The organism is Pseudomonas sp. G5001 (assembly GCF_013385475.1).
Lineage (GTDB): Bacteria > Pseudomonadota > Gammaproteobacteria > Pseudomonadales > Pseudomonadaceae > Aquipseudomonas.
Genome location: NZ_JACAPZ010000033.1, coordinates 1 through 54,102 on the forward strand (window position 1 = coordinate 1; position 54,102 = coordinate 54,102).

The 54,102-nt window shown below is 60.4% G+C and carries 61 protein-coding genes; 35 read left to right on the forward strand and 26 right to left on the reverse strand.

Annotation, left to right across the window (positions count from 1 at the left end; translation table 11 throughout):
- The 3 genes from HX805_RS24450 to HX805_RS24460 all read left to right on the forward strand — a co-directional run.
- Nucleotides 1-614 (forward strand): ribonucleotide-diphosphate reductase subunit beta (locus HX805_RS24450; protein ID WP_177035193.1); only part of this gene is annotated, 614 nt, incomplete at its 5' end.
- Nucleotides 615-759: 145 nt separating this feature from the next.
- Nucleotides 760-1,473 carry an HNH endonuclease signature motif containing protein gene (locus HX805_RS24455; RefSeq protein WP_003211515.1) on the forward strand — a complete coding sequence of 238 codons (714 nt, stop codon included), beginning with the start codon at nucleotides 760-762 and terminating at the stop codon, nucleotides 1,471-1,473.
- Nucleotides 1,474-1,544: 71 nt separating this feature from the next.
- Nucleotides 1,545-2,186: an HAD-IB family hydrolase gene (locus HX805_RS24460; protein WP_177117358.1), complete on the forward strand. Its 642-nt coding sequence runs from the start codon at nucleotides 1,545-1,547 to the stop codon at nucleotides 2,184-2,186.
- Between the two features lie 41 nt (nucleotides 2,187-2,227).
- Here HX805_RS24460 and HX805_RS24465 read toward each other — a convergent pair whose 3' ends face one another.
- The 3 genes from HX805_RS24465 to HX805_RS24475 all read right to left on the reverse strand — a co-directional run bounded on the left by HX805_RS24465 (nucleotide 2,228) and on the right by HX805_RS24475 (nucleotide 4,107).
- A complete protein-coding gene (locus HX805_RS24465; RefSeq protein ID WP_008432929.1) occupies nucleotides 2,228-2,632 on the reverse strand; it encodes a type II toxin-antitoxin system VapC family toxin in 405 nt (134 codons plus the stop codon).
- A complete protein-coding gene (vapB, locus tag HX805_RS24470; RefSeq protein ID WP_008432930.1) occupies nucleotides 2,625-2,864 on the reverse strand; it encodes a type II toxin-antitoxin system VapB family antitoxin in 240 nt (79 codons plus the stop codon). Before vapB ends, HX805_RS24465 begins: the two co-directional genes overlap by 8 nt.
- A 283-nt stretch (nucleotides 2,865-3,147) precedes the next feature.
- Entirely contained in the window at nucleotides 3,148-4,107 is a 960-nt protein-coding gene (locus HX805_RS24475; protein ID WP_177117359.1) for a LysR family transcriptional regulator, read from the reverse strand.
- 262 nt (nucleotides 4,108-4,369) lie between these two features.
- On the opposite strand from HX805_RS24475, the gene argH reads away from it, so the two are divergent.
- The 6 genes from argH to HX805_RS24505 all read left to right on the forward strand — a co-directional run bounded on the left by argH (nucleotide 4,370) and on the right by HX805_RS24505 (nucleotide 10,913).
- On the forward strand, nucleotides 4,370-5,797 hold the full coding sequence (argH, locus tag HX805_RS24480) for an argininosuccinate lyase (RefSeq protein WP_177117360.1): 1,428 nt from the start codon (nucleotides 4,370-4,372) through the stop codon (nucleotides 5,795-5,797).
- A gap of 270 nt (nucleotides 5,798-6,067) precedes the next feature.
- Nucleotides 6,068-6,946: an amino acid ABC transporter permease gene (locus HX805_RS24485; RefSeq protein WP_003211504.1), complete on the forward strand. Its 879-nt coding sequence runs from the start codon at nucleotides 6,068-6,070 to the stop codon at nucleotides 6,944-6,946.
- A 23-nt stretch (nucleotides 6,947-6,969) separates the two neighbouring features.
- On the forward strand, nucleotides 6,970-7,734 hold the full coding sequence (locus HX805_RS24490; RefSeq protein WP_003211502.1) for an amino acid ABC transporter ATP-binding protein: 765 nt from the start codon (nucleotides 6,970-6,972) through the stop codon (nucleotides 7,732-7,734).
- A gap of 25 nt (nucleotides 7,735-7,759) precedes the next feature.
- Nucleotides 7,760-8,581 carry an ABC transporter substrate-binding protein gene (locus HX805_RS24495; protein WP_177027673.1) on the forward strand — a complete coding sequence of 274 codons (822 nt, stop codon included), beginning with the start codon at nucleotides 7,760-7,762 and terminating at the stop codon, nucleotides 8,579-8,581.
- A 147-nt stretch (nucleotides 8,582-8,728) separates the two neighbouring features.
- A complete protein-coding gene (locus HX805_RS24500; RefSeq protein WP_003211499.1) occupies nucleotides 8,729-9,898 on the forward strand; it encodes an MFS transporter in 1,170 nt (389 codons plus the stop codon).
- 64 nt (nucleotides 9,899-9,962) lie between these two features.
- Complete coding sequence (locus HX805_RS24505) at nucleotides 9,963-10,913, forward strand: hypothetical protein (RefSeq protein ID WP_177117361.1); 951 nt, start codon at nucleotides 9,963-9,965, stop codon at nucleotides 10,911-10,913.
- 12 nt (nucleotides 10,914-10,925) lie between these two features.
- On the opposite strand, the gene HX805_RS24510 is transcribed toward HX805_RS24505, so the two are convergent.
- The 3 genes from HX805_RS24510 to HX805_RS24520 form a co-directional block, all read right to left on the reverse strand.
- Nucleotides 10,926-11,582 (reverse strand): hypothetical protein, encoded by a 657-nt coding sequence (locus HX805_RS24510; protein WP_023659241.1) that lies wholly within the window; start codon nucleotides 11,580-11,582, stop codon nucleotides 10,926-10,928.
- 43 nt (nucleotides 11,583-11,625) lie between these two features.
- The gene (locus tag HX805_RS24515) at nucleotides 11,626-11,988 is read right to left on the reverse strand and encodes a hypothetical protein (protein WP_177117362.1); all 363 of its coding nucleotides are present in this window, start codon (nucleotides 11,986-11,988) and stop codon (nucleotides 11,626-11,628) included.
- Nucleotides 11,989-12,066: 78 nt separating this feature from the next.
- Nucleotides 12,067-12,873, reverse strand: coding sequence for a sulfite exporter TauE/SafE family protein (locus tag HX805_RS24520; RefSeq protein WP_177117363.1), 807 nt, complete (start codon nucleotides 12,871-12,873; stop codon nucleotides 12,067-12,069).
- Between the two features lie 115 nt (nucleotides 12,874-12,988).
- Here HX805_RS24520 and HX805_RS24525 point away from each other — a divergent pair, with 115 nt between their 5' ends.
- The 4 genes from HX805_RS24525 (at nucleotide 12,989) to HX805_RS24540 (ending at nucleotide 14,907) form a co-directional block, all read left to right on the forward strand.
- Complete coding sequence (locus tag HX805_RS24525; RefSeq protein ID WP_134327181.1) at nucleotides 12,989-13,759, forward strand: helix-turn-helix transcriptional regulator; 771 nt, start codon at nucleotides 12,989-12,991, stop codon at nucleotides 13,757-13,759.
- A gap of 104 nt (nucleotides 13,760-13,863) precedes the next feature.
- The gene (locus tag HX805_RS24530; RefSeq protein WP_023659239.1) at nucleotides 13,864-14,184 is read left to right on the forward strand and encodes a helix-turn-helix transcriptional regulator; all 321 of its coding nucleotides are present in this window, start codon (nucleotides 13,864-13,866) and stop codon (nucleotides 14,182-14,184) included.
- Between the two features lie 47 nt (nucleotides 14,185-14,231).
- The gene (locus tag HX805_RS24535; RefSeq protein ID WP_003211487.1) at nucleotides 14,232-14,594 is read left to right on the forward strand and encodes a type II toxin-antitoxin system RelE/ParE family toxin; all 363 of its coding nucleotides are present in this window, start codon (nucleotides 14,232-14,234) and stop codon (nucleotides 14,592-14,594) included.
- The gene (locus HX805_RS24540; RefSeq protein WP_003211485.1) at nucleotides 14,569-14,907 is read left to right on the forward strand and encodes a helix-turn-helix domain-containing protein; all 339 of its coding nucleotides are present in this window, start codon (nucleotides 14,569-14,571) and stop codon (nucleotides 14,905-14,907) included. The genes HX805_RS24535 and HX805_RS24540 overlap by 26 nt, the downstream gene beginning before the upstream one ends.
- A gap of 28 nt (nucleotides 14,908-14,935) precedes the next feature.
- On the opposite strand, the gene HX805_RS24545 is transcribed toward HX805_RS24540, so the two are convergent.
- Nucleotides 14,936-15,874, reverse strand: a complete 939-nt coding sequence (locus tag HX805_RS24545) for a GlxA family transcriptional regulator (protein WP_177081067.1) — start codon at nucleotides 15,872-15,874, stop codon at nucleotides 14,936-14,938.
- A 116-nt stretch (nucleotides 15,875-15,990) separates the two neighbouring features.
- Here HX805_RS24545 and HX805_RS24550 point away from each other — a divergent pair, with 116 nt between their 5' ends.
- Nucleotides 15,991-16,785 carry an SDR family oxidoreductase gene (locus tag HX805_RS24550; protein WP_087693110.1) on the forward strand — a complete coding sequence of 265 codons (795 nt, stop codon included), beginning with the start codon at nucleotides 15,991-15,993 and terminating at the stop codon, nucleotides 16,783-16,785.
- A 6-nt stretch (nucleotides 16,786-16,791) separates the two neighbouring features.
- On the opposite strand, the gene HX805_RS24555 is transcribed toward HX805_RS24550, so the two are convergent.
- From HX805_RS24555 to HX805_RS24565, 3 genes are all read right to left on the reverse strand, one after another.
- Complete coding sequence (locus HX805_RS24555) at nucleotides 16,792-18,174, reverse strand: amidase family protein (protein WP_256344605.1); 1,383 nt, start codon at nucleotides 18,172-18,174, stop codon at nucleotides 16,792-16,794.
- 235 nt (nucleotides 18,175-18,409) lie between these two features.
- Nucleotides 18,410-19,174: a hypothetical protein gene (locus HX805_RS24560; protein ID WP_177081068.1), complete on the reverse strand. Its 765-nt coding sequence runs from the start codon at nucleotides 19,172-19,174 to the stop codon at nucleotides 18,410-18,412.
- A gap of 123 nt (nucleotides 19,175-19,297) precedes the next feature.
- Nucleotides 19,298-20,356: an MBL fold metallo-hydrolase gene (locus HX805_RS24565; RefSeq protein ID WP_003211475.1), complete on the reverse strand. Its 1,059-nt coding sequence runs from the start codon at nucleotides 20,354-20,356 to the stop codon at nucleotides 19,298-19,300.
- Between the two features lie 124 nt (nucleotides 20,357-20,480).
- Between HX805_RS24565 and HX805_RS24570 the strand changes: the two genes are divergently transcribed.
- The 4 genes from HX805_RS24570 (at nucleotide 20,481) to HX805_RS24585 (ending at nucleotide 24,503) form a co-directional block, all read left to right on the forward strand.
- Nucleotides 20,481-21,101, forward strand: coding sequence for a TetR/AcrR family transcriptional regulator (locus tag HX805_RS24570; RefSeq protein ID WP_003211473.1), 621 nt, complete (start codon nucleotides 20,481-20,483; stop codon nucleotides 21,099-21,101).
- Nucleotides 21,102-21,289: 188 nt separating this feature from the next.
- Nucleotides 21,290-22,348: a diguanylate cyclase gene (locus HX805_RS24575; RefSeq protein WP_003211472.1), complete on the forward strand. Its 1,059-nt coding sequence runs from the start codon at nucleotides 21,290-21,292 to the stop codon at nucleotides 22,346-22,348.
- 239 nt (nucleotides 22,349-22,587) lie between these two features.
- The gene (locus HX805_RS24580; RefSeq protein ID WP_177008446.1) at nucleotides 22,588-23,907 is read left to right on the forward strand and encodes a PAS domain-containing methyl-accepting chemotaxis protein; all 1,320 of its coding nucleotides are present in this window, start codon (nucleotides 22,588-22,590) and stop codon (nucleotides 23,905-23,907) included.
- A gap of 80 nt (nucleotides 23,908-23,987) precedes the next feature.
- A complete protein-coding gene (locus tag HX805_RS24585; protein ID WP_003211469.1) occupies nucleotides 23,988-24,503 on the forward strand; it encodes a DUF1003 domain-containing protein in 516 nt (171 codons plus the stop codon).
- Nucleotides 24,504-24,608: 105 nt separating this feature from the next.
- On the opposite strand, the gene HX805_RS24590 is transcribed toward HX805_RS24585, so the two are convergent.
- Nucleotides 24,609-25,493, reverse strand: coding sequence for a LysR family transcriptional regulator (locus tag HX805_RS24590; protein ID WP_256344598.1), 885 nt, complete (start codon nucleotides 25,491-25,493; stop codon nucleotides 24,609-24,611).
- Nucleotides 25,494-25,572: 79 nt separating this feature from the next.
- Between HX805_RS24590 and HX805_RS24595 the strand changes: the two genes are divergently transcribed.
- Nucleotides 25,573-26,268 (forward strand): CTP synthase, encoded by a 696-nt coding sequence (locus HX805_RS24595; RefSeq protein ID WP_177081069.1) that lies wholly within the window; start codon nucleotides 25,573-25,575, stop codon nucleotides 26,266-26,268.
- Entirely contained in the window at nucleotides 26,265-26,588 is a 324-nt protein-coding gene (locus tag HX805_RS24600) for an antibiotic biosynthesis monooxygenase (RefSeq protein ID WP_102605202.1), read from the forward strand. Before HX805_RS24595 ends, HX805_RS24600 begins: the two co-directional genes overlap by 4 nt.
- Nucleotides 26,589-26,760: 172 nt before the next feature.
- Here the strand turns inward: HX805_RS24600 and HX805_RS24605 are convergent, their stop codons facing one another.
- Nucleotides 26,761-27,084, reverse strand: a complete 324-nt coding sequence (locus HX805_RS24605; RefSeq protein WP_177027667.1) for a DUF2025 family protein — start codon at nucleotides 27,082-27,084, stop codon at nucleotides 26,761-26,763.
- A gap of 232 nt (nucleotides 27,085-27,316) precedes the next feature.
- On the opposite strand from HX805_RS24605, the gene HX805_RS24610 reads away from it, so the two are divergent.
- Nucleotides 27,317-28,444 (forward strand): glycerophosphodiester phosphodiesterase, encoded by a 1,128-nt coding sequence (locus tag HX805_RS24610; protein WP_008432958.1) that lies wholly within the window; start codon nucleotides 27,317-27,319, stop codon nucleotides 28,442-28,444.
- Nucleotides 28,445-29,122, forward strand: a complete 678-nt coding sequence (locus HX805_RS24615) for an AraC family transcriptional regulator (RefSeq protein WP_177117364.1) — start codon at nucleotides 28,445-28,447, stop codon at nucleotides 29,120-29,122.
- On the opposite strand, the gene HX805_RS24620 is transcribed toward HX805_RS24615, so the two are convergent.
- Nucleotides 29,063-29,992, reverse strand: a complete 930-nt coding sequence (locus HX805_RS24620; RefSeq protein WP_177117365.1) for a sterol desaturase family protein — start codon at nucleotides 29,990-29,992, stop codon at nucleotides 29,063-29,065. The genes HX805_RS24615 and HX805_RS24620 overlap by 60 nt on opposite strands.
- A gap of 140 nt (nucleotides 29,993-30,132) precedes the next feature.
- On the opposite strand from HX805_RS24620, the gene HX805_RS24625 reads away from it, so the two are divergent.
- The 4 genes from HX805_RS24625 (at nucleotide 30,133) to HX805_RS24640 (ending at nucleotide 34,756) form a co-directional block, all read left to right on the forward strand.
- A complete protein-coding gene (locus HX805_RS24625) occupies nucleotides 30,133-30,438 on the forward strand; it encodes a PepSY domain-containing protein (RefSeq protein WP_177054581.1) in 306 nt (101 codons plus the stop codon).
- Between the two features lie 185 nt (nucleotides 30,439-30,623).
- Nucleotides 30,624-31,799, forward strand: a complete 1,176-nt coding sequence (locus tag HX805_RS24630) for a GAF domain-containing sensor histidine kinase (RefSeq protein ID WP_102369740.1) — start codon at nucleotides 30,624-30,626, stop codon at nucleotides 31,797-31,799.
- Between the two features lie 100 nt (nucleotides 31,800-31,899).
- On the forward strand, nucleotides 31,900-32,922 hold the full coding sequence (locus tag HX805_RS24635; RefSeq protein ID WP_003211449.1) for a transporter: 1,023 nt from the start codon (nucleotides 31,900-31,902) through the stop codon (nucleotides 32,920-32,922).
- A gap of 217 nt (nucleotides 32,923-33,139) precedes the next feature.
- A complete protein-coding gene (locus HX805_RS24640; protein ID WP_008432964.1) occupies nucleotides 33,140-34,756 on the forward strand; it encodes an inorganic phosphate transporter in 1,617 nt (538 codons plus the stop codon).
- 123 nt (nucleotides 34,757-34,879) lie between these two features.
- Here the strand turns inward: HX805_RS24640 and HX805_RS24645 are convergent, their stop codons facing one another.
- From HX805_RS24645 to HX805_RS24655, 3 genes are all read right to left on the reverse strand, one after another.
- A complete protein-coding gene (locus HX805_RS24645) occupies nucleotides 34,880-35,854 on the reverse strand; it encodes a biotin-dependent carboxyltransferase family protein (protein ID WP_177022225.1) in 975 nt (324 codons plus the stop codon).
- A complete protein-coding gene (locus HX805_RS24650; RefSeq protein WP_008432967.1) occupies nucleotides 35,851-36,729 on the reverse strand; it encodes an allophanate hydrolase subunit 1 in 879 nt (292 codons plus the stop codon). The genes HX805_RS24645 and HX805_RS24650 overlap by 4 nt, the downstream gene beginning before the upstream one ends.
- A gap of 76 nt (nucleotides 36,730-36,805) precedes the next feature.
- On the reverse strand, nucleotides 36,806-37,564 hold the full coding sequence (locus HX805_RS24655; RefSeq protein WP_003211441.1) for a 5-oxoprolinase subunit PxpA: 759 nt from the start codon (nucleotides 37,562-37,564) through the stop codon (nucleotides 36,806-36,808).
- Between the two features lie 232 nt (nucleotides 37,565-37,796).
- On the opposite strand from HX805_RS24655, the gene HX805_RS24660 reads away from it, so the two are divergent.
- Nucleotides 37,797-38,714: a LysR family transcriptional regulator gene (locus HX805_RS24660; RefSeq protein WP_177019369.1), complete on the forward strand. Its 918-nt coding sequence runs from the start codon at nucleotides 37,797-37,799 to the stop codon at nucleotides 38,712-38,714.
- Here the strand turns inward: HX805_RS24660 and HX805_RS24665 are convergent.
- A complete protein-coding gene (locus tag HX805_RS24665; RefSeq protein ID WP_177117366.1) occupies nucleotides 38,635-39,606 on the reverse strand; it encodes a LysR family transcriptional regulator in 972 nt (323 codons plus the stop codon). The two genes, HX805_RS24660 and HX805_RS24665, sit on opposite strands and share 80 nt — an antisense overlap.
- A 111-nt stretch (nucleotides 39,607-39,717) precedes the next feature.
- Here HX805_RS24665 and HX805_RS24670 point away from each other — a divergent pair, with 111 nt between their 5' ends.
- A complete protein-coding gene (locus HX805_RS24670) occupies nucleotides 39,718-40,476 on the forward strand; it encodes an SDR family NAD(P)-dependent oxidoreductase (RefSeq protein ID WP_177081073.1) in 759 nt (252 codons plus the stop codon).
- A 57-nt stretch (nucleotides 40,477-40,533) separates the two neighbouring features.
- Entirely contained in the window at nucleotides 40,534-41,442 is a 909-nt protein-coding gene (locus tag HX805_RS24675; protein ID WP_003211434.1) for a LysR family transcriptional regulator, read from the forward strand.
- 57 nt (nucleotides 41,443-41,499) lie between these two features.
- On the opposite strand, the gene HX805_RS24680 is transcribed toward HX805_RS24675, so the two are convergent.
- The gene (locus HX805_RS24680; protein WP_177081074.1) at nucleotides 41,500-41,937 is read right to left on the reverse strand and encodes a multidrug/biocide efflux PACE transporter; all 438 of its coding nucleotides are present in this window, start codon (nucleotides 41,935-41,937) and stop codon (nucleotides 41,500-41,502) included.
- Nucleotides 41,938-42,026: 89 nt separating this feature from the next.
- On the opposite strand from HX805_RS24680, the gene HX805_RS24685 reads away from it, so the two are divergent.
- Entirely contained in the window at nucleotides 42,027-42,881 is an 855-nt protein-coding gene (locus HX805_RS24685; RefSeq protein WP_087693158.1) for a LysR family transcriptional regulator, read from the forward strand.
- A 137-nt stretch (nucleotides 42,882-43,018) separates the two neighbouring features.
- On the opposite strand, the gene HX805_RS24690 is transcribed toward HX805_RS24685, so the two are convergent.
- Nucleotides 43,019-43,861, reverse strand: a complete 843-nt coding sequence (locus HX805_RS24690) for a LysR family transcriptional regulator (protein ID WP_003211429.1) — start codon at nucleotides 43,859-43,861, stop codon at nucleotides 43,019-43,021.
- Nucleotides 43,862-43,972: 111 nt separating this feature from the next.
- Between HX805_RS24690 and HX805_RS24695 the strand changes: the two genes are divergently transcribed.
- Nucleotides 43,973-44,698 carry an SDR family oxidoreductase gene (locus tag HX805_RS24695; protein WP_177035210.1) on the forward strand — a complete coding sequence of 242 codons (726 nt, stop codon included), beginning with the start codon at nucleotides 43,973-43,975 and terminating at the stop codon, nucleotides 44,696-44,698.
- A 138-nt stretch (nucleotides 44,699-44,836) separates the two neighbouring features.
- On the opposite strand, the gene HX805_RS24700 is transcribed toward HX805_RS24695, so the two are convergent.
- Genes HX805_RS24700 through HX805_RS24715 form a run of 4 tightly spaced genes read right to left on the reverse strand, consistent with a single transcriptional unit; the run spans nucleotide 44,837 to nucleotide 47,369 of the window.
- A complete protein-coding gene (locus HX805_RS24700) occupies nucleotides 44,837-46,048 on the reverse strand; it encodes an RNA polymerase sigma factor (protein WP_177081098.1) in 1,212 nt (403 codons plus the stop codon).
- 2 nt (nucleotides 46,049-46,050) lie between these two features.
- Entirely contained in the window at nucleotides 46,051-46,533 is a 483-nt protein-coding gene (locus HX805_RS24705; protein WP_003213108.1) for an SRPBCC family protein, read from the reverse strand.
- Between the two features lie 29 nt (nucleotides 46,534-46,562).
- The gene (locus tag HX805_RS24710; protein WP_003213107.1) at nucleotides 46,563-46,907 is read right to left on the reverse strand and encodes a YciI family protein; all 345 of its coding nucleotides are present in this window, start codon (nucleotides 46,905-46,907) and stop codon (nucleotides 46,563-46,565) included.
- Nucleotides 46,908-46,949: 42 nt separating this feature from the next.
- Nucleotides 46,950-47,369, reverse strand: coding sequence for a nuclear transport factor 2 family protein (locus HX805_RS24715; protein WP_003213104.1), 420 nt, complete (start codon nucleotides 47,367-47,369; stop codon nucleotides 46,950-46,952).
- 146 nt (nucleotides 47,370-47,515) lie between these two features.
- Here HX805_RS24715 and HX805_RS24720 point away from each other — a divergent pair, with 146 nt between their 5' ends.
- Together HX805_RS24720 and HX805_RS24725 are read left to right on the forward strand one after the other, a co-directional pair.
- Nucleotides 47,516-48,001, forward strand: a complete 486-nt coding sequence (locus HX805_RS24720) for an N-acetyltransferase (RefSeq protein WP_134327202.1) — start codon at nucleotides 47,516-47,518, stop codon at nucleotides 47,999-48,001.
- Nucleotides 48,002-48,021: 20 nt separating this feature from the next.
- A complete protein-coding gene (locus HX805_RS24725; protein WP_063027754.1) occupies nucleotides 48,022-48,627 on the forward strand; it encodes a pyridoxamine 5'-phosphate oxidase family protein in 606 nt (201 codons plus the stop codon).
- A gap of 46 nt (nucleotides 48,628-48,673) precedes the next feature.
- On the opposite strand, the gene HX805_RS24730 is transcribed toward HX805_RS24725, so the two are convergent.
- Nucleotides 48,674-49,159, reverse strand: a complete 486-nt coding sequence (locus tag HX805_RS24730; protein ID WP_003213098.1) for a GyrI-like domain-containing protein — start codon at nucleotides 49,157-49,159, stop codon at nucleotides 48,674-48,676.
- 196 nt (nucleotides 49,160-49,355) lie between these two features.
- Here HX805_RS24730 and alaC point away from each other — a divergent pair, with 196 nt between their 5' ends.
- Nucleotides 49,356-50,573, forward strand: coding sequence for an alanine transaminase (alaC, locus tag HX805_RS24735; RefSeq protein ID WP_003213096.1), 1,218 nt, complete (start codon nucleotides 49,356-49,358; stop codon nucleotides 50,571-50,573).
- Between the two features lie 134 nt (nucleotides 50,574-50,707).
- Here the strand turns inward: alaC and HX805_RS24740 are convergent, their stop codons facing one another.
- Nucleotides 50,708-52,063: a GntP family permease gene (locus HX805_RS24740; RefSeq protein WP_008431626.1), complete on the reverse strand. Its 1,356-nt coding sequence runs from the start codon at nucleotides 52,061-52,063 to the stop codon at nucleotides 50,708-50,710.
- Between the two features lie 84 nt (nucleotides 52,064-52,147).
- Nucleotides 52,148-52,681, reverse strand: a complete 534-nt coding sequence (locus tag HX805_RS24745; protein ID WP_087693163.1) for a gluconokinase — start codon at nucleotides 52,679-52,681, stop codon at nucleotides 52,148-52,150.
- Nucleotides 52,682-52,893: 212 nt separating this feature from the next.
- Here HX805_RS24745 and HX805_RS24750 point away from each other — a divergent pair, with 212 nt between their 5' ends.
- Nucleotides 52,894-53,925, forward strand: a complete 1,032-nt coding sequence (locus HX805_RS24750) for a LacI family DNA-binding transcriptional regulator (RefSeq protein WP_167665540.1) — start codon at nucleotides 52,894-52,896, stop codon at nucleotides 53,923-53,925.
- Nucleotides 53,926-54,102: the final 177 nt, after the last annotated feature.

The window sequence follows — 54,102 nt, forward strand, 5'->3', positions numbered from 1 at the left end:
ACCACGAGATTCCATCGGTCGCGAAGAAAGCGGCTTGGGGCTTGAAGTACACCCGTTCGATCTCCGATCCGAAGTTCGAAACCGGTACCGTTGAGACTGACAAAGAGCTGCTGCGCAACCTGGTGGCGTACTACTGCGTCCTGGAAGGCATCTTCTTCTACTGCGGCTTTACCCAGATCCTGTCCATGGGCCGTCGCAACAAAATGACCGGCGTGGCCGAGCAGTTCCAGTACATCCTGCGGGATGAGTCGATGCACCTGAACTTCGGTATCGATGTGATCAACCAGATCAAAATCGAAAACCCGCACCTGTGGGATGCCGAGATGAAGGAAGAAGCGACCCAGATGATCCTGCAAGGGACTCAGCTGGAGATCGAATACGCGCGTGACACCATGCCGCGTGGGGTGCTGGGGATGAATGCGGCGATGATGGAGGACTACCTCAAGTTCATCGCGAATCGTCGTCTGTCGCAGATTGGGTTGAAGGAAGAGTATCCAGGGACGACTAACCCGTTCCCTTGGATGAGCGAGATCATGGACTTGAAGAAAGAGAAGAACTTCTTCGAGACCCGTGTGATCGAGTACCAGACTGGCGGCGCGCTGAGCTGGGATTGATTCCTTAGCCAACTGAAAAGCCCTGACTTGTTCAGGGCTTTTTTGTATTTGCAGAGTGCCAAATCCTACAGTCTCGTAGGAAATTTCGTAGACGTGCTAGTGGCCACTCAGTATCGTCCGAGGACTTTCTACCCTCGGCGACTGTATGGATATTACAAAAGACAGCATCGACTGGAGCGACGAGGAATTAGCCGCGGCAGTCGAGACCTACTTGAAGATGTTGGCGTTGGAGAAGAGCGGCCAACCCTTTAATAAAGCCCATGAAAACCGATTGCTACGTCAGGGACCAATCGCAGGTCGTACAGAAGGCTCCATCGAGTTTCGCATGCAGAATATCTCTGCGGTTCTGGTCCAAATGGGCCTGTATCGGATCAAGGGGTACAAACCTGCAAATAACGTGGGCTCGGGAGTAGAACAACAGATTCGCAAAGCCCTCACTGCCCTTCGTATATTTGAATCAGATGAAACAGCGCAAACTGCAGATGAACAAATCCTCGTCCGCCGAGCCTCCAAGCTACTGCAGCAGCCCATCGAGAAGGTGCCGGACGGAATTGCGAAGCCACAGAAAGTGTCCATTGTCGGTACGGCTTTTGTTCGCGATCCCAAAGTACGCGCTTGGGTATTGAATGAGGCCAATGGCATTTGCGAAGGCTGCGGTTCAAACGCTCCCTTCGAAGTGGATGGCTTGCCATTTCTTGAAGTACATCACGTCAAGCACCTCGCCCAGAAGGGTTCGGATCGCATCACCAATGCTGTAGCCTTGTGCCCGAATTGCCATCAGCGTTGTCACCGATCAAGTGACCGCGGTGACTTCACCAAAGGGCTTTACTCGAAAATCGAAAGATTGAAAGAAGAGTAAACTTCTGTGGTCACAACTGATGTATTACCAAAATTACGAGATAGGACCGAGACCCGCCCGTGAACCCAGACATGCTCGAATCCGGCCCCTTGGATGCCAAAGTACTCTCCGTCTTTGACTTCGACGGCACCCTGACCCACCACGACAGCTTCGTGCCGTTCCTGAAGTTCGCCTTTGGTAAAGGCGAATTCGTGCGCAGGATGGTGAAGCTGGCCGTACCTGGCGCGCAGTTTGTGTTGCGCGTGATTAGCCGTGATGAGCTCAAGGCGCAGTTGATCCGCACCTTTATGACCGGCGTGGACAAGGCGTGGGTTCAGCAGAAAGCGGAAGCGTATTGCCAGGCGTATTGGAACAAGCTGATGCGCCCAACCGGGCTGCAATCGGTGGCCGATGAGGTGAAGTCCGGGGCCGTGGTGACGCTGTGTTCGGCATCGCCAGCGTTGGTATTGCAGCCGTTTGCGGATCGGCTTGGGATCAAGTTGATAGGCACTGAGCTTGAGGTGGTTGACGGAGTATTGACGGGCAAGCTCACCGGGAATAATTGCCGGTGTGAGAATAAGGTGCTTCGGCTTGAGGCGGTTTATGGGGATCTGGGGGAGTATCGGCTCAGGGCCTGGGGTGATACGCGCGGGGATCGGGAGTTGTTGGCGGCGGCGCAGGATGCGCATTTTCGGCATTTTCATGCGAAGAAGAAACGAATCAAGCAACGCTGAATCGCCTGGACGACCTATCTGTGTGCGCTGGATTGACTGCCTTAGGCGGCGATCCAGTTTTCCACGATCAAGCCATTCACTCGCTTGAACTCACCTTCGTTGTTAGTCACCAAGACCAATCCTGAGCTTCTGGCGTGGCCCGCGATGTGCAGGTCATTTACGCCGATTGGAGTGCCCTTCTTTTCGAGATCGGAGCGGATCGAGCCGTAGTGAAAAGCGGCCTTGTCATCGTAGTGAATGACGTCAAGCCGGGAGATGAAGTCCTCCACCGCCCGAGTATTTCTCTCAACAAACTGGCTTTTTTCGGCCCCGTGCATCAATTCCGCAAGGGTGATCGAAGAGATCACCATACGACCTACATTCGCATTGAATTTTTCCAGTATTTCCATAGGCCGACGCTTGATGATGTAGATCACGATGTTCGTATCAAGCATGTACTTAATCATCAAAGGACTCTCGCTCTTGCTGGGTTTGGTCGGCGCGCTCCTCCATAAAATCATCAGATACCGATTCGCTTGCAAGGAAAAAGCTGTCCCAAGTGTTTTCAACCGGCGAAATAATCAGTTCGCGCCCCACGGCACGCACCTCTACAGTTTTCACCCCAGCGGGAAAACGCATGTCAGCAGGGATGCGGATATTTTGTGTACGGTTATTAGTGAAGATCGTTCCAGTAGACATAAGGAACACCTCTCTAGGCATGGGAAGACAGGTAAGAATGATAGTTTGCAGGTGCTCTATTGCATAGCTCTATAGCAGCTACCCGACGAGCGTAGCCGAACAGTAGCTGTTGGTAGCGGCGCAGGAAGCGCATTTTCATGCGAAGAAGAAGTTGGGCAAGTTGCGGCGGTGATGCGGGTGGATAGGGTCTGCGGGTAGACCGAGTTGATCCCATCGCAGCCTCGCTGGGGCTCGACAGCTCCCACAGGGGATCTCTGTAGGTTCTTAGGGTGGTGGGAATTCGTTAGATTGGCGCTTTGAGATCCACGCCGAGTGCCGTTGCGAAGGCTTTGACCAGCGGGCTTCGTGGGGCGTTGTGGCGCAGGATGAGGTTGAATGGTGTGCTCAGGTGGATCTGCTCCGGGCATAACACGCGTAGGCGCCCTTCCCTCACCAGCGGCGCGGCGTAGTGTTCGGGGAGGAAGCCCAGGAAGCGGCCGGTGAGGATGAGGATGGCGACGGCTTCTACCTGTGAGGCCGAGGCGGACTGGCTGTCGTAGCTGACGAAGTTGGCCTTGTCGCTGTGGATCGCGTAACGATGGTTGACCACTTCATGCTGGCGCAACACATCTGCGTTGATGCCACTCGCTTCAAACAGCGGATGCCCGACGGCGCAGTACGCGTGGGACTTTTCTTCGTATAGCGGGAAATAATCGAATTCTTCCCGCCGCTGGTACACCGGGACGATGCCGACAATCAGCCGCCCTTCCACCACGCCCCGTTCAACTTCGTCCAGTTGCGAGGCATGTAGACGTAATCTTATTTTTGGCGACTCTGTATGTAATCTTCCCAGCGCGTTAATCAATGGTGAATTAACGTCGGAGACGGTGTTATCAATAACGCCCACACTAAGGTCGCCGATCAGTTCATTCTGTGCCGAACTAAGCTTGTCTCTGAAACTGTCTACCGAGGCAAATAATTCAATGGACGCTTGATAGACTAATTTGCCTTCTTCGGTCAGGCCAAACCCTTCCCGCCCTCGCGTACACAGGCGCATGCCGATGCGAATTTCCAGGTCGGAAATCTGCTTGCTGATCGCCGCCAAGCCCACATTCAGCTCGTTCTGCGCCGCGCTGAAGCCGCCCGCTTCGACCACAGCCTTGAACACCCGCAGCAATTTGAAATCCAGGCCGCTGAGTTGCAGGGGCGGTCTTGTGCCGGGTTTTGGCGGTATGTTTCCAGAATTGGAAAGTGGGGTTTCCATAATACGTGTTGACCTCAAGTGCCATATTCAACAGGCTTTGACCTACTCCATGAACATCGCCGGGCGGCAATAATGAACATACTTAACCGCCCTTGGCAACCTTGAATATAGCGGGTTGAACAGCTTTTACCGGCTGATTTAACGCCCCTAAAAACCTGACACTACGATCAGGACTTTTCGTTTTGCTACTGCCCTCCGAATCCATAAGGCCAAGCCACGTCCATCGGGCTTGTCACTTCTAAAAACAAGCGTGAGGAACACCATGTCTCAGCCCACCGATCGCCTCTGGGGTGCTCGTTTCAAGTCCGGCCCGTCTGCTGCTTTGGCGGCGCTGTCCCGTTGCCCCGAGCACTATTTTCGCCTGACGCCCTACGACCTGGCCGGCTCCCGGGCCCATGCCCGTGAGTTGCAGCGCGCCGGGTTGCTGGATGAGTCGGAAACCTTGCGCACCCTGGAAGCGCTGGACCGCATCGGTGAGGACTTTGCCGCTGGCCGCCTGCACCCGACGCTGGATGACGAGGATGTGCACACCTTCATCGAGCGGGTGTTGACCGAGCGTTTGGGCGCCCTGGGCGGCAAGTTGCGCGCCGGACGTTCGCGCAATGACCAGACGGCCAACGATTTGCGCCTGTTCCTGCGAGACCACGCGCGCACCATCACCACCGAGGTGTTGGGCTTGCAGCAGGCGCTGGTGGACCAGGCCGAGCAGCATATCGAGAGCATCTGCCCGGGCTTCACCCATTTGCAGCAGGCGCAGCCGATTGTGTTCGCCCATCACTTGTTGGCTCATGCGCAATCGATGCTGCGGGATGTGCAGCGCCTGGTGGACTGGGATGCGCGTACGGCGTTGTCGCCGTTGGGTGCTGCGGCGATGGCCGGCTCGGCGATTGCGCGCCAGCCGGAGCATTCGGCCAAGGAGATGGGTTACACCGGGCCGTGCGAAAACTCGATTGATGCTGTAGCCAGTCGTGACCACGTGGCGGAGTTTCTGTTTGTGGCGGGCATGCTCGGGGTGAATATTTCACGGCTGTCGGAGGAGTTTTGCCTGTGGTCGTCGCGGCAGTTTCGCTGGGTGCAGTTGGACGATGCCTACGCCACCGGTAGCTCGATCATGCCGCAGAAGAAGAACCCGGACATTGCCGAATTGGCGCGGGGTAAAGCGGGGCGGCTGATTGGCAACCTGACCGGGCTGATGTCCACGCTCAAGTCGTTGCCGCTGTCGTACAACCGCGATTTGAGTGAAGACAAGCACAGTGTGTTGGACAGCGTGGATACGTTGCTGCTGGTGCTGCCGGCGATGGCCGGGATGGTCGCGACGATGAAGGTGCAGGTGGAAGAGCTGCGGCGTCAGGCGCCGATGGGTTTCACATTGGCAACTGAGGTGGCGGATTGGCTGGCCACTCGTGGTGTGCCGTTCAAGGAGGCCCATGAGATTACCGGTGCCTTGGTGCAGGCCTGTGAGAAGCATGAAATTGAATTGTGGGAAGCCTCGCCGGCGTTGTTGGCAGAGGTGGATACGCGGCTGACGCCGCAAGTGCGTGAGTGCCTGACCCTGGAAGCGGCGATTGCGGCGCGCAGTGGTTGGGGTGGGACGGCACCGGAGCGGGTAAGGGAGCAGATTGGGCGGTTGAAGACTGCGTTGGCTGTGCAGCAAGAGTGGGCACAGAGTTACACCGGTTTTCGGATTTGAGACAGCTTCACTTGTAGGAGCGAGCTTGCTCGCGAAAAACTCAAGAACGCCGCTGGGTGTCAGGTTTCCAGCGTTATCGTTCACGACCATCGCGAGCAAGCTCGCTCCTACAGGGTTAAAGATCGTTCCCACGCTCTGCGTGGGAATGCCGCCTTGGACGCTCCGCGTCCTGCCGCCAATGCAGGTGGTGACGCGGAGCGTCACGGGATGCATTCCCACGCAGAGCGTGGGAACGATCATCAGTGTATTCAGTTGTTTTGGAGAGTCACCATGAAACAAACCCCGGCAGAGCGCTTGCAAGCCGAGCGCCAGCAGACCGAGAACCAGTTCGATATCACCCAGTACGAGCATGTGCCGCGTCGCTATTACGGGCGGATGTTTTTTGCCACGTTGATCGTGATCGCACTGGCTGCCTTGCTGCGTGCATTCGCCAACGGCCAGATCGAATGGTCCTACATCGGTCAGTTCCTCACGTCCGAGGCGATCATCTGGGGCCTGGTGAACACCATCATCATGTCGATCCTGGCCATGGCGCTGGGGGTGGTGATCGGGGTGATCACGGCGATCATGCGCATGTCGGCCAACCCGATCCTGCGTTACGTGGCCATCACCTACACCTGGCTGTTCCGGGGTACGCCGCTGATTCTGCAACTGCTGTTGTGGTTCAACCTGGCGCTGATTTTCCCGGTGATCGCGATTCCCGGCCTGTTCAGCATCGACACCGTGGACCTGATGACGCCGTTCGTGGCCGCCCTCCTCGGCCTGAGCATCAACCAGGGTGCCTACACCGCTGAAGTGGTGCGCGCCGGCCTGTTGTCGGTGGACACCGGCCAGTACGAAGCCGCCAAGTCGATCGGCATGCCGAGCCTTCAGGCGCTGCGTAGGGTGATTCTGCCCCAGGCGATGCGGGTGATCATTCCGCCTGTAGGCAACGAGTTCATCAGCATGGTGAAAATGACCAGCCTGGCGAGTGTGATCCAGTACTCGGAGCTGCTGCACAACGCGCAAAACATCTACTACGCCAACGCCCGGGTCATGGAGCTGCTGATTGTTGCCGGCATCTGGTACCTGGCGGTGGTGACTGTTCTTTCATTCGGTCAGAGCCGCCTCGAGCGTCGTTTTGCCCGCGGCGCCGGCAAGCGTTCGTAAGCCCTGACTGAGGAGATTTGCCCATGAGAAGCATCGTCAAGGCCGTGAACCTGAACAAGTATTACGACCAGTATCACGCGTTGCAGGACATCAACCTGGAAGTCGAACAAGGCGAAGTGCTGTGCATCATCGGCCCGTCCGGTTCCGGCAAAAGTACCCTGCTGCGCTGCGTCAATCAGCTGGAAAAAATCGACAAGGGCGGCCTGTGGGTCGATGGCGAACTGGTGGGCTACCGGGTCGTCGGCAACAAGCTGCACGAATTGAATGAATCACAGATCGCCCGTCAGCGGTTGGCCACCGGCATGGTGTTTCAGCGCTTCAATCTGTTCCCGCACATGACTGTGTTGCAGAACATCATCGAGGGCCCGTGCCAGGTGCTCAAGCGCTCGCCCAAGGAAGCCACCGAGGATGCGTTGGAGTTGTTGGCCCGCGTCGGCCTGGCGGACAAGCGCAATGCGTACCCGGTGGAGTTGTCCGGCGGCCAGCAACAACGTGTTGCAATTGCCCGTGCGCTGGCGATGCGCCCCAAGCTGATGTTGTTTGACGAACCCACGTCAGCCCTCGACCCGGAGCTGGTAGGAGAAGTGCTGTCGGTGATGCGCGATTTGGCCACCACCGGCATGACCATGATTGTGGTCACCCATGAGTTGGGCTTCGCCCGCGAAGTGTCCAACCGCATGGTGTTTATGGATGCCGGCCAGATTGTGGAAGCCGGCAGCCCGGAAGAAATTCTAATAAGCCCACAAAACCCGCGTACCCAAAGCTTTATTTCTGCCGTTCGCACTTAACTAAAAAACTAACGAGAACGCCCCCATGAAAAATCTGTTTCTTCCAAGTTTGCTCGTAGGCCTGATGGCCTCCACTTCGGTTTTGGCGGCATTGCCGGCAGCGATCAAGGACAAGGGTGAGATCAGCGCGGCCATCGTGCCGAACTACCCGCCGATGGATTTCAAGGACACCGCCACCAACAAGCTCACCGGCCTGGACTTTGACCTGGGCAACGCCCTGGCCGAGCGTTTGGGGGTGAAGATCAAGTGGCAGGAAACCGGCTTCGAACAAATGCTCAGCGGCCTGACCACCAAGCGCGTGGACATTGTGCTGTCGGGCATGACCGACACTGCCGAGCGTCAGAAGGCGGTGACCTTTATCGACTACTTCACCAGCGGCCCGCAGCTGTACACCCTGGCCAAGCGTGAAGACCTCAAGGAATTGACTGACCTGTGCGGTAAAAAAGTCGGCACCAGCCGACGTACGACCTGGCCGTCGGAAATTGCCGCATGGAGCAAGGAAAACTGCGAGAAGGCCGGTAAGCCAGCCATCGTAGTGATTGGCACTGAGGGTTCGGCGGATGCGCGGGCACAGTTGCAGCAGAACCGTCTGGATGCGGCGATGCAAGGCAGTGAAACCATTCCTTACCTGATGTCGCTGGACAAAGGTAAATACAAGCCGGTGGGCCTGGCGATTTCCAAGCAGTTCACGGGGCTTGGGATTGAGAAGAGCAATACCGAGTTGGTCACGGCCATCAGTGAGGCGTTGCAGGGCATGATTGATGACGGGACGTACGGCAAGATTCTGAAGAAGTGGGATCTGGAGCAGGGTGCGGTGGAAAAAATCAGCATCAATGCCGGCCAGTAACTCGATCTAAATGTGGGAGCGGGCTTGCTCGCGAATGCGGTGGATCAGCCGGTACAGTTGGCACTGACACACCGCATTCGCGAGCAAGCCCGCTCCCACACTGGATCTTCATCGCCTTGAAAAAAGAATAAGGACATCCGCCCCACCGTGGCCACGTACTCCCTGGTAATCCGCCGCCTGATGATCTGCTCGGTGACCATCGTCGTCAGCCGCGCCATGACCAGCCCGTTGCTCGCCCTGTTGCTGAGCACCCGCCTGGGCCTCAACCAGCAAGACATCGGCTTGCTGATGGGCATCGCCGTCTTCATCGCCACCCTGCTGGGCCTCTACGGTGGCTACATCATCGACCGCCTGGAAAAGCGCAAGCTGCTGATCCTGGCGATGCTTTCCAGCTCCATCGGTTTTTTGTTGCTGACCTTTGCCAGCAACCTGTACCTGACCACCCTGACCCTGGTGATCACCGAAGCCGCTTCGGCGCTGTTCCTGATCGGCTCCAAGGCAATCATCAGCGAGAACCTGCCGGTGGGCCAGCGGGCCAAGGTGTTTTCCCTGCGCTACACCCTGACCAATGTCGGCTACGCCACCGGCCCGATGCTCGGCGTGGTGATTGCCGGGCAGATGCCCCTGGCACCGTTCCTGATCGCCAGCGCGATTGCCTTTGGCAGCCTGTTCCTGATGATCGGCATCCCACCGACCCAGCGCGACGACAGCAACAAACCCTTAAGTTTTCTCAGCACCCTGAGGACCCTGCGCAGCGATCGCACCTTGATCCTGTTTACCAGCGGCAGCCTGTTGAGCACCATTGTCCACGGGCGCTACACCCTCTATCTGTCGCAGTTTCTGCTGGTGGCCTACAAGCCGGAGAACGCGCTGAAAATCCTCTCTGCGGTGCTGGCGTGCAACGCCATCACGGTGATCCTGATGCAGTACCAGATCGGCCGCTTCCTCAAGCGTGAACAACTGCGCTACTGGATCGTGCTTGGCACCTCGCTGTTTATTGCCGGGTTGATCGGCTTCAGCATGGCAGACGGCCTGGTGTCGTGGTGTGTCGCGATGTTTGTGTTCACCCTCGGGGAGATGATCATCTACCCGTCCGAGTTCCTGTTTATCGACACCATCGCCCCGGACGCCCTGCGCGGCAGTTATTACGGCGCACAAAACCTGGCGGCATTTGGCGGCGCCTTGAGCCCGGTAATCTGCGGCTACCTGCTGATCAATGCATCCCCCGCCTCGATGTTCTATGTACTGAGCGGGTTGACGGCAGTGGGTGGCACCTTGTGTTTCCTGAGTGGCCGGCGTGTGGTGGTCCGTGCGTAATTTCTACTGATATTTGCTCGATATCCCGCTATTAATAGCGAAATCTCTCACGGACCCGAGCCCCATGAAATTCGACACGGCCTACAGCCTGAGTCTCGACGACAAGCTGTCGATCTATGACGTGCGCGACCTGAATTTCGACGAAACCGCCGCCTTCGATTCCGACAAGGACAGTTTCCTGTGCCCCAACGACGAATGCCGGGCGGCGTTTGCGGCGGGCAATGTGTTGGGCACGTTCAATGCAAAAAACGCCAATTACCTGCGTACGCCCCACTTCAAGAACATCCCCAGCACCCGGCATATTGAAGGTTGCCGGTACGCCAGTCGCCATGCCGGAAAAGGCGAAGCTGAAGACGGGCCGGAAGAAAATTTCCCGTCGGAATTTGTCCTGACGCGGCGCCAGTACGAACGCAAAACGCCGGTCATCGGTGCTGAGGCTGGCACCCCACAAGAACCACCGAAAACGCCGGCAACCCGCAACGCCTTGTCTCACAGCTCAAGCGACACCACCCCGGACAAGACCAGCGTCTTTGCCCACCCCGTGGAATGCTACGTGTCGAATATCGGCGATAAGGAAAAGCTGAAAAGCATGCCCTTGAAGATCGGCGATCACACCGCGACCTACTGGACGTTTTTCAAGAAGATCGAATACCTGCAAGACAACAAAGGCCTGATCTACTGGGGCAAGATCAAGGAGATCAAGGACTACACCAGCAGCTTTCGCATCGACTTCGAAAAGAAAGCCTGGCTCGACAAGAAGCCCTATTCCATCAACGTTTACCTGAGCAAAAAACTGATCGAGAACTACCGCAAGCGCAAGGCGTTCCTGGAGCAGATCAAGGCCGCGGTGGACAGTGATCGAGTGCTGTATTGCTTCTTCTACGGGGTGACGCCGGAGCTGAAACAGGTGCCAAGCAAGAAAAACCCCGAGCAGACGTTCGGGGTGTTCAGTGCCAATATCGAGAACCTCGATCACCTGATTATTCGCGAGGCGCCGGGGTTGGGAGAACGGTAATGCGATTCCAGGTCAGGCCCTTCGGCTGAATAAACGGTACTTTTCACGTGCAAGTGCGGCGCCCGCAGGGTCCAAGCCACCTACCGTGACCAACCAGTGAATCAGCATTTCCTCATCCGGTAAATGAAGCCCCTTCACATCTTTCAAGCTTCGAGGCGTATGGTTGATTCGAGCGTCGTAATGCAGAGCGCTCCAAGGCATTGCAACAAGATCCACGCCTTCTGCGTCCATCTCAAAACTCCGCAATATTTCGTTGATTTGAGTCTGCGCACTCCGATCACCCCGCTGCTGTAGAGAGTACGACTCGACCAAACTGACGAATTGCTGTTCAGGCACAGACGGATCAACCAAATCCAAAACATCAGACTTTAAGGCGAGATCCAAAACACCACTCATCCACCGATTAATAAAGGTGCGCACGAAGCCATCGGCGTCGGCTTTTTTCATATCAAAAAACAGCATGCAATAGCGGGTTTTCAGATGTATCGCCAACAGCACATGTTTACGTTGCACCGTCGCGGCATGGACCAGCCACTGATGAGGGTCGGCGTACAGGTCATCGCCCTGGCGCTCTTGTGTCGGCGGTTTTTGAACCGGGGTAATTTTTTTGCCTTTGTGAACCCGGCTAAAAAAATTACCAGCCGCCTGCGTACAATTAAAACTAAGCATCAAGATATTTCCTGAACATTCTGACTGAAGTCTAAGACAAGACTCAGTCGCCTTGTACGTGTGCAGCAACCCACTCGATTTCGTAACGCTGCCTGACCGCGTAGCCGATAGCGCTCAATGTCTCTTCGCTTAATACCGACAACTCTGAATCACTCAACAAATCATGCCTGATCATTTGCGCAAGGCTCTCGCGGGCTTTCGAACGACTGTAGAGATCAAACATTCGGACGACATCGTTATCGCGATCCTTGATGAGGCTATACAGCGTCCTGTACCGAGCCTCGGCAGAAAGCGTTTCGCGCTCGCTGATGGTCTTTGCATCAGCCAGTACGCCTAGGTAAAAGCGTTCAAGCGCCAATGCCCTGAGGACTTTGAACTTCTGCCAATCGCTTTCGGAGATGGACATGATATTCCCCCGGTCACTTTCTTTTGAATAGAGAAGTAACCCTAGCCTGCGGCTAAAAGAACGCAAAATCCACTTGCGTCAGACCAGCATGCTCACCATCACCACGCCCAACAACCCGATATACACCCGCGCATGCAGTGCATCCGGGATGCGGCCGATCCACGGTGTGGCCAGGCGAATGCCCAGCAGCGAACCCAGGGTGAGGATGGCAAACGCCAGCAAATCGACATAGCCGACAAACCACGTGCCCAATTGCACCTTGGCGAATCCAGCCATGAGCATGTAGGTAAACGTACCGGCCAGCGCCACCGGCACGCTCAGCGGATTAGCCATGGACGTGGACTGGGACATGCTCAAGCCACAACGGCGCAACAGCGGCACGGTCATCACGCTGCCGCCCACCCCCAGGAAGGTCGCGATCAGGCCAATGGCGATGCCGCCGCCCGTCACTTCCGCGCCGCTCAGGCGTCGTGGCTGGAGCCTGTCGTCCTGGCTGAGAAAGCCCCTGCGTAATAGGCAATCGACAATGGTGATGGCCAGGTAGGCGATAAAGGCGTACCGCATGAAATCGCCGCTGGCGAACATTGCAGCCCCTGCCCCCAGCACGGCGCCGCCCCCGATGTACCCGCCCAACGGCCACAGGTAATGGCGAATCAGATTACCTTTGCGCTGGTGTTTTCCGGTGGCAAGCAGCGCGTTGACGATCATCACGCAGGTCGAGGTGGCGACCGCGATATGCATCGCTGATCCACTCACGCCCGCGTCGTGGCTGAGCTTGAGCATGCCGTACAGCAACGGCACCACCACGAACCCGCCACCGAAGCCGAACAGCACAGCGGTTACGCCGGTCATGCAGCCGAACAGTGCCAGTAATAGATAGAACATCGAGAATCGCCTTCAGTGTCAGGGAGAGCTGTCGACGATAGAGACTCAAGGCTTGGCCCGCTTGCGCATGTCGGCCAATAATATGCGAGATATTGCCACTTCCGGAATCAGCTCCATGCGCAACGTTTCCATCGCTCAGCTCGACCTGACCCCGCGAACGGTCGTGGCAATCGGCACCGACTATCCCCACGGCTATCTGCTCAAGCGCCACAGCCATCGCCGCGGCCAGTTGCTGTATGGCGCCACCGGGGTGATGCAAGTCAGCACCCAGCAAGGCAACTGGGTTGTGCCGCCCCAGCGCGCGGTGTGGATTCCGGCCCAAGTGCCCCATGAAGTGCTGATGCTCGGCGTGTCGACGCGCAGCCTGTATATCGAACCGCACGCCGTCACCGACTTGGGCACCGACTGCCACGTCATCAACGTTTCACCCCTGATGCGACAGTTGCTGATGGAGGCGGTGGAGCTGCCGCTGGAATACGACGAGGCCGGGCGCGACGGTGCGCTGGTCAGCCTGCTGTTGTATGAACTGGCACGCGCCACGCACTTGCCCCTGCATATCCCGCTGCCGGAGGACCCTCGCCTGCTTGCTCTGTGCCTGACGTTTCTGCAGCGGCCGGACGTGCACCAGTCACCGGTTCAATGGGCGCAACAATCGCACCTGAGCCTGCGCACCTTCAGCCGGCATTTTCGCCAACAAACCGGCCTGAGCTTCGTGCAGTGGCGCCAGCGAGCCTGTGTTGTGCAGGCCTTGGCGCGGTTGGCCAGCGGTGAAAGCGTCACCCGGATCGCCCTGGACCTGGGCTATGAAAACCCGGCGGCATTTTCCAGCATGTTCCGCCGGGTGCTTGGGCAGTCACCGAGCACCTACCTGGAAGGGGCGAAATAGAGCGGCGGCAGCGCTATCGGAAAATCCAGTTGATGAGCGGTCAAAACAACTGTACAAAAACACAGTATAGTTTGCCCTCCCCCCGTCGAACCTGGAGAAAGTCCATGTCCTCTCTGGCAATGAGCAGCACCGTAGAACAGCAGATCGTCCTTCATCAATTCACCCCACGGCACAGCGTCCAGGCCCGCCTGATGCTGGGCTGGAGCCGGGAAGACCTGGCCCGGGAAGCGGATGTGGAAGTGGACGCCCTTCAACGTTTTGAAAGCCATGGCGACGTGGACGATGCTGTCCGCCTGAGTGTGGCGTTTCGCCTGGAGGCTGAAGGGTTGGTGTTTTTCCCGGGCTTTGCGCCGGGGTGGGGGATGAATGTGCGGGGCTCTTTGCCACTGTCGTCAGAGCATTCAGTGCTTGAAACGGTTGAGTAAGATTTCTCTTCGCGCTGACGCTTATCCCTATTTAGGTATATCCTCTCATGAGTTCATGGAAGCCACTCCTCTGGGTGGGCGGTAGCAAGAAAGATCTGCAGCAAATGCCTGGGCCTGTTCAAGATGTGTTTGGCTTTGCGCTCCACCTCGCCCAAGGAGGAGGCAAGCACTCACAGACCAAGGCATTGAAAGGGTTTGGCGGTAACGCGGTACTTGAGGTGGTGGAGGATTTCGACAGCAACACTTATCGTGGTGTGTATACCGTCCGTTTCGACTCAGCTGTTTATGTCCTTCATTGCTTCCAGAAAAAGTCGACGAAAGGCATCGCTACAGCACAGCACGACATACAACTGATCAAACAGCGACTCAAGGCGGCGCAGGATCATGCACAAGCATCACAACGCGATTGAGATCGAAGAAAGCACCGGCAATGTCTATGAAGACATCGGGCAGCCCGACGCCAGTGAAATGCAGGTCAAGGCACAGCTGGCGACGAAGATTGGTGAGATTCTCAAGGCACGTAGCCTCACTCAGGCACAAGCCTCCGTCATTCTCGGTTTATCCCAACCCAAGGTGTCTGAAATGCTGCGTGGCAGGTTTCGGGGTATCAGTGAAGCCAAAATGCTTGAGTGTTTGTCGCGCCTGGGGCGCGATGTGCAAATCGTTATTACGGCTGCGCCAGCTTCACGTACTCAAGGACGTATTGAAGTGCTATTCGCCTGAGTTGCCCTAGGTTCTGGCTCCCGCAAGTTCACGCCTGCAACTGCAACGCCCGACGGATCATTTGTGGCGGTTGGCCAAACGCTCGCAGGAAGGCTCGACGCATGCGCTCCGGGTCACCGAAGCCCGTCTCCCGGGCGACAACGTCGATGGAGTGGCTGCCGGATTCGAGCATCAACCTCGCCGCTTCAATGCGCAGGTGTTCTACCGCCTTGGCCGGGGATTGCCCGGTTTCGGCGCGGAACAGTCGGCTGAACTGACGCGGGCTGAGGTGTGCCGCTTGCGCCAGTTGTTCTACCGAGAGGTCCTCGTGCAAGTGCCCTTTGGCCCACGCCAGGGCGGTTTGTACGCGGTCGGACTTTGGGTCCAGTTCCAGCAACGCCGAGAACTGCGACTGGCCACCGGCACGGCGATGGTAAACCACCAGTTTTTTCGCCACGTCGCGGGCCACTTCCACGCCCAAATCGTGCTCGACCAGGGCCAGGGCCAGGTCGATGCAGGCGGTCATCCCGGCAGAGGTCCAGAGCGAGCCATCGACGGTGAAGATCCGGTCTTCCTCCAGCTTCACGTTGGGGTAGCGCTGGCGAAACGTCATGGCGTGGTACCAGTGGGTGGTTGCCTTGCGCCCTTCCAACAGGCCGGCCGCCGCCAGGTGGAACGACCCGGTGCAGGCCGACGTAATCCGGCGCGACGCCGTCAATGACGCTTGCAGGTACTCCACCATGCCGGGAGTGGGCTCAAGTAGTTCGTTGTCCCCCAGCACCAGGATCGTGTCGTAGACCTGCTGCCCGAACGCCAGGCTATCAATGGCAAAGCCCATGGAGCTTTTTATCGGCCCGCCATGCTCCGACAACAAGTCCACGCGGTAGAACGGTCGCCCCACCACGAAGTTGGCAAACTCGAACACGCTGCTGGTGGACAGGCTGAGCACCTGGAAACCGGGAAAAAGCAGGATACCGACGGACACCATGGCCAAACCTCATGTCTCTAAAGGAGGGATATACGACATTGCAGCCACCACATTACACCCATAATCTTGGTTCCAACAAGGCCGACCCCCTCCCCGGCCCATTTGGAGCAACTGCCATGTCGCAACACAAAGGTTATGCCCTGATTACCGGTGCCTCGTCAGGAATTGGTGCGGTGTATGCCGACCGCCTGGCCCGTGCCGGCTACGATCTGATTCTGGTGGCCCGCAACCAGCAACGTCTGGAGCAGTTGGCAACACGCTTGAAAGCCAATACCCAGCGTGACGTGCAGGTGATAGCGGCCGATCTCAATCTGCCAGCCGACTTGGCGCGAATCGCCCGGATCGCGCACGAAGACAGCCGTATCAGCCTGCTGGTGAATAACGCCGGTGTGGGCGCCACGGCTTCGCTGCTGGAGTCGGATGCCGACAAAATGGACGCGATGATTCTGCTGAACGTACTGGCGCTGACCCGCCTGGCCAAAGCCGCGGCAACCAACTTTGTCGCCCAAGGGCGTGGCACGATCATCAACATCGGCTCGATTGTCGCTCTCGCTCCCAAAGTGCTGAACGGCGTGTATGGCGGTACCAAAGCGTTCGTGCAGGCGTTCAGCGAATCGCTGCAGCATGAGCTGAGTGACAAGGGCGTAGTGGTCCAGGTGGTGCTGCCAGGCGCTACCGCCACGGAGTTCTGGGACATCGCCGGCCTGCCTGTGAACAACCTGCCGGAAGCCATGGTGATGACCACCGAAAACCTGGTGGACGCCGCCCTGGCAGGCCTCGCCCAAGGCGAAGCCGTGACGATTCCGTCCCTGCCGGACAGCGCAGATTGGGACACCTACGAACGCGCGCGGCTGGCCCTGGGTCCGAACCTGTCGCACCGTGAACCCGCCGCTCGTTATGGGTTGAAGTAATCCGGACTAGCGCAGGCCGGGTTTAAACGCAGGCTTCCTGATTGCCTGGGAGGCCTGTTCATACCCGTAGGCGACCGACAGCAACGTGGCTTCGCTCAAATTTTTCCCATAGAAGTGAACGGCTGTCGGCATCCCTTCGTCGTCCATGCCCGATGGTATGGAGATACCGGGATAACCGGCCACTGCCGAGTAGTAGTAACTGTACGAGTGAAAATTGGACACTATTGCATCAAGCTTATGCTCGGCCAGTGGCTTATCGATGGTGCTTTTGAAAATCGGGCCGATGGCAGCCCATAACTCATTGCGCGCCTCATCACTGATATCCATCCCGTTGATCATGGTGAGCATCTGTTGATCCGGCACACCCGGACCGCTGTTGCGCTCGTTGAATTCAATCAGCTCAGCCAGCGACTTCACCGGCAAGCCTGCCCGTCCGGCCAGGTAGGCTTCAAGCTGGTGTTTAACGTCCGATAACAACGCGTCGTTATATTGTTCATGGGTTTCGTACGGGACGCCCTCACCCAGTTGACCCACGGGTACCAATGTCGCGCCCTTGCCTCGCAGCAACGTAATGGCATCCTCGAAGTGCTGCCTGTCGGCTTTTTTCGCCGGGTCGTTGGCATCTTCTGCTGATAACTCAGGCAACGGCGTATAGCCGATGCGCTTGCCCACCAAGGCGTCAGGCTTGATTCCCTGGGTGTAGCGGTTGGTATCCGTCATCGCATCCAGTGCTTGCGCCGCATCACGCACGTTACGGGTGAAGGTGCCCACCGTGTCCTGGCGGGAACTGGTCATCACCCCTTCGGTACTCACTAATCCTTCGGTCGGTTTGAAACCAATAACACCGTTGTAAGCCGCCGGCGTAATGATTGAACCATTGGTTTCGACCCCCAATGCCAAGGGCACAATCCCTTGAGCAACGGCTACCGCAGAGCCCGTACTCGATCCCGCCGCCTGGCCATCCAGCCGATGCGGGTTGAGGGTCAGGCCGCCCCTGGAGCTCCAGCCATCAACCGGCGCCTCAGAGCGAAAATTGGACAATTCGCTCATGTTGGTTTTTCCAATAATCACCACGCCAGCCTTCAGCAGGTTGTCCACCACCTTGGCGTTCCTTGAAGCGGGCCTGCCCACCAACGCCATGGAGCCACCGCTGGTCTGCATCTTGTCGCCGGTTTCGAACACATCCTTGAGCGCTATCGGAACGCCATGCAAAGGCCCGCGCACTTTGCCTTCGGCCCGTTCCAGATCCAGCGCACGGGCTTTCACACGAGCGTCAGGATTGATTTCAATGAACGCATTGCCGCCCTGCAAGCCCTTGTCCATGTTGGCGATCAGCTTCAGCGAATCCCTCACCACCGAATCGGAACTGGCCCCATTGGGCCGGGTCATAGCCGCTGCCAAATCGTCGGCACTCCTGTAGGCCTGTGGCGGGTTCACCACTGCATCGAAAAGCCCCGCTGCCCATCCCGCGCCCACACCTGGTCCGATCATAAATACTCCCCGCCTGCCTGAATGTTGGGAATACCGTTCGATATCCCTGCCTCAGTCTAAGAAGCGAAATACTCGATGACTCGGGGGCAACTCTTACCGCGGCGTACGATCACTCTCCCCATGGCGTAGGCCCTTAAAGCCGCGCTAGAACCTGCTGGCAACCTCGCACCAACGCCGCCAGACGATCTCTGGACCAGTGCGCACCATAGAACCAGACGACCCTCGACACCCCGTCGACGTCGGTGCCCGCGGGCACGCTGAAGCGTGGGTTATCGGCAGTCGCTGCTTTGTGGAAAGCAACACCTTGCGCATCCGCCACCACCCCATCCAGGCGGTTTTCCGTGACCCGGTCGTTAATCTCATTGCCGGGGTCCAGGGTGAAGTGACGTGTGTCATCGGTCACCCGCGCCGTCACAGGCACCAATTGCGCACCGGCTGCACGCAGTACGTCCAGTACCCGGGCAAAGTGCGGGCTGTGTTTGGCGGGTTTGCGCACATCACCGGTAACGTACTCGCTGGCAAAACCAATACGGCTGCCAGCCAGGGGCGGTGTGTTGATCAGATGACCCGGATCAGCGACGGGTGGAATCTCCACCATCACCCGCCCCTCGGGGTCGACACCGCTGAGGGCAATCAGTGATAACGCGGGATCGCGCACGCTGTGCATCATGGGGCCAGGGAGGTCGAGCCTGGGGCCGTAACCGCCCGTGGAGCCAAACTCCAGGCCGCCCTGGTGAGTGGCCGAATTGACGATCGTACCGGCCGCATGACTGCCAAACACAACACCCTGGCTGGCAGTGGGGGCGCAAGGCTGGGGAGTACAACTGTCCCCCGATCCTGAAGGCTTGAACAGGCAGCGCACGCCCGGCCCCGTGACCTTCCTACTCTTATCGTCCATACACTCCCACGCCCCGGAATAAAGTTTCGAGGCGTGATTGCATCCCTTCAGCGAGGTGGATGTCTGTCGGAAATGGCTGGTTATGGCTCGTTCAAAATCCCTGAGCGCGCGATCAGACGGTGATTATCCGCTGACGTGCGCTTCACTGCCCTGATGCTCGACTTCCAGCCACCAGGCCTGCCCGCGCTCCGGCTGGTTGAGCATGAACGCCTGCCCCATCGCCGGTGTGGTGATCGACACGTTACGCTCCCATGCCAGCGCCATGATGCGGTCGAAGGGTTCGTGCCATGCATGAAACGCCAGGTCGAACGTGCCGTTATGGATCGGCAGCAGCCAGCGGCCCTTCAAGTCGATGTGCGCCTGCAGGGTTTCTTCCGGTTGCATGTGCACGTGGGGCCAGTCGACGTTGTAGGCCCCCGTCTCCATCAGGGTCAGGTCAAACGGGCCGTACTGCTCGCCGATACGCTTGAAGCCCTCGAAATAGCCGGTATCACCGCTGAAGAAAATTCGCCGTGAGCCGTCGATCATCACCCACGAACACCACAGCGTCTGGTTGCCATCGAACAGGCCGCGCCCGGAAAAGTGCTGGGCCGGCGTGGACACAAAACGAATCCCGTCCACTTCAGTGCCCTGCCACCAATCCAGTTGCCGCACCTTGCTGGCATCCACGCCCCACTTGACCAGGGTATCGCCCACACCCAGCGGCGCGAGGAAATAGCGGGTCTTGTCCGCCAGTTGCACCACCGCCTTGTGGTCCAGATGGTCGTAGTGGTTGTGGGAAAGAATCACCGCCTCGATCGGCGGCAGGTCCTCAAGGCTGATCGGCGGCTGATGGAAACGCTTGGGGCCCGCCCAACTGAACGGCGAAGCACGCTCGGCGAACACCGGGTCGGTCAGCCAGAACTTGCCGCGCATTTTCAGCAGCACGGTGGAATGGCCGAGGCGGAAAACGCTATGGTCCGGGGCGGCAAACAGTTGCTCGCGAGTCAGCGGCTGCACCGGAATCTCACCCACCGGGCGCGTGCTGCGGGGCTTCTGGAAGAGCATCTTCCACATGATGCCCAGGGTCTTGCCCAAGCCGCCATGCTGGATGGGCTTCTGATTGGTGAAGTGACCTTGATGCTGTTCGGAAGACTTGGGCGCTGTAGAAGAACTGTCGAGACGGGTTGAGATCGTGGCCATTACCGAGGAACTCCTGCAGACTGCTCTAAAAATTACACTGCACAGTGTAGTTTCTAGATTGCAACAAAACCGGGAGCAAGTAAACTACCGAGTGTAAGTTTCCCTTCAGAGCCGAACTCCCACCATGACTGTACCCCTGCGCCTCACCGACCGTAAACGCGAAGCCATCGTGGCAGCCGCCATTGCCGAGTTTCGTGACAACGGGTTCGAGGTCACCAGCATGGACAAGATTGCCGCCACGGCGGGGGTTTCCAAGCGCACGGTGTACAACCACTTCCCGAGCAAGGAAGAGCTGTTCGCCGAGATCCTGCATCAACTGTGGGCCAGCAGTGTTGCGCAACTGGACGTCAGCTACGCCAGCGACCGCCCGCTGCGAGAGCAACTGCGCGGGTTGCTGCAGGCCAAGATGACGATGATGTCGGACGCCAACTTCCTCGACCTGGCCCGGGTCGCGATTGCCGCCACCATCCACTCGCCGGAACGTGCCCAGGACATGGTCAACCGCCTGAGCAAGCGTGAAGAAGGCTTCACCCAATGGGTGCGCGCCGCCCAGGAAGACGGCCGGCTGAGCTGCACCGACCCATGCTTCGCCGCCCACCAGGTGCAAAGCCTGCTCAAGGCCTTTGCCTTCTGGCCACAGATCACCCTCGGCCAGCCGACCCTGGACGCCGACGCCCAAGCGAACGTCATCGAGTCGGCCATCGACCTGTTCCTCGCAGGCTATGAGGTCGTGCCACAGCACTGACCTGTTGCAGGAACGACATCCAAGGTCGTTTTTATCTGATTCGCCGCGTGTCCTTTGCAAATGGCCTGGAAGGACACTGATTATTCCCACGCGAATAACTGACAATATTCACACGTATTATCCGACCAGTGGTTTTCCCGATCACGTGTGCCGTCGTACCTGCAAAAAAAGAATCGACCCAGGAATCTATGGAAAACCAACGAGGCAAAGGGCTGTCATTTGCCAGACGTATCTACAGGCCAAGGATCATCGGCCTGGGCATCGGCTGCATCAGCGTCATCGCCGCGCTCTACCCACTGCAAATGCCAGGCTGGGTCTGGGCGTTGCTGCTGTTCAATGGTTTTGGCTGGGCGCACCTGGCCTATCAACTTTCGACCCGCTCCGATTTCCCCTACAAGGCGGAACGGCGAAACCTGCTCTACGACTCACTGCTCGGCGGGTTCTGGGCGGCGACTACACAATTCACGCCACTGACGGCCGTGACCATCCTGTCGATGATGACCATGAACAACGTCGCCGCCGGCGGCAAACGCCTGTTCCTCCACGGCATCGTGGCGCAACTGGCAGGCATCGGCGTGTCCTGGCTGCTGTTTGGCATCCACTTCAATCCCGACGTCAGCCTGGTCCAGGTCTACGCCTGCCTGCCGATGCTGACCCTGTATCCCATGGCGCTGGGCATGGTCTGCTACCGCCTGGCGATCAAATTGTCGGAACACAAACGCGCCCTGAGCGCCTTGAGCCGCACCGACAGCCTCACCGGCCTGCTCAACCACGGTTCGTGGAAAGACCTGCTGCACCTGAAGTTTCACAAGTGCCAGCAACAACATGGGAACGCCACCATCGCACTGATCGACATCGACCATTTCAAGCAGATCAACGACAGCTATGGGCACATCATCGGTGACCAGGTTCTGCGCCAACTAAGCCTGGAACTTCGACGCAACCTGCGGGCAAACGACCTGGCCGGGCGATACGGCGGCGACGAGTTCTGTGTGATTCTTCCGGACATGCCCATGGAACAGGCCGCGCAAGTCATGGAACGCATGCGCGAGGTGTTCAGCAATTACCGCAACCCGGAAATCCCCGAGCTGCGGGTCAGCCTGAGCATTGGCCTGGCGTCTTTCCAGAGCACCTTCACCGACGCGGCCATGTGGCTCAACGCAGCGGACCGCGCGCTGTACGCGGCCAAGGACACCGGCCGTAACCGAGTCAATATCAGCGACTACGTGGTCGCCCATTCCGCCTGAATCCCGCCCTCTGCATCTCGTCTGAATTAAACGCGCCCGTCGCCGACCGATAGCATAATGCCGCCATTGGTCGACTGGCATAGAACTTCTTGCCGGCCATACGACTCAGAACCCGCTGTTCCACCCCGCTGCCAGCACAAGGAAGCTGGCAATGAGCACGTTTGCCGTATGGCCAGGCCTTACGGTGGCAGGCGCCCCCATGGATACCCCTGACGCTTGCTTCCCCCGAGCACACGACCATGCTATTCAACGCCCATAAAAAAACCATCAGTACCCTGCAAGCCACCCTTGCCCAGCAAGCCAGCCTTCTTGACGCCATCGACCGCTCCATGGCGGTGATTGAATTTGATCTGCAAGGCACAGTCCTGCGGGCCAACGAGAATTTCCTCAAGGCCATGGGCTACACCGCCGACCAAGTCGTGGGCCAGTCCCACCGCCTGTTCTGCACCCCGGCCTTTGCCCGCAGCGCCGAGTACGGCCAACTGTGGACGCAATTGCGCAACGGCCAATTCCAGTCCGGCACCTTTGAGCGCGTGACCAGCGGCGGCCAGCCGATCTGGCTGGAGGCCAGCTACAACCCGGTGCGCGACGAGTCCGGCAGCGTGGTGAAAGTGGTGAAGTACGCCATGGACGTCACCCCGAAAATGCAGGCCGAGAGTGAAGCCAACGCCAAGTTGCAGGCCATCGACCGCGCCATGGCGGTGATCGAGTTCAACCTCGACGGCACCATCATCAGCGCCAACCAGAATTTCCTGCAGCGCATGGGCTACAACCTGGCGCAGGTGCAGGGCAAGCATCACCGCATGTTCTGCACACCGGAGCTGGCCAACAGCAGCGCCTACAGCGATTTCTGGCGACGGCTGAACCAGGGTGAGCTGTTCAACGGCCAGTTCGAACGCATCGACAAAAACGGCCAGGTGGTGTGGCTGGAAGCCAACTACAACCCGGTGTACGACGCCAGCGGGCGCCTGTGCAAGGTGGTGAAATACGCCTCCGACGTCACGGCCATGGTGGAGAAACACGCGGCCGACGCGCAAAGCGCCACCCAGGCTTATCACATCTCGCTGCAAACCCGGGACATCGCCGAAAAAGGCGCCGAGGTGATCCAGCAGACCGCCACCGGCATGCGTGAGATTGCCGCCAATATCGACGGTTCTTCCGCGCTGATCGCCAAGCTGGGCGAGCGTTCGCAGCAGATCACCGCCATCGTCAACACCATTCGCGGGATTGCCGACCAGACCAACCTGCTGGCATTGAACGCTGCCATCGAAGCCGCACGTGCCGGCGAACAAGGGCGCGGCTTTGCGGTGGTGGCCGATGAAGTGCGGCAATTGGCGGCGCGCACCAGCGGTTCAACGGCCGAGATTTCGTCGATGATCGAGATGATCCAGACCGAAACCCGCCAGGCCATCGACAGCATGGACGGTACCCGCGACCGCGCCGCCCAGGGCGTGGACCTGGCCAACCAGGCCGGCACGGTGATCCTGCAGATTCGCGAAGGCGCCAGCGAGGCGGTGCAGGCTGTGAGTGCGTTTGCCAATGAACGGGGCAACAGGTAAGCGACAGGCTTCTTCATGTGCCAGGCCGAGGGCTCGGTCTATAGTGGTGGCTTGTCTTACGCCACGGATTCGAGCCCGCCATGACCCCGGATAAACCTGAAGCCAACGTTGACCACCTGCGCTTTCATCGTAAACACGCCCATCTCGCGCCGACCTTTGGCAACGACACCTTTGCGTTGAAAGCCGAAGCCTTCGCGCGCTTCTTTGGCACCCCGACGTTCCTGGGGGCGCAAACGGCAATCGTGATTCTGTGGGTCGTGCTCAACATGACCGGCATCACGCACTTTGACGTCTACCCGTTCATCCTCTTGAACCTGGCGTTCAGCCTGCAATCGGCCTATGCCGCCCCCTTGATTTTGCTCGCCCAGACCCGCCAGGCCGCACGGGACAAGGCCCAATCCGACGCCGACGCCCAGCACCGCGAAGCCCTGGCCGTGGCCAACACCGAACGCCAGGCCCAGGCGGCGCAGACCACCAAGCAACTGCTGGAACTGTTGGAGCAGAACACCAAGCTCACCGAGATGACCAAACAACTGACCGAACGCATCGAAGGGCTGACCAGCGAAATGCACGACCAATTCGTGCGCAAGACCTGACCCTCCCACGCATCCCGTGTGGGAGCTGGCTTGCCTGCGATTGCATCACCGCGGTATGCCTGATGCACCACAGCGCCTGTATCGCAGGCAAGCCAGCTCCCACAGTTATCTCACCGGCAAGCGCACATGCTGGCCCAACTGATCAAATAACGTCACCACCGAGCGCAAGGCCCGGCAATCGGGGCGCGTCAGCAGCCACAGGGCGGTGTCGTGCCCCACCAGCGGCGGGCTCAACGGTTCCAGACCCGCGCCCAGCAGGTAATCCGGCAACGCGGCCACGCCGAGTCCCGCGCGCACCAGCTCGGTTACCGAAACCATGCTGTTGCAGCGATAGGCTGGCATCACTCCCGGCAAGTGCTGGCGCCGCCAGGTGACGGTGGGGTGATCCGGCAGGAAGTCATCCGGCGCGATCCAGTTCAGGGCCGCCAGTTCCTCCCCCGCATGCTGGCTGGAATAGTCGGCACTGGCGCACACCCGATACGACACCGTGCCCAGGCAACGTCCTACCAGATGCTCGGGCGGTGCCTTGGTCAGGCGCAGGGCGATATCCGCATCGCGGCGGCTGAGGTTGGCGAAGTCATTGGACGTGCTCAGCTCCAGGGTCAACGCCGGGTAGCCCGGCATGAACTGCGCCAGGGCCGGCAGCAACAGTGACTGCAATACCGAGTCCGTGCACGTCAGGCGCACCGTACCGCTGATCACTTCACCGCCCTGCTCCACTCCCACCCGTGCTGCCTCCAGCGCCTGTTCGGCACGTTCGGCCTGCTCGGCGAGGGTGGTGGCCAAGGTGGTGGGCAGGTAGCCGGCGCGGCTCTTTTCGAACAGCGTCTGGCCCAGCGCCGTCTCCAGCCGCCGCACCGCGCGAAACACCGTAGACACGTCCACTCGCAGCAACGCCGCCGCCCGCGCGAGCGTGCCGCCGCGCACCAGGGCGAGGATCAGGGAAAGGTCGGGGTAGTCGATCTGATAGTGCACCGCTGCATTGAACATGTGTGTTAATGCCAATATTGATTGCGTAAGCGCCAATCTATAGTGAGCGCCAGGACTCAACAAGCCACGGATAACCTCGATGAATAAAACCACCCTGCACCTGGCCCTGATCGGCGACTACGATGCACAGGTCACCGCCCACCAGGCCATTCCCCTGGCGTTGCAACAGGCCGGCGCGGCGCTGGGCCTGACGGTGCGGTTCGACTGGCTGGCCACCGACACGATCAAATCCACCGAACAACTGCAGCACTACGACGGCTTCTGGTGCGTCCCCGCCAGCCCCTACCGAGACCTTGACGGCGCGCTGCTGGCCATCCGGTATGCCCGTGAACAGCGGCGCCCTTTCCTCGGCACCTGCGGCGGTTTTCAACACGCGGTGCTGGAATATGCCCGCAACGTGCTGGGCTGGGCCGACGCCGAGCATGGCGAACTGGCCCCCGACTCGCCGCGTGCAGTGCTGACACCGTTGACCTGCGCGCTGGTGGAAGCGACCGACACCATCCGCTTGATGGCCTATACCCGCATCGCCGAGGCCTACGCCACCCTCGATATCCATGAAGGCTACCGTTGCCGCTATGGCATCAATCCAGCGTTCGAAAGTGCATTGCTGGAAGCCGACCTGATTGCCAGCGGCCATGACTCGGCGGGCGATCTGCGGGCGGTGGAGTTGCTGGGCCATCCGTTTTTTGTCGCCACCCTGTTCCAGCCGGAACGTGCGGCGCTTAAAGGCGTCACCCCGCCGTTGGCCATTGCGCTGCTGAAGGCCTGCGCATGATCGCCAAGACACCCAAACCGCCGTACTACGCCGTGGTGTTCAGTTCATTGCGCACTGAAGGTGACAACGGTTACGGACGAGCCGCCGACCGCATGCTGGAACTGGCCCGGCAACAACCCGGTTTTCTCGGCGTGGAATCGGCGCGCGGGGACGACGGGCTGGGCATCACGGTGTCCTACTGGAGCAGCGAAGCGGAGATCCTGGCCTGGAAGCAGCACGCCGAACACACTGAGGTGCGCGAACAGGGCCGCGCCACCTGGTACTTGGCGTGCCATACACGAGTGTGCAAGGTGGAGCGGTCTTACGCGTTCGAGCGCTGAAACCTCAGCCTGTGTAAAACACTTAATGTGGACAAGGGAGGCTCTGTGGTGAGGGCGCTTGCTGTAGTGAGGGAGCTTGTGTGGTGAGGGAGCTCCCTCACCACACAAGCTCCCTCACTACAGCAAGCGCCCTAGCCACAAAAAGCGCTCCAGCCGCAGGGCTATGCGGCACTCAACTGACCAGACTGCGCACCGCACTGATCTGTGGAATCTCCACCCGACGCATGTACACCCGCAGCGGTTCGGTGATGTTGATGCGATCGTCGATGTTCTGGTCCAGCAACAACTGGATCCGCTCGCGGGACAAGGTCATGGCCTGCCCGTCGATCGGCAGCCAGACAAACTCGGCGGTCGGGATAATGCCGTCATCGGCCACGTCCATGCCGAAGGAGTCTTCGCTGAAACGGACGATGTACTGGCCAGTCTTGCGGTTCAGGCCGACAAAACCCTGGAGTTGGTCGGCGGCCTGGCAGATAAGCTCGGAGGTGATGCGCATGGTAAACCTCACTGAAAAGTCCTACTTGGACTGGAAAGATGGTTTACACGCGTGGCAGGAAAATCTGCCCTCTGATGGGGCAATTCAAGGCAAGAGTACTGCATCGCACCGCACAAAAGTGCAGAAAAATGGCCGGTGAACACGTTAATGTCGGTTTGGTGATAGCGCCATTCGCAAGCAATTGTTAAAAAGGAGCCCTTCTCAAAGTTACCTCCACGAAAGGACTTCGCATATGCCTGTCACGTTTACCAAGAGTGCCCTGCTGCTGGCCCTGATGCTGGGCCTTGGCCACGCACAGGCGGCAAGCCCGATCAGCCCTACCGAATTGGCCACCAACGAAGGCATTCCGCACCCCGCCGTGATTGCCCACCGTGGCGCCTCCTTCGATGCACCGGAATCCACCGCCGCCGCCTACAAGGTCGCGCGCGACCTGGGTGCCGACTACCTGGAAATGGACCTGCAACGCAGCAAGGACGGGGTACTCTTCGCCCTGCATGACAACAACCTGCAACGCACCACCGACGTCGCCACCAAGTTCCCGGAGCGCAAGGACAGCCCGGCCAACGAATTCACCTGGGCCGAGCTTAAAACCCTGGACGCCGGCAGCTGGTTCAACGCCGCCTACCCGGACCGTGCCCGCCCGGGCTTCGTCGGCCTGAAAATTCTCAGCCTGGACGAAATCATCAAGATCGCCGAAGGCAACCCGCAGCACAAACCCGGCCTGTACATCGAAACCAAAGAGCCGAAGCAATTCCCGGGCATCGAGGCCGACCTGAAGAACAAGCTGCTGGATAAAGGCTGGTTGAGCTCCACCGGCTCCAACCAGGCCCAGAAAAACATCGGCGTCGGCCAGGGCAAGGGCCGCGTGGTGCTGCAAACCTTTGAGAAAGACAGCCTGAAAGAACTGCAAAAAGAGATGCCCAACACCCCGAAAATCCTGCTGTTGTGGGTAGGTGAAGGCAGCATCGAACCGAAATCCAAGGTGCCCTTCGCCGAGTCCGGCGAGCCGAGCAAAGCCGCCTACTACGCCAAGCAGGAGCCGAAGGACGCCGCCGAGTTCGAAAAATGGATCGACGAGGCCAAGAGCCTGGGCGCCATCGGTACCGGCCCTTCGGCACAGCTGACCAACCTGGGCGACCAGAGCTATTCCGACCTGGTCAAACCCGAGATGAACCAGTTGACCCACGACAAGGGCTTGCTGGTGCACGTGTACACCGTGGATGAGCCGGTGGACTTCGACAAGGTCATGAAAGCCGGCGTCGATGGCATCTTCACCAACCGCGCTGCCGAACTGCTGAAGTACTACAAGCGCTGGCCGTCCTCGAGTGTGGCCGACCTGCTGCAGGACAACGGTTACTGAGTGAGCCCCGAATGGTCAGGTCGCCTGTGGCTGGGGCCTGACTACGGGCTGATCCAGGGCATACCGGGGCGCACCGCGTCCCATGCACACTATGCCCATCAGCTGATGTTCTCCGCGGGCGGGCCGGTCACGGCCAGCCTCGATGGCCGTGCCATCACGGCCCATCGCCTGTTTATCCCGTCCAGAATGCCCCACGCCATCCTCCAAACCCATGGTGAGGTATTGATGGTGTATGCCGAACCCGGCGCATTTGATATCGCCCCCTTGCAGGCCGCCCTGGCCGACAGTGAACGGTCCCTGGAAGCACTCGAGCGCACGCTGCGCCAATTGCCGAGACGCGCACTGGAAGATGCCAGGGTGGAGCGCGCGCTGTCGGCGCTGGATCAGCAACTGAGTGGCAAGGTCTCGGCCCAAGCCCTGGCACAGGCGGCGCACGTTTCGTTAAGCCAGCTGGAACGTTTGTTCGCCAACCAACTGGGTTTGCCCGTGCGTCGCCTGGTGTTGTGGCGGCGCTTGCGAGTGGCGCTCGGACTGGCGCTCGGCGGCAGCACCTTGACCGAGGCTGCCCATGGCGCCGGGTTCGCCGATTCGGCGCATTTTTCCCGGACCATGAAACAACTATTCGGCGTCACGGCCGGGGCGTCGTTGCGCAACCTGCACGTACGAATCCTGGACTAGACCGACGGGAACCGGCGGCTCCTTGCTCAATTGCACCGTCCTGAAAGGGTCGCGCAACTGCGCCACATACTCCCGCGGAAAATCCGGCCGGCTGCCAATCCCCAAGTCGCCCTGCCCCATTCGATAGTCATGGCTGTAAAACGCCGTACCCAAGAGCCAATCCCACAGATTGAAAAACAAGCCGAAATTCACATCCCCAGCCCGGCCATATTTCATGTGATGAAAACGATGCACCGGCGCCCAGGCGAACACCCAGCGCAGCGGCCCCAGGCGCATGTCGACATTGGAATGCTGCAACAGCAACTGCACGGCAATCGCCAGGGCCAGCAGCAGCGCCACCTCCGTGGGAATGCCCAGCAGGATCAACGGCGCCAACCCGGCAGTGGCTTCCAGCATCTGGTGCAACGGATGCTTCATCAAGCCATTGAAGCCATACAGCCGTTGCACGCTGTGGTGCACCGCGTGCAGGCGCCACAAGGCAGCGACTCGGTGGCTGGCGTAATGCATCAGGGTGATGCCCGCATCGGCAATGAAGATCGCCAGCAGCAATTGCGCCCAGAGCGGCCACGCCCGCGGCCATACACCGTCGACGGCCAACAGCGCGGTCAGCACCGGCAAGATCAACAAGCCCGCCGCATTGAGGCCCTCATTGACCAACGCGTGAATCAAGTCGCGACGACGATCACCCTGGTTGCGATTCCACTGTGGCTCATAGGGCAACCACCACTCGGCGATAAACGACACCGCCACCGCCAGAACAAATACCAGCCCCAGCCACTGCAGCGCATCCCTCTGCACCAGCCACAGCGCCCACCCGATAAACCCCGCCCAAAACAAGGGCGCATACACCCAGGCCATTAACTGTTTCATCTGTGCCTCCCGTAAGTGAGACGCCAGCATGAAACCCCGCACTCGCCGCCGATTGAACAAACGGCGCAATTTTAAGGGTGAGTTAAGTTGCGCTGGTTAACCTGATCCCACTTAAACAGCTCACCCCAAAGGATCACACCATGAAAAACCTGACCGCTCTGTTCGCTGCTGCCGCCTTGACCCTTACCGCCGGTTTGGCCCAGGCCGATGTTCGCCCGGACCAGATTCCGAGCCTGCTCAAGTCCGGTGCCGTGATGGATTTTGAAAAGCTCAACGCCAAGGCCGTGGCCCAGCACAAAGGCGCCACCATCGTTGACACCGAACTGGAAGACAACGCCGGCCGCCTGGTCTACGAGACCGAACTGCGTGACACCAGCAACGTGAAGTGGGACGTGAAGCTGGATGCCAAGACCGGCGAAGTCCTGGAAAACAAGCAAGACACTTGAGTTGAACTGCAAAAACGCCGCGCCGCCTTCGGGCCGCGCGGCTTTTTTATGCGCGCTCGTCGCCCAGAAGAGCAATTAGTCTAATTAGCGTGAACGAATTTGTACCTTACGCCGCCAAGCTCGCTAGAATCCCAACCATCAGCCAAGGCACAACGCCAGCAGCATCAGGACCGGAACCGTTCGCCATGGGGCAAAAAGCCGTCGACATTGCCACCATTGGCAGAATCAGCGCCGTCCCGGCGATTCTCCAGGTAGTCAGCGAGATGACCGGCTTGCGTTTTGCGGCCGTGGCCCGGGTCACCGACGATTCCTGGACCGCCTGCGCCGTGCGCGACCAACTGGACTTTGGCCTGCCCGTGGGTGGCGAGCTGGACCTGACCACCACCCTGTGCCACGAAATACGCGACTCCCACGTCTCGATCGTGATCGACAAAGCCAGCGAAGACCCGCTGTATCGCGACCACCACACGCCGCGTATCTACCACTTTGAAAGCTACATCTCGGTGCCGGTGTTCCGCACCGACGGGCGTTTCTTCGGCACCATCTGTGCCCTGGACCCGAACCCGGCGCAACTGCGCAGCAGCACCATCCAGTCGACCATGGAGTCGTTTGCCCGGGTGCTGTCGCTGCAGATCGAAGCCGAAGAAAGCCTCCAGCAGACCGAAGCCGACCTGCAGCAGGAGCGCGAAACCGCCGAACTGCGCGAACAATTCATCGCCGTGCTCGGCCACGACCTGCGCAACCCGCTGTTCGCCATCAACGTCGGCGCCGAACGGCTGCTGCGCAAACACCCGGACCCGGCCACCGACACCCTGGTGCGGCACATGCTGGCCAGCGGCCGCCGGGCCTCGCAACTGGTGGAAGACGTACTGGACTTTGCCCGTGGCCGAATGGGCAGCGGCATCCCGGTCAACATCAGTGAATGCACTGGGCTTGAAGACACTTTGCAGCATGTGGTGGAAGAGGTGCAGCACGTCCATCCAAAGCGGCTGATTCACGCCCGCATCGGCAATCTCAAGGGTGTGAAAGGCGACCGCGAGCGGCTGGCGCAACTGCTCTCCAACCTGGTGGCCAACGCCATCAGCCACGGCAGTCCCGAAGGGCCGGTTGAGGTCAGTGCGCAGGTCAACGCCGGCACGTTTGAGTTAACGGTGAAAAACCTTGGGCTGATCAGTGAGCAAGCCATGCCGCTGCTGTTCCAGCCCTACTCCCGACCGACGGGCGCCTTGCCCCAGGCCGGGCTGGGCCTGGGTTTGTACATCGTCAAACAGATTGCCGACGCCCATGGCGGGCGGCTGGAAGTGTCTTCCAGCGAGCAGGGCGGCACGGTCTTCAGCTTCAGTTTGCCCGCAGGCGATTGACGGCCACCTCAAACCGTCACAAAACCGTCAAATCCTGTCGCCATGATGCGCTCAAGTGAACCTGTGAAATTTCCTACAGGCACTTTCCCTGCGAGCCTCCATGAACCACAGCATCGACCACAGCCACCAGGACTCCGACCTGTTTGGCTTGCTCTACGGTTTTCGTTTCCGCCCCGGTGAAAAGGGCGAACAGATTGATTCAGCCACTGCCCTTGCGGCCTTGCAGCAGCCCGGAGACCCCGACGAATTTCTGTGGCTGCATTTGAACCTGGCCCACGCCGCCTGTGAGCGCTGGATGCAGGCGCACCTGAACCTGCCGGAAGAATTCTTCGAAGCCTTGCACGAAGGCTCACGCTCCACCCGCATCGAACACGTGGACTCAGCCTTGCTGGCGGTGGTCAACGACGTGGTCTTCAACTTCAGCAGCATGGTGTCTTCAGACATTTCCACCTTATGGGTGTGCGCCCGCAGTCGGCTGCTGATCAGCGCGCGCCTGCAACCGCTGCATTCGGTGGACAAGCTGCGCTCGTCGGTTAAGGCCGGTGAACACTTTCGCTCGCCGCTGGAACTGCTGGTGCATTTGCTGCGGGACCAGGGCGAGGTGCTGACACAGATCGTGCGCAAGACCAGCCTCAGCGTCGACCAGATCGAGGACCAGTTGCTGTCGTCACGCCTGTCCACCAACCGCGCCGAATTGGGTGCCGCGCGCCGGGTGCTGGTGCGCCTGCAACGGCTGCTGGCGCTGGAGCCCGGCTCGTTGCTGCGGCTGCTCAATCGTCCGCCCCAGTGGCTGCAGAAGGAAGACGTGAAAGAGCTGCGCAAATCCACCGAGGAGTTTGCGCTGATCATCAACGACCTGATGGCGTTGGGTGAGCGCATCAAGCTGCTGCAGGAAGAGATCGCCGCCAACCTCAACGAACAGAGCAACCGCACGTTGTTCACCCTGACCGTGGTCACGGTGCTGGCGTTGCCGATCAACATCATTGCCGGTTTTTTTGGCATGAACGTTGGTGGCGTGCCGCTCTCCACAGACCCGGAAGGCTTCTGGATTCTGGTGGCGCTGGTGGCGACATTCACCCTGATTGCCGGACGCTGGGCGTTTCGCAAGCGCAAGGATTATTGAATTTGAAATGCGATCAAGTGTGGGAGCTGGCTTGCCTGCGATAGCGGTGGTGACTGATACACCGCTATCGCAGGCAAGCCAGCTCCCACATTTTATCGGCGGTGTTTTATAGACCGGCGGCAACTTCAATTCCCTAAACACTGATTTACCGCAGCATCTCTGTAACATTCTGCAACGATCATGACGGATATCCTCCCTCAACACTGGATGTTCCGGCATGGCAACCCCTTCGCTGACCGCCTCCACCGCCTCCGTCACCAACGATCCCAAACCGCGCCTGGACAAAAAACCGGGCCTGGTGACGGTGATCATTTTCTTCGCCGTACTCGCCATGGGCCTGTTGTTCACCGCCTACAGCCTGATGCACGACATGCACGAGCTGGGCACGGTGGTCACCACCTGGACGCCGTTCCTGCTGCTGGGCGTGGCGCTGTTGATCGCCCTGGGCTTCGAGTTCGTCAACGGCTTCCACGACACCGCCAACGCGGTGGCCACGGTGATTTACACCAACTCATTGCCACCGCATTTCGCGGTGGTGTGGTCGGGCTTTTTCAACTTCCTCGGCGTGCTGCTATCCAGCGGCGCGGTGGCGTTCGGCATCATCGCCCTGCTGCCGGTAGAGCTGATTTTGCAGGTCGGCTCCTCCGCCGGCTTTGCGATGATCTTCGCGCTGTTGATCGCCGCGATCCTGTGGAACCTCGGCACCTGGTGGCTGGGGTTGCCGGCGTCGTCGTCCCACACCTTGATCGGCTCGATCATCGGCGTGGGCGTGGCCAACGCACTGATGCATGGCCGCGACGGCACCAGCGGTGTGGACTGGGGCCAGGCGATCAAGATCGGTTATGCGCTGCTGCTGTCGCCGCTGATCGGCTTCGCCTTCGCTGCCCTGCTGTTGCTGGCGCTGCGGGCCTTCGTGAAAAATCGCTCGCTGTACAAAGCGCCGAAAGGCGATACCCCGCCGCCTTGGTGGATTCGCGGCATGCTGATCGCCACCTGCACCGGTGTGTCGTTTGCCCATGGTTCCAACGATGGCCAGAAGGGCATGGGCCTGATCATGTTGATCCTGGTGGGCACCCTGCCGATGGCCTACGCGTTGAACCGCACCATGCCGGCCGGTGAGTCGTTGCAGTTTGCCGCGGTGGCCGAAGTCACCCAGGCAGCCCTGGTAAAAGCGGCGCCGCAACTGGCCCCCGCCGACTCTCGCGGCACCTTGTCGACCTACGTACGCACCAAGGAAGCCACCCCGGAACTGGTGCCCGCCCTGGCCGCCATCACCGGGCATATCGGTGAGGAAGTGAAGAGCTACGGCTCCCTCGCCGCCGTTCCGGCCGAGGCCGTGGGCAACGTGCGTAACGACATGTACCTGACCAGCGAAACCATCCGCCTGATGGACAAGGGCAAGGTCGGCAACTTCGATGCCGACACCCAGAACAAGCTGCAACTGTTCAAGCAACAGATCGACAACGCCACACGGTTTATCCCGCTGTGGGTCAAGATCGCCGTGGCCATCGCCCTCGGGCTCGGCACCATGGTCGGCTGGAAACGTATCGTGGTGACCGTGGGCGAGAAGATCGGCAAGACCCACCTGACCTACGCCCAGGGCGCATCCGCCGAGATGGTGGCAATGCTGACCATCGGCGCGGCGGACATGTATGGCTTGCCGGTGTCCACCACCCATGTGTTGTCGTCGGGTGTGGCCGGGACCATGGTGGCGAACGGCGGTGGCTTGCAGATGAAGACCATCCGCAACTTGCTGATGGCCTGGGTGCTGACGTTACCGGCGGCGATTCTGTTATCGGGTAGCCTATACTGGCTATTCACCCAATTGTTCTGACACAACCCGATAAAAATGTGGGAGCGGGCTTGCTCGCGAATGCGGTGGCTCAGTCACAGACTTATTGACTGACACTCCGCTTTCGCGAGCAAGCCCGCTCCCACATTGGGTTCAGTGGTGAGTTCAGGTGCTAAACAACCCGCCCATCAGCTTCAACCGCTTCTTGTACACCCGCCGCGCCTCCAACGCTTCCTCCAGCGTCACCGCCACAAACCCCGCCCGCTGGTTCGGTTGCATCTGCCCGATCAGATCCAGGTCGGCACTGATCACCGTGCCAATCATCGCGTAGCCCCCGCCCGACACCGCGTCCCGGTGCAGCACGATCGGCTCCAGGCCCGCCGGTACCTGGATCGAGCCGATGGGGTAGCAACTGTCGACGATGTTCGACGGATCGGACCCGGCGCCAAACGGCTGTTCCCGTGGCTGAAAGCTCAAGGCATTGCCGCCCTTGAAGCGATAGCCGATGCGGTCGGCCTCCGACCCCACCGTCCAGGGCTCGGCAAAAAAGCTGCTTTTGGCGGCGGGCGTCAGTCGCTCGTAATACAGCCCCGGCACCACCCGCAGGGTCACGTCCCCACCCACCGATTGGCGCAACGCCATGGGCAAACTGTTCCCAGCCCGGCCTTTGCCGCTGGCTTCGCCCACGGGCAGTTCATCACCCTCCACCAGCCGCCGCCCCTGAAACCCGCCCAATGCGCCGAGGGTGTAAGTCGAGCGGCTGCCCAACACCAGCGGCACATCGATGCCACCGGCCACCGCCAGGTAAGTCCGCGCGCCGGCCCTGGGAAATTCAAAGCGCAGTACTTGCCCGGCGCGCACTTCAAACGCGGTGTCCTGATGCACCACCACGCCGTCCAGGCGCGGCGACATCAGCGCCCCGCACAACGCCACCAGGGCATCCTGCTGAAACTCCAGCTCCGGCCCGATCAACGTGCATTCCAGCCCGGCAGCGCCGATGGGGTTGCCCACCAGGTGGTTGGCCGCGCTCAACGCGTATTGGTCCAGGGCGCCGGATGGCGGGATGCCGAGGTGGTAATAACCTTCGCGGCCAAGATCCTGCACGGAGGTGGCGAGGCCGGGTTTGAGTACCTTGATCATGCCAGCGCCTCCTGCAGGGTTTTCGGGTAGCCGATGGGGTCGGCGAGAAAGGCGTCGAGGGAAAACTCCACCGGGCGGATGCGCAGGTCGAAGCGCCCTGCGTCCACTTCTGCCACGGCCAGATCATAGGCGTCGCGGTCCATGGGTTTGAACTGCACGATGTCGCCGGGGCGGAAGAACACCATGTGCTCTTTCAGGTAAGCCAGTTGCTGTTGCGGGTCGTAGATCGGCGCCGGGGTGACGCCGAACATCTGGTAACCGCCGGCGCCGCGTACCGAATAGATACAGCCAAAGCAGCCGCCGTGGCCGAGGGTCAATTTCGGCGTGTCGGTGCGTGGGCGCAGGTACTTGGGCACCTGCAACTGCCGCTCGCGTTCCACCATCTGGAACATGAACGGCAAGCCCGCCACAAACCCCACCATCGAGACAAACCACGGCGCGCCACTGTGGGCCGCGATAAACGCGTCCACATCCGCCAGGCCGTTGATCCGCGCTGCGTATTCCAGGTCGGTACCGGTCGGGTCCTGATGACGGTCGCGAAAGCGCATCAGGGTTTCATGGGTCCAGGGGTCGTTGTACAGCACCGGGATTTCGATGATGCGGGTGTGCAAGGTACGTTCGGCCACGGCCTGGGCTTCGGCGCTTTGTACCGCGTCGAGCAACACGTGGGGCGCGATGCGGTCCGGGTCGAAGCGAATCTGGAACGAGGCGTTTGCCAGGCAGACGTCCAGCACACCGTCCAGGGCCAAGCGTTCCACCGCGCGGGTGACGGCCATGCCCTTGAAGAAAGCCTCCAGGGACATGCTCTCGCTGACCTCGGCAAACAGGTGTTCATCACCGCCAAAGCTGTAGCGGATCGGGGAAGATTCAGCCATGTCTGTTCCTCTTGGAATCATTGTAGAAAGGCAGGCAAAAAATCAATCAGACCCGGTGTCTGCGCACCGGTGTCGGTCAGCGGGGTGTGCGCACTTCGATGCCCGCCTGATCCAGCGCTTCACGGGTGGCTTCCACCAGTTCAAGGGCGCCGGGGGTGTCGCTGTGCAGGCAGATGGAATCGAATTCGATAAACAGGTCTTCCCCTTCCACCGTACGTACCAGCCCGGTCTGGCAAGCCCGTAGTACGCGCGCCGCAACCGTCGCCGGATCCAGCGCCCGCACATTGCGGGTAAACACGATGGAGCCGGTGAGATCGTACTCACGGTCGGCATAAAACTCCCGCACCACCGGCTGGCCGAGTTCCTTGGCGATACGCCAGATCACCGAATTCGGCATGCAATACAGCAGCAGCGTGGGCTCCAGCCGTTGCAGGTTTTCCACCAGCAACCGCGCCGCTTCTTCATCCCGCGCCAGGTGCATATACAGCGCGCCGTGGGGCTTGATGTGTTGCAGCGTGAGGCCCTGCACCCGGGCGATTTCCCGCAGGGCGCCGAGTTGATAGAGCATGTCGTCCACCAGCTCCTGGGCCGGGGCGTTGATATGGCGTCGGCCGAAACCTACGAGGTCGCGAAAACCCGGGTGCGCGCCAATCGCCACACCCAGTTGCTTGGCGCGCTCGACGGTGCGGCGCATGGTGCCCGGGTCGCCGGCATGAAAGCCGGTGGCGATGTTGGCCGAGCTGATGTAGGCCATCAGTTCACTGTCGACGCCATCGCCGATGGTCCAGGGGCCGAAGCCTTCGCCCATGTCCGAATTGAAATCCACTGCCTGCATCGGGGTCGCTCCGTTGAAGTTCTTGCGATGGAAATTAGGCTGCCCCTTGACCCCTTGGGAAGATCTATTATCAGATGGCCCATCTTCTGAAAATCAGATACCCGATACTGATCGTTCCCACGCTCCGCGTGGGAATGCCGCCCTGGACGCTCTGCGTCCGCCCTTGAAATCGTGACGCAGAGCGTCACAGGATGCGTTCCCACGCAGAGCGTGGGAGCGAGCGGAGAAACCAATGTCCCTGACCCTGCGCCAAATCCGCTACTTCGTCGCCACCGCCGAAATCGGCCAGATCTCCCAGGCGGCGATTCACCTGAACATCTCCCAATCGGCGGTGACCACCGCGATCAAGGAGCTGGAAGCGATGCTCGGCGCGCAGCTATTCGTGCGCTCGGCCCAGGGCATGAGCCTGACCGACGCCGGGCGGCATTTCCTCAACCGGGCGTATGTGATTGTGCGCAGCGTCGACGATGCCCTGAACAGCCCGCTGCCGGACTACCGCGCCAGCGGCGTATTGCGGGTGGCCGCCAGCTACACCGTGCTCGGTTACTTCCTGCCGCACCACTTGCAGCGCATGGAACACTGGCACCCGGACGTGACCATCGAGGTGTTCGAACAGGAACGCCAGGCCATCGAACACGGCCTGCTTAACGGCCAGTTCGATATGGCCGTGGTGCTCACCGCCAACCTCACCCACGCGGATATCGTCTCGGAAATCCTCTTCAACTCCGAACGCCGCCTGTGGCTGCCCAGCCATCACCCGTTGTGCGAACGCCCCGCCGTGAGCCTCGCCGATGTGGCCAGGGAGCCGTACATTTTCCTCACCGTCGACGAAGCCGAACAAAGCGCCATGCGCTACTGGGAACAGGCCGGGCAAACCCCCACGGTGCGGCTGCGCACCAGTTCGGTGGAGGCAGTGCGCAGCATGGTCGCCAACGGCAGCGGCGTGGCGATCTTGTCAGACCTGGTGCATCGCCCGTGGTCACTGGAAGGCAAACGCATCGAAACCGTGAGCGTCACCGACAAGGTCACGCCCATGAGCGTCGGCCTGGCCTGGCACCGCGAGCGCGATTTCACGCCGGCGATGCAGGCGTTTCGGGATTACTTCCATGATGCATTCCTGGCGCCGCAGCAGTTGTCTGCCCGGCGTTGAAAGCAGCCTGCAAGGTGGCGGCCAGCCAATCCATGAACACCCGCACCCGCAGCGGCAAATGCCGTTGGCCGGCGTACAGCAGGGACACGTCCAGTGCCGGCGCCGGATAGTCCGGCAGCACCGCCACCAACTCGCCGCTGGCCAGTTGATCGTGAATGCCCAGGGCGGGCACCTGGGTCAGGCCAAAGCCACCGATGCACGCCGCCCGGTAAGCGTCGGTGCTGTTGACCGTGACGCGCCCGGCCATGGGAATCCGCTGCACCTTGTTGCCTTGTACGTATTCAAACCCTGGGGAACGTGAGCCCAGCGGGCGTACGTAATGCACCAGTTTATGGTGAGCCAAATCAGCGAGCGTCCTGGGTACGCCGTGGCGCTTCAGGTACGCAGCACTGGCGCAGTTGATCATCGGCATGCTGCACAACAATCGGGCTACCACCGACTGGTCCGGCTGCGCACCGACGCGCAAGACGCAGTCGAAACCTTCCGCCAGCAAATCAACCTGGCGGTCGGTGCTGCTGATTTCCAGCTCGATCAGCGGGTGCAGGTCCATGAACTCGGGCAGGCGCGGCAGGATCAATTCCCGGGCCATGACATTGGGCATGTCCACCCGAATGCGCCCCGCCAGCTGCGCTTCATCCTGGCGAAACAAGCCTTCCAGCTCTTCCATGTGCGACAGCAAATCCTTGCTGCGCTCATACAGCACGCGCCCGTCCTGGGTCGCCTGGACCTTGCGCGTGGTGCGCTGCAACAGGCGCGCGCCCAGCAACTCTTCCAGCGCCTGCACATGCTCGGAAACCGTGGAGCGCGGCAAGCCCAGGCTCTCGCCCGCCTGGGTGAAACTCGACAGTTCGGTGACGCGCACGAAGGTACGCAGCAACTCTAGTTTGTTCATGGGATTGTTCGCCTTATCCGGCCAGTGATTCCGGCATAGCTCTGTTTATCACGTTATGGCCGGACAAATACACTCAGTCCCACGAACCATCACACGCTCGAGGACTTCACCATGACCCGTAAAATCGCACTCATCACCGGCGCCAGCCGCGGCCTGGGCAAAAGCGCTGCGCTGCACCTGGCGGCACAAGGCGTCGACATTATCGGTACCTACAACAGCGCAGCGGACGAAGCCCAGACCGTGGTCGCCCAAGTCGAAGCGCTTGGCGGCAAGGCGGCCATGCTGCAACTGGACGTCAGCCAGAGTTCCACCTTCGAGGCGTTCACCGCCCAGGTCGGCTCGGTATTGAAGGACGTGTTCGGCCAGGCGCACTTCAACTTCCTGATCAACAACGCCGGGATCGGCGCCCACGCCAGCTTCGCCGACACCACCGAAGCGCAGTTCGACCAACTGGTGGCGATCCACTTCAAAGGCCCGTTTTTCCTGACCCAGAAACTGCTGCCGCTGATCAGCGACGGTGGCCGCATCATCAATATCTCCAGCGGCCTGGCGCGCTTCAGCCTGCCGGGTTATTCGGCCTATGCCTCGATGAAAGGCGCGGTGGAAGTGCTGACCCGCTACCAGGCCAAGGAACTGGGTGCCCGTGGCATCACCGTCAACACCCTGGCCCCCGGCGCGATCGCCACCGACTTCAGCGGCGGCGTGGTGCGCGACAATCCGGACGTGAACGCGATGGTCGCCAACAACACCGCCCTCGGTCGCGCAGGCTTGCCGGATGATATCGGCGGGGCGATTTCCACCCTGCTGGCCGACGGCAGCAACTGGATCACCGGGCAACGGGTCGAGGCCTCGGGCGGGATGTTTCTGTAACGCTCTCGGATTCTCCGCTAGCATCAATGCTTTCGGATACCTGACAGGCAATCACCCATGAGTTTTGATCCAGGACTGGCCGGTGGCATGGGCGTACTGGCCGCCGTGGTCGACAGCGGCAGTTTCGCCCGCGCCGCCGACAGCCTGGAGATGACGCCTTCGGGGGTCAGCCGGGCTATTTCGCGGCTGGAAAAACGCTTGGGCATCCGCCTGTTCGACCGCACTACCCGCTCGGTGCAATTGACCGACGAGGGCCGGCGTTTCTACCAGGAAATCGCCCCCCTGCTGGCCGGCCTGGAAGAAGCCGCCAGCTCGGCGGCCGACAGCGCCCTGACGGTTCGCGGGCGGTTGCGGGTGAACATCGACCCGTACTTTTCGCGGCTGGTGCTGGGGCCGGTGCTGGGTGAATTCATGAGCCAATACCCGCAGCTGCAGTTGGACCTGCACACGCGGGATCAACTCGGGGACCTGGTGGCGGATGGCTTTGACCTGGCCATCCGTTTTGGCATTCCGCAATCGTCCTCGCTGATCGCCCGCAAGCTGATGGAAGTGCGGGTGCTGACGTTGGCCTCGCCAGCTTATCTCGAGCGGCATGGTCGCCCTTCACACCCCAAGGACCTGGAAGACGGCCAGCACGTGTGCATCGACTTTCGCGACTCCCAGACCGGCCGGCCGTTTGGCTGGGAATTCCACCGGCCGGGCGAGCAGGTCAACATCGCCACCAGCGGGCGGCTGGTGGTCAACGATGCCGGGACCTTGTACAGCGTGTGCGAACACGGCCATGCAGTGGCGCAAATGCTCGACCTTGGGCTGGCACCGGCGCTGAAATCCGGCGCGTTGATCGAGTTGTTTCCCGACTGGCCCGACGAGCGCTTCCCGTTGTATGCCTTCTACCCGTCGCGGCACTTGCCAGCGGCCAAGGTGCGGGCGTTCCTCGATTTTGTGGCCGCCCTACAACCCCTGTAGGAGCTGGCTTGCCGGCGATGACGTATCCAAAATCGCCATCGCCGGCAAGCCGGACTCCTACGCGGTGCGCATCCGTTTCTGCATAATCCGCTCCCGCGCGGCGTCATACCCCCAGTGATACACATAGGTGTACGGCAGGAAAAACAGCAACACGCCGATGTCGAGGATAAACGCCTGCATCAGGCTGATGTTCAGCCACCAGGCAATCAACGGCACACAGATCGCCACCAGCCCGCCTTCAAACATCAACGCATGCAGCACGCGGGTCCACACCCCGCCGGACAGTTGCAGGCGCGCCTTGAGACGGTCGAACAGGCCGTTGAAAATCACGTTCCAGGCCAGTGCCATAAGGCTGATGGCCAAGGTCACCATGCCCATCTCCAGGGCCGGTTTATCCATGATCCACGCCAGCAGCGGTGTACAGATCAACAAGGCCAAACCTTCAAAACCAATGGCCTGCCAAACGCGTTCAGTAATCGACTTAGTGGGTGTCATGACCCGTTCTCCGTGAGTGACGATGGTTGCCATCATTACCCTTTGACTCGATACTTCATAACCAGTAACCATCGATCAAGGCGATAGTCATGGCATCCCACGAAGTGCTTCAGGCGTTTGTGCAGGCGGCGACCCACGGTTCGTTTTCAGCGGCGGCGCGCAAGCTGGGCAAGAGCCAGTCCACCGTCAGCGCGGCGGTGGCCAGCCTGGAGATTGACCTGGATGTGGTGCTGTTTGATCGCAGCAGCCGCAAGCCCACGCTGACCCCGGCCGGGCATGTGCTGCTGCAACGCGCCGAGCAGGTGCTGGAAGCCAGCAGCCGCCTGGAGTTGGCGGCCAGCCAGTTGTCCCAGGGGTTGGAGCCGAAGTTGAGTATCGCGATGTCCGATACGTACCAGTCGGACCGTTTCGAAACCGCCCTCAGCGCCTTCGAGCAGCGCTACCCGGACCTGGAGCTGGAATGCCTGATCGCCGAATGCGAGGACTTGATTGCCCTGGTGCAAAGTGGCCGGGCGCAGATTGCGTTTATCGAGATGCAGGAGGTTTACCCGCCGGACCTCACCAGCACCACCGTGGAAGAGCGCACGGAAATCGCGCTGTTTGTCTCACCCAGACATCCGCTGGCGAACCTTGCGGACATCGACCAGCAAACCCTGGAACAACACCGCGAACTGCGCCTGGCGAGCATCATCAACCCGAATGAAACCCGCGGCCTGGGCCGGGTGTGGTCAGCGCCCAGTTACCTGATGCTGATGGAAATGGCACAACTGGGTTTTGGCTGGGCACCGCTGCCGCGCTGGCTGGTGGAGCGGTTTGGCGGCGACCACCTGTGTGAAATCAAGGCCCGGGGCTGGCCGCGCTCGGTGGCGGTGGACGCGTTGTGGTCACGCCAGCATCCGCCCGGCCCGGCCGGCAGTTGGTTGCTGGGCAAGATGCTGGAATAACGGCGGAACACACTATTCGCAACAATGAAGATCAAATGTGGGAGCTGGCTTGCCTGCGATAGCGGTGTGTCAGTCACCACCGCTATCGCAGGCAAGCCAGCTCCCACATTGAATTTGCGGTGAATTCAAAGGCGCCGTCAGGCGGCTTCAATCTGCGGCGGGCGGTTGTTCTGGAAATACTCATGCAAGGCCCGCAACGCCGGCAACTCCAGGGCCTGGGCGGCAAAGCACAGCCCCACCCGGCGCGTCGGTGCCGGCAGGTGCCAAGGGCGAATCACCACCCCGGCCCGCTCCGCCGCCAGCGACTGCGGCAACATCGCCACGCCGACACCGGCCGCCACCATGTGCAATGCCTGGGTCAACGAACCGGCATGCCCGGCCACCGCCTGGGGCGAGCGGCCGTACAAGGCCATCAGCCGTTGGTGGGAATCATGCTGCGGGCAGGTAATCCAGTCTTCGATCGGCGCCCAGGCCTGCTCCTTGCCGCCCGCCGCCATCGGGTGCGCAATCGGCAGTGCCATCACGTAGGACTCTTCCCAAAGCGGCAGGAATAATTCGTCCTCGCAGCACATTTCCTCTACCGCCAGGCGCCCCTCTCCTTCGCAGCCTTCCTGCAAGGTCAGCAGCAAACCCGGCAGGCCCTGGTGCGCCATGCGCAGGAAGGTTTCGATCTGGCTGTCGGCAATATCGCCTTCCACACCCAGTTCCAGGGCGATGCGGTTTTCGCGCCCGCGAAACAAGCGGCTCAACGCATCGGCCTCGGCCACCATGCGCCGGGCTTGCGGGTACAGCACCCGCGCCTCGTCACTGACCTCGACCCCACGAGGCTGGCGCAGAAACAGCGCCACGCCCAGTTCTTCTTCCAGTTGCTTGATGGTCACCGACAACGTCGGCTGGCTGATGAACAGGCGCTGGGCGGCGGCGGTGATATTGCGTTCCTCGAATACCGCGAGAAACGCCTTGAGATGACGCACATCCATAGTTAATACCGATGACAGGCAGAGGAATAAGGCATTTTTCAGCCAGCCGAGGGCTAAATATACTGCGCTCCACGTTCAGTTATTTGTTTTTCTTATTTCAGGAGTTCCACCATGAGCAAGCCATTGATCATCATCACCGGTGCCAGTTCGGGCATTGGCGAAGCGACTGCGCGCTTGCTGTCGGCCGCCGGCCACCCGCTGTTGCTGCTGGCCCGCCGCATCGACCGGCTGAATGCGCTGGAGTTGCCGAACACCTTGAGTCGCGGTGTCGACATCACCGATCGCGCTGCGCTGGTGGCAGCGGTGAAAGAAGCCGAAGCGCAATTCGGCCCGGCCGATGCACTCATCAACAATGCCGGCGTGATGCTGCTGGGCGCGGTCAGCGAACAGGACCCGGCACAGTGGGAGCAGATGCTCGACGTCAACGTAAAGGGTCTGCTGAACGGCATCCATGCGGTGGCTGGCAGCATGGTCAAGCGCAAGGGCGGCACCATCATCAACGTCAGCTCGGTGGCCGGGCGCAAGACCTTCCCCAACCACGTCGCCTATGTAGGCACCAAGTTCGCCGTGCATGGAATTTCGGAAAACCTGAGGGAAGAAATGTCGCCGCACAACGTGCGTGTGATCACCATTGCGCCGGGCGCGGTGGAAACCGAACTGCTGAGCCACACCACCGACGAAGCGATCAAGACCGGCTACCAGGCGTGGAAACAGGACATGGGCGGCACCGTGCTGAGCGCCGATGATGTGGCTTCGGCGATTGCCTATGCCTACCAGCAGCCGCAGCATGTGTGCATTCGCGAGATCGTGTTGGCGGCGACGCGTCAGCAGCCGTAACTCATTCATCAAGACAACATCGAACAAATGTGGGAGCGGGCTTGCTCGCGAATGCGGTGGATCAGTCACTGAAATGTTGACTGACACACCGCATTCGCGAGCAAGCCCGCTCCCACATTTGGATCTCCGGCGCCTGCACTATTTGAGTTCGGCCAATCGCCGCTCGATAAAGCGCTTTTCGGGCACTTGCTGGGTCAATGCCAGCGCCCGTTCAAACGCTCGCCGCGCGTCCTCCACTCGGCCCAATCGCCGACAAAACTCGCCCCGCGCCGAGTACGCCAGGTGATAGTCCACCAACACCCCCCGCGCCAGAATGCCGTCCACCAATTGCAAACCGGCCTGCGCTCCATCGCGCATCGCAACGGCCACCGCGCGATTCAGCTCGATCACCGGCGATGGCATCGCTCCAAGCAACACGTCATACAGCCCGACGATCTGCGGCCAATCAGTCTCATCGGCGCTCACGGCTTCAGCGTGTACCGCCGCAATCGCTGCCTGCAGGCTGTAGGGCCCGAAGCGGCGTGTGGTCAGGGATTTCTCCACCAGGGCGCATCCTTCAGCAATCAACGACGCATCCCACAGCGAACGGTCCTGCTCATCCAGCAACACCAACTCACCGCCGGCCGAGGTGCGTGCCGGGCGCCGGGACTCGTGGAGCAACATCAGCGCCAGCAAGCCCATCACTTCCGGTTCCGGCAACAACTCCATCAGCAAACGGCCCAGGCGAATCGCTTCGCGGGTCAGGTCTTCACGGGTCAGGTCGGCGCCCATGGACGCTGAATAGCCTTCGTTGAACACCAGGTAAATCACCCGCAGCACACTGTCCAGGCGCTCGGGCAACTCCGCCAGGGATGGCACCTGATAGGGGATCTTCGCTTCGCGGATCTTGCCCTTGGCCCGCACGATGCGCTGGGCGATGCTAGTGGGCGTGGCGAGAAACGCCCGGGCGATTTCCTCGGTGGTAAGGTCGCAGATCTCACGCAAGGTCAGCGCCGCCTGGGCATCCGCCGCCAGCGCCGGGTGGCAGCAGGTGAAGATCAGGCGCAGGCGGTCGTCTTCCACGTCTTCAACGCTCCAGTCTGCCGCTTCCAGCGCATCGGCTTGCGCCTGCAACCACGGGGTAAAACGCGCCTGGCGACGTAAACGGTCGATGGCCTTGAAGCGCCCGGTCGAGACCAGCCAGGCCCGGGGGTTATCCGGCACACCATCCTGCCCCCAGCGCTCGACTGCGACGAAGAACGCCTCGTGCAAGGCTTCTTCAGCCAGGTCAAAATCGCCAAGCAAGCGAATCAGGGTCGCCAGGATGCGCCGCGATTCGCTGCGATAAACCGCTTCAACCCGGGCCTGCACCGTCAATCGCGCAGGCCTTCGGTCACCAGCGTCACCAGCCGGTCGAGGCTCTGTCCCCAGCCCTCGTGAAAGCCCATGGCTTCGTGGGCCTGCTTGGTTTCGGCGCTCCAGTGCATGGCGCGGGCGGTATAGAGGGTTTTGCCGTCGACGTCTTCAAAGGTAACTTCTGCGGTCATGAATGGCTGGCCCGAAGGGATCCAGCCGGGGGTGAAGGCGTCGGTAAACACCAGCCGACTGGGGGCGGTAATCTCCAGGAATACGCCCTGGGTTGGGTATTCGCTGCCGTCCGGCGCGCGCATCAGCGTGCGAAATTGCCCACCCACCCAAAGGTCCATTTCGCACTCGGGAGTGGTCATGCCGTGTGGGCCCCACCACTGCTGCAACAAGGCCGGCTCGGTCCAGGCGCGGAACACGCGGCTGCGAGGGGCATCAATCAAGCGACTGATGGACAGTTCAAATTCGGCGGGTTTGGGTTGAATGCTCATGGGAAACCTCCTGGGTTTTATTGTTGTGATCAGAGATTCAATTCACGCACGGGGCGTACTTCCACACTGCCGACCCGAGCCGCCGGTATGCCGCCGGCCACCTGGATCGCTTCATTCAGGTCCTTGGCTTCGATCAGGTAAAACCCGGCGAGCTGCTCCTTGGTTTCGGCAAACGGTCCGTCGGTGATCGACAACTTGCCGTTGCGCATGCGCACGGTGGTGGCGGTGCTCACCGACTCCAGCGGCTCGGCAGCGAGCATGCGCCCGCTGGCCTGCACGGACTGGCCATAGGCGAAACATTCCGGGTCCTTGGGGCTGTCGGGCGAATCGTGCAGCACCTGTTCGTTGCTATAGATCAGGCAGAGGTATTTCATGGGATTCTCCGTTTTCGGACAACTGACTATAGTTCGCGACGCTCAAGGTTTCAGGTCGAACAGACCGGCGCCGGTTTCCATGTCGAACGGTGCCGACCAATGTTCATGCACCACTTTCCACTCGCCGCCAACGCGTTGGTAGCCTGCGCTGACGCGCATCCAGCAGGTCTTGAGTACGCCGTCGGGCCCGGTGCCGCCACAGTGCGCGAGCCAGTGGGCAAAGGCGCTGTTATCGCCGGCGACGATACGCATCTCATGGAAGTCAAAGACCCCAGGGCCCGGGCAGAACTCCATGCACGCCTTCCAGTGCGCCTGATAGGCGGCCTTGCCCTTGAACTGCAGGGCGCTAACGGCGTCGAACGCGACGATATCGTCGGCGTAAAAGCTGACAATCTTCTCGACATCCTTGGCGGTGACCGCCTGTTTCCATTGTTCGATCAAGCTGCTGATTGCGGTGCTCATGGCGATACTCCTTGCGGGAAAAATCACGGAAGACACCCTTAGTCGACTGAGCCCCGGGCCAATCGACAGTCCCGCAAAAAATAATTGCGACTACCGCAAACCCGCTAGAATCCGCGCTTCTTTGTAGGATTTCGGATGCTACGCCGATGGAAACCCGCCTCGTCGCCTATCAGACGTTGACTGCCCTGCAACAACAGCAACTCAACGCCCTGGAAGTGCATCCCGAACAACTGGGTTTTTCCGGCGATATCTACTGTGCGCTGAACACCCTGCTGGTCAATCCGAACCCTGGCGTGGCAGGCTTTGCGTTACTCGCCGACGAGATTCCCGTGGCCTTCCTGCTGCTCAAACGCCCACCCTGCCTGCCCCATTGGGCGGATGAACACAGCGCCACGCTGCACGCGTTGCAAGTCGATCGCCATCAGCAAGGCCTGGGGTTTGGCAAAGCCTGCCTGCAAGCCCTCCCCGCCGCCGCGCGCCTGGTTTGGCCGCAGATCAAGGCGCTGGAGCTGTCGGTGGACACGGATAATGTGGCGGCGATGGGGCTGTATTTGCAGCAGGGCTGGGTGGACAGCGGGGAGGCGTATAAGGGGCGGATTGGGTATGAGCGCCGGTTGGCGTGGGTGTTTTAAACAATAAGGAGCTGGTGAAGATGCTAACAACCCTGGAACAACTCGAATCCCTCTACGGCCTGCCCCACGAACGGGCCGTGCGCAAGGAAATCCCGTTTCTCAACGAGGATTACCAGGCCATGGTCCGCGCGTCACCCTTGGTGGTGGTGAGTTCATCCGGCCCGGACGGCATCGACGGTTCGCCCCGTGGCGACGTGCCAGGTTTTGTACGAATCATCGACGAGCGCACGTTGGCGATTCCGGATCGGCCGGGGAATAACCGCCTCGACACCCTGCGTAATCTGGTGGTGGACCCGCGTATAGCGTTGCTGTTCATCATCCCGGGGATTGGCGAGACGTTGCGGGTCAATGGCCGGGCGCAGATTTCCATCGAGCCAGAGTTGCTGGAGAGCTTTGCGGTAAATGGCAAAGCGGCCCGTTCGGTGATTCTGGTGCAGGTGGAGGCGGCATATTTCCATTGCTCCAAAGCCTTTGTGCGCTCCGATTGCTGGAACCCGGAAAAGCATCTGGATCGCTCGGCACTGCCCTCCGCCGGGGCGTTTCACAAGCGCTTGAATGATGGCGCGTTCGACGCCGAAGCCTATGACCGCGAGATGCCGGAGCGGGTCAAGGCCACGCTGTATTGAGAGGCCATTGCAGGAGCGAACGTGCTCGCTCCTGCCGGTGGCGCGGTCAGGCGGATTCGGCGTTGATCGGGATCCAGATTTCCACGGACCCCGTGCCTTTACCCACATCGAAATCGGCGCTGTAGCGCTCAAAATCAGCCCCGACCACCTTGTACCCGGAGGCCGGCAGCCATTCGAACATGATGCGTTCATAGGTCTGCGCCAGCGCCTGCACCGGGCCAAAATGCGGGAACACGGCATAGCGATGGGCCGGGATTTCAATCGACTGGAAGTTGCTCGGTACATCGCCCTTGGCCGGTACTTCAACGCCGGCCAGGTAGTCAAATTCATCGTGTTTGGCGTTGTAGCACACGCCATAGGTCACGCCGCCGACGCGTTTCTTGATCTCTTTGAAGCAGCTGTCGAACAGCTCCCACAACTTGGGAATATCGCCAATCGTGGCCTTCGAATAACGCCCTTGCACACCCGCGATCACCAGGGCCTTGCCCTCTTCCATGCGCGGCTGTAACGGCAGTTTTGTCTGTTGATCCATCTGAACAGTCTCCTTCTTATGAGGGAACAAACCCGCGTCGAGTATAGGGGCATATCCCCGTCGCACTCCAAACAGAAATTTTTCCCACAGCATCTGGACAATTGGCCATCACCGACCGTATTGTCTGCCCCGCAGGCCACCGCAGTGGCCGACGTCGCTCGGACGGTTCCGGGCGCTTACGTATTTCGAGGCAACAATGGCCGAACCCCGTTCGCCGCGCCGCTTTGCGCGCATAGATCGACTCCCCCCTTACGTGTTCAATATCACTGCCGAGTTGAAGATGGCTGCGCGTCGGCGCGGCGAAGACATCATCGACTTGAGCATGGGTAACCCGGACGGCGCCACTCCACCGCACATCGTGGAAAAAATGGTCACCGTCGCCCAACGCGAAGACACCCACGGTTACTCCACTTCCAAAGGCATTCCGCGGCTGCGCCGGGCGATTTCGCGCTGGTACAAAGACCGCTACGAAGTGGACATCGACCCGGAAACCGAAGCCATCGTGACCATCGGTTCCAAGGAAGGCCTGGCGCATTTGATGCTGGCCACCCTGGACCAGGGCGACACGGTGCTGGTGCCCAACCCCAGCTACCCGATTCACATCTACGGTGCCGTGATTGCCGGCGCCCAGGTGCGTTCGGTGCCGCTGATTCCGGGGGTGGACTTCTTCGCTGAACTGGAACGTGCGATTCGTGGCTCGATCCCCAAGCCGAAGATGATGATCCTCGGCTTCCCGTCCAACCCCACCGCACAGTGCGTGGAGCTGGACTTCTTCGAACGGGTGATCGCCCTGGCCAAGCAGTACGACGTGCTGGTGGTGCATGACCTGGCCTACGCCGACATCGTCTACGACGGCTGGAAAGCTCCGTCGATCATGCAAGTGCCGGGCGCCAAGGACATCGCGGTGGAGTTTTTCACCCTGTCCAAGAGCTACAACATGGCCGGCTGGCGCATTGGTTTCATGGTGGGCAACCCGGAACTGGTCAACGCCCTGGCGCGGATCAAGAGCTACCACGACTACGGCACCTTCACCCCGCTGCAAGTGGCGGCGATTGCGGCGCTGGAAGGCGATCAGCAGTGCGTGAAGGACATTGCCGAGCAGTACCGCCAGCGCCGTAACGTGCTGGTGAAAGGCCTGCATGAGCTGGGCTGGATGGTCGAGAACCCGAAGGCGTCGATGTACGTCTGGGCGAAGATTCCCGAGGCGTATGCCGCGATGGGCTCGCTGGAGTTTGCCAAGAAGCTGCTGCTTGAGGCGAAGGTGTGTGTGTCGCCGGGGATTGGCTTTGGTGAGTATGGTGACGACCACGTGCGCTTTGCACTGATCGAAAACCAGGACCGGATTCGCCAGGCGGTGCGGGGCATCCGGGCGATGTTCCGGGCGGATGGGCTGGTCAAGAAAGCTGACGCCTGACCCGATCCAACGGCAGGAATGATCGTTCCCACGCTCTGCGTGGGAATGCCGCCTTGGACGCTCTGCGTCCGCTTGTGACGCGGAGCGTCACAGGATGCGTTCCCACGCGGAGCGTGGGAACGATCACTTACCGCCTAGACCACCAGCGACAGCAACATGATAAAGCCCAACGCCACCACCGACAGAATGGTCTCCATCGCCGTCCAGGTCTTGAACGTCTCGGCCACGGTCATATTGAAGTACTGCTTCACCAGCCAGAACCCCGCATCGTTGACGTGAGACAGCACCAGCGAGCCCGCCCCCGTCGCCAACACCAGCAACTCGCGGTTCACCCCCGGAATCATCCCCACCACCGGCACCACAATGCCGGCACCGGTAATGGTCGCCACGGTGGCAGAACCGGTAGCCACACGAATCACCGCCGCCACCAGCCAGGCCAGCAGGATCGGGTTGATCTGCGCAGTCACCGCCATATGGCCGATCACATCACCCACGCCGCTGGTCACCAGCATCTGCTTGAAACCACCACCGGCACCGATGATCAGGATGATCGCTGCAGTCGGCGCCAGGCTGGCGTCGAGCAGCTTGAGGATTTGCTTGGAGCCAATGCCCTGGCGATGGCCAAAGGTGTACAGCGACAACAGCAAGGCCAGCAGCAAGGCGGTGATCGGGTGACCGATCATGTCCATCCAGTTGCGGATCACATGGCCGTCCGGCAGGGCGACGTCGGCGAAGGTTTTCAGCAGCATCAGGAACACCGGCAACAGCACGGTGATCAGGGTGATGCTGAAGCTCGGCAGGGTCTTGGATTCCGGTTGCTCACTGGCCAGTTGGTCTACCAGTTCCTGGGACGGGTTGCCCGGGATGTACTTGGCGATAAACGAACCGTAGAGCGGGCCGGCGATGATCGCCGTAGGCAGCGCGACGATCAGGCCGTAGAGAATGGTCTTGCCGATGTCGGCACCGAACACGCCGATCGCCAGCAGCGGACCCGGGTGCGGTGGCACCAGGCCGTGCACCGCCGACAGGCCGGCCAGCAGCGGAATGCCGATCTTGATCAGCGACACACCGGTACGGCGCGCAACGATAAACACCAGCGGGATCAGCAACACAAAACCGATCTCGAAGAACAACGGAATGCCCACCAGGAACGCGGCGAACATCATTGCCCACTGCACCTTCTCCTTGCCGAAGGCCCGCACCAGGGTTTGCGCGATCTGATCGGCACCGCCGGAATCGGCCATCATCTTGCCGAGCATCGTACCCAGCGCGAGGATAATCCCGACAAAGCCGAGCACCCCGCCGAAGCCGTCCTGGAAGGCCTTGATGATCTTGTCCACGGGCATGCCCGAGGTCAGGCCGAGAAAGCCTGCGGCGATGATCAGCGCAATGAACGGGTGGACTTTGAACCGGGTGATCAACACGATCAGGCCGATGATGGTCACCACTGCATCGAGCAGCAGATAGGTATCGTGGGACAAGCCAAACATGGGGGTCTCTCCTGTTTGTTGTTGTTATTAAAGCCGGTAAAAAATTCAGTGCAGGCGGACAGCGCTATCTTGTCCGGCAAAAAATTATTTGTTTGGTTCAAAGCCGTGTTCGAGCCACCAGGCATTGGTTTGCTCGGCCAGTTCTTCGACGCTGTCTTCACTGGCGTTCAGCGCCAGGGTCAACGGCTCGCCCACCGGGGATTCCAGGGTGGCGAACTGGCTGTCGATCAGGCTGGCCGGCATGAAATGGCCGGGGCGATGGGATACACGGTCGGCGGCGACTTCGCGGGTCAGCTCCAGAAACACAAACCCCAGGCCCGGCGCGGCTTCGCGCAGGTGGTCGCGGTATTTCTTCTTCAGGGCCGAACAGGTGAGCACCGGATGCTCGCCGGCCTTGAGCGAGCGGCGCAGCTCATCGCACAGGATGTCGAGCCAGCCGGCGCGGTCTTCGTCGTTAAGGGGATGGCCGGCGCTCATCTTCTCGATGTTCGCGGCGGGGTGAAAGCTGTCGCCTTCGATGGCAGTGGCGCCGTTCAGCAGGCACAGGGCCTCGCTGACGCTGGACTTGCCACAGCCGGAAACACCCATGATCACGAGGGCAGTAACAGGTTGACTCATGAAACACCTCAAGACGCAGATAGCGCTACCTTTGCACGCTGTAAGGCTAGTGCAAAAACAGGCTTTTCCCGCGCCGTCTTGTCATTTTTATGGAGTGACGCGTGCATCTGCTCCAAAGGTTTGAACGGGAACAGGCATCCCGACGTTCAAGAATTTGCAGGGTCTTGGAGACAGCGCTACCTTAGTGCCTCGATTTTTGTTTGGCAAGCCGCCTGATGACTCCCAAGAACGATAAAAATACCCGCACCACGGGCCGCCCTACCCTCAATGAAGTGGCCCGCCTGGCTGGCGTGAGCCCGATTACCGCCTCCCGGGCCTTGCGCGGCATCAGCACCGTGGCCACCGAACTGGTGGAAAAAGTGCAAAAAGCCGCCGCCGAACTGAGCTACGTGGTCAACCCGGCCGCCCGTGCCCTGGCATCTGCCCAGAGCCAGTCGGTGGTGGTGTTGGTGCCGTCGCTGTCCAACCTGCTGTTTATCGAAACCCTGGAAGCCATCCACCAGGTGCTGCGGCCCAAGGGCTTTGAAGTGCTGATCGGCAACACCCACTATTCCCGCGACGAAGAAGAAGACCTGCTGCGCAACTACATGGCCTACCAGCCACGGGGGTTGCTGCTGACCGGGTTTGACCGTACGGAAAGCGCCCGGCGCATGGTGGAATCGAGCAATGTGCCGTGTGTGTACATGATGGACCTGGACCCGGGCGCCGGACTGAACTGCGTAGGATTTTCGCAGTTGAACGCCGGGGAAACGGCGGCAGCGCATTTGATCTCACGGGGGCGCAAGCGGTTGGCCTACATTGGCGCGCAACTGGACCAGCGTACGTTGTTGCGCGGTGAAGGCTTTCGCCGGGCGTTGCAGCAGGCGGGGTTGTACGACCCGGCGCTGGAAGTGCTGACGCCACGGCCATCGTCGCTGGGCCTGGGTGGTGAATTGTTCCTGCAGTTGCTGGCCAGCCATCCGGATGTGGACGCGATCTTCTTTGGCAACGACGACCTGGCTCAAGGTGCGCTGCTGGAAGCGCTGCGCCATGGCATCAAGGTGCCGGAGCAGATCTCGGTGCTGGGCTTCAACGACCTGCCGTCTTCCTCGTTCATGGTGCCGCGTTTGAGCAGCATCAGCACCCCGCGTGAAGCCATTGGCCGGCGGGCAGCCGAGCATTTGTTGACGGTGATGGCCGGCAACAAGATCGCCCGGCCGGTGGTGGACATGGGGTTTGAGTTGAAGGTGCGCGAGAGTACCTAGGCGGTAGCTGTAGGAAGTGGCTGGTGTTGATGGCAGCGCCTTGCTCCGTTACCTACAGGTACGTCAGAATCCGCCGGCTTGTGCGCCTGGGTAGGGCTCTCTAAGGTTGCCCGGTCGCTGAATTTCTCAGTGATCGGGTTTAGTAGCCCGAGCAACCCCTCACAAATGTGCATGAGC

Excerpts from the sequence above, each read along its gene's own strand:
- HX805_RS24455 (WP_003211515.1), top strand. The coding sequence starts at position 760 with ATGGATATTACAAAAGACAGCATCGACTGGAGCGACGAGGAATTAGCC.
- HX805_RS24460 (WP_177117358.1), top strand. The coding sequence starts at position 1,545 with ATGCTCGAATCCGGCCCCTTGGATGCCAAAGTACTCTCCGTCTTTGAC.
- HX805_RS24465 (WP_008432929.1), bottom strand. The coding sequence starts at position 2,632 with ATGATTAAGTACATGCTTGATACGAACATCGTGATCTACATCATCAAG.
- vapB (WP_008432930.1), bottom strand. The coding sequence starts at position 2,864 with ATGTCTACTGGAACGATCTTCACTAATAACCGTACACAAAATATCCGC.
- HX805_RS24475 (WP_177117359.1), bottom strand. The coding sequence starts at position 4,107 with ATGGAAACCCCACTTTCCAATTCTGGAAACATACCGCCAAAACCCGGC.
- argH (WP_177117360.1), top strand. The coding sequence starts at position 4,370 with ATGTCTCAGCCCACCGATCGCCTCTGGGGTGCTCGTTTCAAGTCCGGC.
- HX805_RS24485 (WP_003211504.1), top strand. The coding sequence starts at position 6,068 with ATGAAACAAACCCCGGCAGAGCGCTTGCAAGCCGAGCGCCAGCAGACC.
- HX805_RS24490 (WP_003211502.1), top strand. The coding sequence starts at position 6,970 with ATGAGAAGCATCGTCAAGGCCGTGAACCTGAACAAGTATTACGACCAG.
- HX805_RS24495 (WP_177027673.1), top strand. The coding sequence starts at position 7,760 with ATGAAAAATCTGTTTCTTCCAAGTTTGCTCGTAGGCCTGATGGCCTCC.
- HX805_RS24505 (WP_177117361.1), top strand. The coding sequence starts at position 9,963 with ATGAAATTCGACACGGCCTACAGCCTGAGTCTCGACGACAAGCTGTCG.
- HX805_RS24510 (WP_023659241.1), bottom strand. The coding sequence starts at position 11,582 with ATGCTTAGTTTTAATTGTACGCAGGCGGCTGGTAATTTTTTTAGCCGG.
- HX805_RS24515 (WP_177117362.1), bottom strand. The coding sequence starts at position 11,988 with ATGTCCATCTCCGAAAGCGATTGGCAGAAGTTCAAAGTCCTCAGGGCA.
- HX805_RS24520 (WP_177117363.1), bottom strand. The coding sequence starts at position 12,873 with ATGTTCTATCTATTACTGGCACTGTTCGGCTGCATGACCGGCGTAACC.
- HX805_RS24525 (WP_134327181.1), top strand. The coding sequence starts at position 12,989 with ATGCGCAACGTTTCCATCGCTCAGCTCGACCTGACCCCGCGAACGGTC.
- HX805_RS24530 (WP_023659239.1), top strand. The coding sequence starts at position 13,864 with ATGTCCTCTCTGGCAATGAGCAGCACCGTAGAACAGCAGATCGTCCTT.
- HX805_RS24535 (WP_003211487.1), top strand. The coding sequence starts at position 14,232 with ATGAGTTCATGGAAGCCACTCCTCTGGGTGGGCGGTAGCAAGAAAGAT.
- HX805_RS24540 (WP_003211485.1), top strand. The coding sequence starts at position 14,569 with ATGCACAAGCATCACAACGCGATTGAGATCGAAGAAAGCACCGGCAAT.
- HX805_RS24545 (WP_177081067.1), bottom strand. The coding sequence starts at position 15,874 with ATGGTGTCCGTCGGTATCCTGCTTTTTCCCGGTTTCCAGGTGCTCAGC.
- HX805_RS24550 (WP_087693110.1), top strand. The coding sequence starts at position 15,991 with ATGTCGCAACACAAAGGTTATGCCCTGATTACCGGTGCCTCGTCAGGA.
- HX805_RS24555 (WP_256344605.1), bottom strand. The coding sequence starts at position 18,174 with ATGACCCGGCCCAATGGGGCCAGTTCCGATTCGGTGGTGAGGGATTCG.
- HX805_RS24560 (WP_177081068.1), bottom strand. The coding sequence starts at position 19,174 with ATGGACGATAAGAGTAGGAAGGTCACGGGGCCGGGCGTGCGCTGCCTG.
- HX805_RS24565 (WP_003211475.1), bottom strand. The coding sequence starts at position 20,356 with ATGGCCACGATCTCAACCCGTCTCGACAGTTCTTCTACAGCGCCCAAG.
- HX805_RS24570 (WP_003211473.1), top strand. The coding sequence starts at position 20,481 with ATGACTGTACCCCTGCGCCTCACCGACCGTAAACGCGAAGCCATCGTG.
- HX805_RS24575 (WP_003211472.1), top strand. The coding sequence starts at position 21,290 with ATGGAAAACCAACGAGGCAAAGGGCTGTCATTTGCCAGACGTATCTAC.
- HX805_RS24580 (WP_177008446.1), top strand. The coding sequence starts at position 22,588 with ATGCTATTCAACGCCCATAAAAAAACCATCAGTACCCTGCAAGCCACC.
- HX805_RS24585 (WP_003211469.1), top strand. The coding sequence starts at position 23,988 with ATGACCCCGGATAAACCTGAAGCCAACGTTGACCACCTGCGCTTTCAT.
- HX805_RS24590 (WP_256344598.1), bottom strand. The coding sequence starts at position 25,493 with ATGTTCAATGCAGCGGTGCACTATCAGATCGACTACCCCGACCTTTCC.
- HX805_RS24595 (WP_177081069.1), top strand. The coding sequence starts at position 25,573 with ATGAATAAAACCACCCTGCACCTGGCCCTGATCGGCGACTACGATGCA.
- HX805_RS24600 (WP_102605202.1), top strand. The coding sequence starts at position 26,265 with ATGATCGCCAAGACACCCAAACCGCCGTACTACGCCGTGGTGTTCAGT.
- HX805_RS24605 (WP_177027667.1), bottom strand. The coding sequence starts at position 27,084 with ATGCGCATCACCTCCGAGCTTATCTGCCAGGCCGCCGACCAACTCCAG.
- HX805_RS24610 (WP_008432958.1), top strand. The coding sequence starts at position 27,317 with ATGCCTGTCACGTTTACCAAGAGTGCCCTGCTGCTGGCCCTGATGCTG.
- HX805_RS24620 (WP_177117365.1), bottom strand. The coding sequence starts at position 29,992 with ATGAAACAGTTAATGGCCTGGGTGTATGCGCCCTTGTTTTGGGCGGGG.
- HX805_RS24625 (WP_177054581.1), top strand. The coding sequence starts at position 30,133 with ATGAAAAACCTGACCGCTCTGTTCGCTGCTGCCGCCTTGACCCTTACC.
- HX805_RS24630 (WP_102369740.1), top strand. The coding sequence starts at position 30,624 with ATGGGGCAAAAAGCCGTCGACATTGCCACCATTGGCAGAATCAGCGCC.
- HX805_RS24635 (WP_003211449.1), top strand. The coding sequence starts at position 31,900 with ATGAACCACAGCATCGACCACAGCCACCAGGACTCCGACCTGTTTGGC.
- HX805_RS24640 (WP_008432964.1), top strand. The coding sequence starts at position 33,140 with ATGGCAACCCCTTCGCTGACCGCCTCCACCGCCTCCGTCACCAACGAT.
- HX805_RS24645 (WP_177022225.1), bottom strand. The coding sequence starts at position 35,854 with ATGATCAAGGTACTCAAACCCGGCCTCGCCACCTCCGTGCAGGATCTT.
- HX805_RS24650 (WP_008432967.1), bottom strand. The coding sequence starts at position 36,729 with ATGGCTGAATCTTCCCCGATCCGCTACAGCTTTGGCGGTGATGAACAC.
- HX805_RS24655 (WP_003211441.1), bottom strand. The coding sequence starts at position 37,564 with ATGCAGGCAGTGGATTTCAATTCGGACATGGGCGAAGGCTTCGGCCCC.
- HX805_RS24660 (WP_177019369.1), top strand. The coding sequence starts at position 37,797 with ATGTCCCTGACCCTGCGCCAAATCCGCTACTTCGTCGCCACCGCCGAA.
- HX805_RS24665 (WP_177117366.1), bottom strand. The coding sequence starts at position 39,606 with ATGAACAAACTAGAGTTGCTGCGTACCTTCGTGCGCGTCACCGAACTG.
- HX805_RS24670 (WP_177081073.1), top strand. The coding sequence starts at position 39,718 with ATGACCCGTAAAATCGCACTCATCACCGGCGCCAGCCGCGGCCTGGGC.
- HX805_RS24675 (WP_003211434.1), top strand. The coding sequence starts at position 40,534 with ATGAGTTTTGATCCAGGACTGGCCGGTGGCATGGGCGTACTGGCCGCC.
- HX805_RS24680 (WP_177081074.1), bottom strand. The coding sequence starts at position 41,937 with ATGACACCCACTAAGTCGATTACTGAACGCGTTTGGCAGGCCATTGGT.
- HX805_RS24685 (WP_087693158.1), top strand. The coding sequence starts at position 42,027 with ATGGCATCCCACGAAGTGCTTCAGGCGTTTGTGCAGGCGGCGACCCAC.
- HX805_RS24690 (WP_003211429.1), bottom strand. The coding sequence starts at position 43,861 with ATGGATGTGCGTCATCTCAAGGCGTTTCTCGCGGTATTCGAGGAACGC.
- HX805_RS24695 (WP_177035210.1), top strand. The coding sequence starts at position 43,973 with ATGAGCAAGCCATTGATCATCATCACCGGTGCCAGTTCGGGCATTGGC.
- HX805_RS24705 (WP_003213108.1), bottom strand. The coding sequence starts at position 46,533 with ATGAGCATTCAACCCAAACCCGCCGAATTTGAACTGTCCATCAGTCGC.
- HX805_RS24710 (WP_003213107.1), bottom strand. The coding sequence starts at position 46,907 with ATGAAATACCTCTGCCTGATCTATAGCAACGAACAGGTGCTGCACGAT.
- HX805_RS24715 (WP_003213104.1), bottom strand. The coding sequence starts at position 47,369 with ATGAGCACCGCAATCAGCAGCTTGATCGAACAATGGAAACAGGCGGTC.
- HX805_RS24720 (WP_134327202.1), top strand. The coding sequence starts at position 47,516 with ATGGAAACCCGCCTCGTCGCCTATCAGACGTTGACTGCCCTGCAACAA.
- HX805_RS24725 (WP_063027754.1), top strand. The coding sequence starts at position 48,022 with ATGCTAACAACCCTGGAACAACTCGAATCCCTCTACGGCCTGCCCCAC.
- HX805_RS24730 (WP_003213098.1), bottom strand. The coding sequence starts at position 49,159 with ATGGATCAACAGACAAAACTGCCGTTACAGCCGCGCATGGAAGAGGGC.
- alaC (WP_003213096.1), top strand. The coding sequence starts at position 49,356 with ATGGCCGAACCCCGTTCGCCGCGCCGCTTTGCGCGCATAGATCGACTC.
- HX805_RS24740 (WP_008431626.1), bottom strand. The coding sequence starts at position 52,063 with ATGTTTGGCTTGTCCCACGATACCTATCTGCTGCTCGATGCAGTGGTG.
- HX805_RS24745 (WP_087693163.1), bottom strand. The coding sequence starts at position 52,681 with ATGAGTCAACCTGTTACTGCCCTCGTGATCATGGGTGTTTCCGGCTGT.